Raw genomic sequence first — 57,433 nt, 5'->3', positions numbered from 1 at the left:
CGCTCTTCGACGTCGACGACTACCAGAGCTATGTCGCCATGCAGGCCGAGACGGCGCTGCGCCACGTGGCGAGCGTGTACGCCTACGACCACCTGGAGGACGAGTCCGATGCCGCCGGCGCCATCACGCTGCGCGCCAATGTGGAAGAGGTCTCCGAAGCCCTGCGCCGCGAGCTCGCGATGCGCCTGGCGCCCGCCGGCGTCGAGGTCGACGATGCACGTCTCACGCACCTCGCCTACTCCCCCGAGATCGCCCAGGCGATGCTGCGCCGCCAGCAGGCCGAGGCCGTCATCGCCGCACGCAAGAAGATCGTCGAGGGCGCGGTCTCCATGGTCGACATGGCCGTGAAGGAGATGGCTGCCGGCGGCACCATCGAGCTCGACGACGAGCGCAAGGCGCAGATGGCCAGCAACCTCATGGTGGTGCTCTGCGGTGAATCCGAGGCGCACCCGGTGCTCAACGCAGGCTCGCTGTACTAACCCCAACACCAATGAGTAATATGGGGACGGGTGCAAAATTGCACATTCGACAAGAAGGCACGTCATGGCACGCAAGCAGTATCCACTCCGTATAGACCCCGCTATCTGGGAGGCCGTCCAACGCTGGGCGGACGATGAGATGCGCAGCGCCAACGGTCAGGTGGAATGGATCTTGCGAGACGCCCTCAAACGCGCGGGAAGGCTGCCGAAGAAAGAGCCCTCGTTCAAGGGCACGCCCAAAGGCGAAGAGGGCTAAGCCGGGAAGACAGGGCTCGGCCGCTGCCGACGTCGGGACAAAGCCGCGCCCCGCGCCGCGGTCGAGGCAGAGCTGAGCCCCGCCGCTCCAAAGTCGAGCCGAACGGCGGGGCCAACACCAACCCAAAGCAAGCTCGCCCCCTCTATACGCACCAACCGGTCCCCGGAGGCATCCGCCTTTGGGGACCGTTCTTTTCCCAGCTAGATGTCGTATATAAAGCCTTTTGACAGCTCGATTTTGCCCCGTGGGGGTCAAATATAAAGACCTTTGATGGTACGATGCTCGCGTCAATGACATGGTGGCTCTCGACAGGGGTCACCCCGACCCTCTAGGGAGCAAACGCATGGAGCTGGGCTCGCACATCAAGGAGCATCGCACGGAGCTCGGACTGTCCCAAGACGATCTGGCGGAGCGCATCTACGTGTCGCGCCAGACCATCAGCAACTGGGAGTGCGGCCGTACGTATCCGGATGTCCAGAGCCTGCTGCTGCTTTCCAACGTGTTCGGGGTGACCGTGGACTCCCTCATCAAAGGAGATGTGGAAACCATGGCACAGGTAATGAACGAAGCGGTCAAGAAGTACAACGCCCTATCCACAATCACGGTCGTGAGTGCGGTCGTGTTTTTGGTGCTGAGCGCGTGGGCGGCGTTCCAGTTCGAATGGGGCTGGGGCATGCACATCGCGCCCACCGCGGCGTTTGCCGCCGTGGCGCTCGTCGTGATGCTCGTGGCGTTCGTGTATATGGAACGCATGAAGAAGCAGCACGACCTCGTCACGTACCGCGAGGTGTTGGCGTTTAGCCGCGGCGAGCAGGTCGATCGCGACACGCTCGAGGGGCGCCGTGAGCGCGAGATGAACCCTTGGGTCAAGGGCACGCGCAACGCGGTGCAGATCATCATCGGCGCCATCGCCGGCGGACTGGTGGGCGTCGGCATCGGCATGCTCGCCAAGATGCTGAGTTAAAAGCGCGGGTACGCACCCGTTCCCCGAAATGGTATCCCCCTTAGCCCCCATTCTGAAGATGTATGCCAGAATGGGGGCGATTCCCGTTAGGAGGTGCCCCATGAACGTCACCGTACGCGCGTCCCTCATCGCATTGATCGCAATCGTTGGCGCCTGCTGGGCAATCCCCGTCCTCCTGGTGAGGGTCGTCCCACCCGATGCCGGCATGATCGCCATGATGGCGCTGATCTACCCCGTGCTCCCCGCAACTGCAATCACCCTCGGCCTGCTCGCCGCGAACTCCGCGAGGACGCTCTTCTGGGTACCCGCGGCGCTCGGAATCGGACCCGCGGTCCTGTTTCCCCTCAAGGTCGAGGGCAGCCAGGACCTTGCGTTCCATGGGGTTGCCTATACCGCAATCGGCTACGCCGCCATGGGCCTGTACACTTGGACGATTGCTCGACAGCATCGCTAAGCCATCGCCCCGCAAGCCTCCACAAGCCAAATCTCCCCGCGGCGATGGCACGCATCGCAGCAACAATCATGCAGGTAAACCCCGTGCAAAACAGTTTTTGCAGCGCCCGGCAAGCCTTGCCGCATATGATGTACAACAGATTCGATAGCGCACCCTACGTGTTCGCGGGACGCTCCTTCACGACCGGGAGGTGACGATGGACATCAGCAACCAGATCAAGACGCGGCGCGAGGCGATGGGGCTCTCCCAAGAACAGCTCGCCGAGAAACTCTACGTGTCGCGTCAGACGATCTCGAACTGGGAGCGGGACAAGACGTATCCGGACGTCCAGAGCCTGCTCATGCTGAGCATCCTATTCGACACCTCCATAGACACGCTCGTGAAGGGAGACGTAACCGTTATGGAAGAGGCAGTCGAAAGAGATCGCAAGCGCATGGGAACGCGGATGCTGCGGCTGGCGGTGGCGTTCGCACTGATACTGTCGCCGGCGTTTAACTGGATGGAGGGCACCTGGGGCGCCGGCTTCGCCGCGGCTGCGGCGTTCCTGCCGGCGATAGCGGCGCTTGTTGTCGCAACCGTCCTCGAGCGCATCAAGCGCGAGAACGACCTGGTGACCTACCGCGAGATCCTCGCTGTCCGCAATGCAGACAGGTGCTTTACAGCCACAAGCGCGATAGTTTCAACAACAAGATGCAGTGCCCCAGAGCCCCTAGCAGTCGACGATGGTCTTGCCGATCATGATGTTGAGGATCTCGACGTCGGTATCCTTCATGCCAACGCGGCCCACATAGCCCATGCTGGCGATCGTCTCTTCCACCGTATCCTGAATCAGGCCCTCGCCGGCACGGAAGCCGCGGCCCTGCATGGCCATATCGTGGCCCAGAATCGCCGCATCAACGGCAGCGGAAATCTTAGCGGCGCAGCTTGCCTTGGCGCCATCGCACACGATGCCGCCCACGTTACCGAGCGTATTGGAGACCGTCGCGCCGATCTGCTCGCGCGTGCCACCGCACAACCAGGTAATCGCCGCGCCGGCACCACACGCAGCGCAAATAGCACCGCAAAACGCCGAGAGCGCACCAATATAGCTCTTGATATGCACGGCAATAAGATCAGACAGCATCACGGCGCGCACCAGGCGCTCGTGGTCGCAGCGCAGGTAGTCGGCATATTCCATAACGGGCAACGCACAGGTAATACCCTGGTTGCCCGAGCCGCACACAATGGCGACCGGCAGCGCACAGCCGTTCATGCGGGCATCGGACCCGGCGGCCGCACGGGCACGGGCACGGCAGGCGACGTCGTCGGCACGAGCGCCCAGCAGCGTACGGCCTACCTCAGCGCCCCAAGCGTGCGCCAGGCCCTCGGCGCTTATTGCGCCGTTCAGCTCAATCTGACGTTCAACGGCGGCGCGAGCACCCTCGATGTCGCCGTCCTCGATAAAGTCGATGATGGATTCGATCGACATGGGCGTGTCGGCCTTATCGGCGGCACGCTCGGCCACGACGCGCTCGGCGCAGGCGTCACACTCCCCCGCCGACTTGCCACACACCGGAATACCGTCGAGCGTATGGCACGTAACATTGGTGTGGTGGTCGGTGATCTCGACGACCGCGGTATGGCCCCCGGCAGTGGCAGTTACCTTGATATAGAGGTTAGGCACACCCTCGACAAGCGACACGTCGCAGTAGTCAGCGTCGGCGAGCAGCTCGGTCACGCGAGCGCGGTCTGCATCGTCAACACTCTCGAGCACCTCGAGCGCGCTCTTGGCGTCACCGCCCACGGCACCCAGCACGGCCGCAGCCTCGATACCGTGCATACCGCCCGAGTTGGGCACGGTCACGCTCTTTACATTCTTGATGATGTTGCCCGAGCAGGCAACAACCATATGTTCGGGTTCGCAACCGAGCGTCTGGCTCGCCAGCGCCGCCGCATAGGCAACGGCAATGGGCTCGGTGCAGCCGAGCGCACAGACAAGCTCGCGGTTCAAAACATCACAAAACGCGGTATCACGGATGGAATCGGTAGGCATAGGTATCTCCTACATGTATAACGGGTTGCTCTCGCAAGTATCAACTTCTCCATTTGATAACAAGGCACCAAAAACCGCAAGTCGAGTTCCGGCAGACGGCCGCCAGAAGCAAATTGGCGGCATTTTTCGTGATGGGCTAATGTTCGCGTCCGCTAAAGCGTTTGACCAAAAAACGCCCGAGTGTTTAGGCAAAAGACGCGCTATCATGCAGTCGAACGCGGTAAAACCTTTAGCAATTCCGCCGCACGGACCAGAGAGGAACCACTCATGAAGATCGGTATCGGCAACGACCACGCCGCCGTCGAGCTCAAGAACATCATTTCCGAGCACCTGAAGGAGCGCGGCTGCGAGGTCGTGAACTTTGGCACCGACACCTCCGAGAGCTTTGATTACCCCATCGCCGGCTACAAGGTGGGTAAGGCCGTGGCCAACGGTGACGTCGACCTGGGCATCCTCATCTGTGGCACCGGCGTCGGGATTAGCCTGGCTGCCAACAAGGTCGAGGGCGTACGCGCCGTCGTGTGCTCCGAGCCCTTCAGCGCCAAGCTCTCCCGCATGCACAACAACACCAACGTGCTCGCCTTTGGCGCCCGCGTCGTGGGCTCCGAGCTCGCCAAGATGATTGTCGACGAGTGGCTCGACGCCGAGTTTGAGGGCGGTCGTCACGAGCGTCGCGTTAACCTCCTCAACGAGATCGACCACACGCGCGGCCTCAAGGTCGTCGACGAGGCTTAAAGACCTACAAAGCCATACGCTAACGCCAGCCCCCGCCCGGAAGAAACATCCGGACGGGGGCTGTTTAGTAGATTTTTGGGATATACCTAGAAATCTACTGGAATAAAAAGGGCGCCGCGGATGGAATTCCGCGGCGCCAAAGCCACACGCTAACAGCTTTGAGGAGTCAAAGCTGGTTTAGCCAAAGAAGCGCTTGATCTCGATCTCGGCGTTCTCCAGGCAGTCGGAGCCGTGGATCACGTTGGCGTTGACATCGACAGCGAAGTCGCCGCGAATGGTGCCGGGGGCAGCGTCAAGCGGGTTGGTAGCGCCCATAAGGGTGCGCATCTTGGAGACAGCGGAGAGACCGGAAACGACCATCTTGACGACCGGACCGCTCGTCATAAAGTCGCAGAGACCGCCAAAGAAGGGCTTGTCGGCCAGATGGGCGTAGTGCTCCTCGACGGTAGCACGCTCGAGCGTGGTCATCTCCATGCGCTCGATGACAAGGCCGCTACGCTCAATGCGAGCGACGATCTCGCCGATCTTGCGATCGCGCACAGCGTCGGGCTTAATCATAATGAAGGTCTTCTCGATAGCCATAAGGTAGCCTTTCAAGTAGGTTCGCGCGTGCCCAAGTCCCATTCCGGCACCCGCCTGGACTGCATCGTAACAGAGTTTTAGCTGCAGTTAAACAAAAAACTGTTTATTGAAACACTACAATTTATTAAAACGTTCCATATGTGTCACTTCTGTTTCGAAGCCCGATTAGAGTACCATCCGACCGCGCATCAACCGCACCGAACCGAGCGGACGGTCGGTTGCCGCCCGTGAACGTAGCCCCTTCACAACCTGCCCAAAGGTCCTACAGAAGTTATCGACAAGCCCCTTCCCCATTGCAACAAAATACGGGCGTCCGCTGCAGCAGACGCCCGTAAAAGCAAAAACGATTTATCAATAAATGGCCAAAGCCGCTTCAACTAAACCCTTACTTTGCCCCGTGGCCCATCTCGACGACCTTGGTCAGCGATCCAAGCACACCTTCGTCGGCAACGAGTTGTGCCTGGGCACGCTGCAGCTGCACGGCAACGGCGGCAGGGGCGGTACCGCCCTCGGTCGTGCGTGCAGCGACAATCGACGGGATGTCGAGCGCCTCGGTAATGTCGTGCTCAAAGAGCGGGCTAGCCTCTTGGAACACCTCAAACGGCAGGTCCTCAAGATTGCAGCCGCGCTTCTCGCACATCAGGACCAAATGGCCCACCACGGCGTGGGCCTCGCGGAACGGCAGGCCACGCTTGGCCAGGTAATCGGCAACATCGGTGGCGGCAAGGTGCCCCACGCCGCACTCGCGCGCCATGGCATCCTCGTTGACGGTCCAGGTCGAAATCATACCGGCCATAACGGACAGGCACTGCATGAGCGTATGGGCGGTATCGAGCGCGCCCTCCTTGTCCTCCTGCAAGTCCTTGTTATAAGCGAGCGGCAGGCCCTTCATGGTCACGAGCAGCTGCACCAGGTTGCCATAGACTCGGCCGCTCTTGCCGCGGATAAGCTCGGCAAAATCGGGGTTCTTCTTCTGCGGCATGATGGACGAGCCAGTGGAATACGAGTCGGAAAGCGTGATAAAGCCAAATTCGGAGCTCGACCACAGCACGATCTCCTCGGAAAGACGCGACAGGTGCATCGCCATGACGGAGCCGGCGTAATGCAGATCGAGGAGGAAATCACGGTCGGAAACCGCATCGAGCGAGTTGGGAATCACGCCCGCAAAGCCAAGTTCGGCGGCCGTCATCTGACGATCGAGCGGATAGCTCGTACCGGCAAGCGCGGCAGCGCCCAGCGGGCAGTTGTCGGCAGCATCAAAGGCGGCCTTCAGGCGTGTAAAGTCGCGCGCGAACATCCAAGAATACGCCAGCAGATGATGCGACAGCAGCACGGGCTGAGCATGCTGCATGTGCGTGTAACCCGGCAGAATCACCTTGTCGTACTGTTTGGCCGCATCCACCAGCACGTGGCGCAGCTCAAGATTGGCCTCCATGAGCTCCTTGGCCAGCGCCTTGACGCCCAGGCGCGTATCGGTCGCCACCTGGTCGTTGCGCGAACGTCCGGTATGCAAGCGCTTACCGGCCTCGCCGATGCGACGCGTCAGCTCGCTCTCGATGGACATATGGATGTCCTCGTCGTTGATATCGAAGGTAAAGTTGCCGGCATCGATATCCTGTTCGATTCCGGTCAGGCCCTCGGCAATCGCCTGCTCGTCCTCGGCGCTGATAATGCCCTGGGCCGCCAGCATCTTGGCATGTGCCTTAGAGCCAGCGATATCCTGCTTATAGAGATGTTTGTCGACCGGCAGCGACGCGCCAAACTCCTGCGTGACCTCGGCCACGCCTGTCTCAAAACGACCGCCCCAAAGAGCCATGGAACCGTCCCCTTTCTCCAAATACCAAAACAAGCGCCCAAAGCAAAGCGCCATGTCGCTAAAGCGATTTATCAACCGCTAGTTTTGCACATTCCCCGCCGCGCGCGAGGCCATGTGGCTAATTTGCAAAGAAGTGACGCACCAGGCACTTGGCGCCCATCGACTCCCGCCAGCCGTTGCTCGCCGAGCCGTCAATCCATGCCTTCAGGCTCATAGGGACATCCTCGACCTTTGCAGCATCGAACTCGGGCGCGATGGCAAGTAAAGCATGCGCGATAGCATTGAACATAATGGATACTCCTCATATAAATAGGCGCAGAGCCGCCAAATTGATAGAAGGAGCCCCGCCGGACAACCCCGGCGGGGCTCGGACTCAGCCGCAGGCGCGGCATCATATATGCGGGCGGAATGTAGGGGCCACCGATGTTAAGAAGTGTCAGCAAGCATAACGAAAGGTAGGGACCCCATGCGCCCGTTATGTATCACGCGGATGGGCCGCGCGGATACCAAGGGAGAAAGACTTAAGCCTGAGCGGCAGCAGAGCTGGGACCCTGGACCTTGGCCCACGTCTTGAGCGACAGCGTGTCGATCTCGATAAAGCCGGCGCTGGCCTTCTCGTCAAACGTGGTGTCGCGGTCGTAGGTGGCCAGACCGTAGTCATAGAGGCTGAAGGGGCTCTTGCGGCCGACAACATGGCAGTTGCCCTTAAAGAACTTCAGACGAACGGTACCGGTCACGAACTTCTGGGTATCGGCCATAAAGGCGTCGAGTGCGTTTTTGAGCGGGCTGTACCACTGGCCGTTGTACACGGCGGTGGCCCAATCCTGCTCGAGCTTAATCTTGGTCTTGAGCAGATCGCCCTCGACACAAATATCCTCGAGCGCCTTGTGGGCGGTGATAAGCGTCAGGGCGCCGGGAACCTCATAGCACTCGCGGCTCTTGAGGCCCACCAGACGATCCTCGACCAGGTCGAGACGACCAAAGCCGTTATCGCCCGAAATCTTGTTGAGGGCGATGACGATCTCGGAGAGCTTCATCTTCTTGCCGTCGACGGCGACGGGCTTGCCGGCCTCAAACTCAATCTCGGTGTAGGTCGGGGTGTCGGGCGTGTCCTCGGGATTCTTGGTCATAACCCAGGCGTCATCGAGCGGCTCGTTCCAGGGATCCTCCAGGTGGCCGCACTCAATGGCACGACCCCACAGGTTGTCGTCGATGGAATAGGGGTTGTCGTTGGCACCCTCGGGAACCGGCACGTTGTGGGCGTGAGCATAGGCGACCTCGTCGGGACGGCACTTCAGATCCCACTCGCGAACCGGGGCGATAACCTTAAGCTCGGGGTCGAGGGCCTTGACGGCAGCCTCAAAACGAACCTGGTCGTTACCCTTGCCGGTGCAGCCGTGGGCGACGTAGGTCGCGCCAAACTCGTGGGCGACCTCGACAAGCTTCTTGGCGAGCAGCGGGCGAGACAGAGCGGAAAGCAGCGGGTACTTGTTCTCGTACATGGAATTTGCGGCGATGGCCTTGGTCAGGAACTCATCGGAGAACTCATCGCGCAGGTCGAGCACCTGGCAATCAAGAACGCCCAGGTCGAGCGCTTTCTGTTTCTTGGCATCCAGGCCGGTCTCCTCCTGGCCCACGTTGCCGCAGACGCAAACGACATCGAGATTCTTCTCGTCCTGGAGCCACTTGACACATACGGATGTATCAAGTCCACCGGAATATGCGAGAACGACTTTTTCCTTGCTCATGGCTGTTTCCTTTCGCCCTTGGTAGCTAGTTAGAACATCGGTCAGTTGCAAGTCATTTCAAGGTCACATGTCGTGCAATATCAGGTTAAATAGCAAAAATCAGCACATACATGCCCTAGAAACATGCAGCAATGTCGTGCTAAAACCCAACGACCTTAAAATGACTCTGTTGAGGCAATTCGCCCCATGCGGACAGAGACGATTGTTATCGTCGTCGGGAAATTGCGCGCTGGCGTCGGAGGGCATTGTCTGCAGTGGTGATGATCTGTACGAACTGCATCTGCCTCTCCTTTCACACATCGCCGGGCGCAATTCTAATATCGCAAACGGTACCTTTTCCTCGGTAAGCGGCTCTTTTGCCGTCTCCGTTTTCGATGGTCGCTATATTACGCTAAAGTGCCTGCTGCACAAGCGACAAATTCAAATTTCTGAAAAGTTTTTTCATTAGTTTGTGAAATACAGTGCAAATACGCTCCGTTCCTGCGAAAATACGCCTGGTTACGAGTTGTTGGTTATAACGTCTGAAACAATTTCGAAACGAAAGGCTCGCTTTTATGCAAACTTACGAATCGGACGCCAATATCGGAAACATTAAGCTCATCGCCGTCGACATGGACAAGACGCTGCTGACCGACGAGCGCGTGCTGCCGCAAGGCCTTGACGAACGCCTGGACAAGCTCGCCGAAGCCGGCATCGTATTCTGCCCCGCCAGTGGACGTCCCGCCCCCAAGCTCGAGGAGATGTTCGAGGGCATCAAGAACCGCATCGCCTTTTGCCCCGATAACGGCGCGTGCGTGATATATCGCGGCAACTATATCTATAAGAGCAATATCGATGTGGCGCTCTACCACAAGGTCCTGGCACATGCCGTGGAGGACCCGCGTGCCGTTCCCGTCCTGTGCTGCTATGACGATGCTTACGTTTTGGCGCGCGACCACAAGTACCACGACGAGATCAGCATCTACTATTCTGCCATCAACTACATCGACACCTTTGAGGGTCTTGACGTCGAATCCAACAAGATTTCGATCTTCTTCCCCGCCTACGACGCCGAGCCTGCGTTCCGCGAGACCTATAACCCCGCGTTCTCGGATCAGCTCTACGTCACCAATGCGGGCCGCGAGTGGATCGACTTTATGAACCTGGGCGTCGACAAGGGCGCCGGCGTCGCGCACCTGTGCGAGCACTTGGGCATCGATATCGCCGATGCCGCCGCCGTGGGCGACACCTACAACGATATCCCTATGCTCGAGCGCGTCGGGCATAGCTTTATCGTGGACAATGCCGAAGAGCATATGAATGCGCACGCCAAGTGGCGCATTCCGAGCAACAACTACGGGGGCGTACTGACGCTCATCGACGCCATCTTGGCGGCTCGGTAATCTATCTCGTCGCCATGCCCGGGGCCGGCCGTTTGATTTTTGCTCGGTCAGGTCCTGGGCTCGCTCGAAGGCCACATTAAGTGGCCTTCGGCTCGTGCGGAATCTACGAAAAACTTACCCGCCTCGCCCGGCCAGGTCCTTGGGTGACTTGCTTGCCGCCTGGATGGCATCTTGGCGCCTAGATACTTTGGCTGAATTTAATTGAACGAAGGACGCTCCTTGTTGATGAGGGGCGTCCTTCTGTTTTTGGTTACTTTGGAACTGTGGTTACTTTCCTATTTCGCGTCGGCCCAGGTTATGCCGGTGCTGGCTTCGGCGATGAGGGGTACGCGGAGGTCTACGACGTGTTCCATGACGTCTTGGACCATGGCGGTCAGGCGCTCGACTTCGTCGACGGGGCACTCAAAGTCCAGTTCGTCGTGCACTTGCAAGATCATGTGGGCGGCAAAGCCCTCTTCTTCCAGGCGGCGGCTTACGCGGGCCATCGCGATCTTGATGATGTCGGCGGCGGTGCCCTGCATGGGGTGATTCATGGCCGTGCGCTCGCCAAAGCCGCGGAGCTGTGGGTTTTTGGCCTTGAGCTCTGGAATATGACGCCGGCGACCGTACATGGTCTCGGCATAGCCCGTCTGCTTGGCGCGCGCCACCACGTTGTCGAGGAACGTGCGAACGCCCGGGTAGGCCTCGTAGTAGCGATCGATCATGCCACGCGCCTCGGCCATCGAGATATGTAGCGACTGCGACAGACCGTACGCCTGCTGACCATACACAATGCCAAAATTCACGGCCTTGGCGCGACTGCGCAGGTCGGGCGTTACCTCGGACACCGAAACGCCAAACACGCGCGCGGCCGTCTCGGCATGGAAGTCCTCGCCCTCGTTAAAGGCGCGCACCAGGTGCTCGTCACCCGAGAGATGCGCGAGCAGACGCAGCTCGATCTGCGAGTAGTCCACCGCCAAAAAGACGCTGCCCTCACCTGCTGAAAACGCCGTCTTAACGGTACGGCCCAGCTCAGAGCGCGTCGGGATGTTCTGCAGGTTCGGGTCGCTCGAGGACAGGCGACCCGTTGCCGTGATGGTCTGGTTGTACGTGGTGTGCACGCGACCGTCACCACGGCGCAGCGGACCTAGCGTGTCCAGATAGGTCGACTTGATCTTGGACTTCTCACGCCAGTCCAAAATCAGGCGCACGATTTCGTGGTCACGGGCAAGGTCGCTCAGCACTTTGGCGTTGGTCGAATAGTACCCGCGCTTGGTCTTTTTGAGGCCCTTGGTCGGAAGCCCCATAACGTCAAAGAGCACGTGCGAGAGCTGCATGGGACTGCCGATGTTAAACGTCTCATCACCTGCCAGGTCGCGAATGCTGCGCTCGACCTCGGTGATCTGGGTCGCCAGGCCCTCGGACAGGCTGCGCAGCCGGTCGGGATCTACGAGCATGCCCGCGCGCTCCATCTTGGCAAGCACCGGCACGAGTGGCATCTCAATGCCATCGAACACGTTGGCGGCGTTCTCGCGGGCCATGCGGTCGCGAAGCGGCGCCACGAGTGCCAGCGTCAACGCCGCGGTACGGGCAGCAGGAGCAGGAGCGTCCTCGCCAGCACCATCCGCACCGCGCGCCGCAGGCAGCGCCATCTGCAGATAGGTATCGGCCAGATATGCCTCGTCAAACTCGGAGCGGTCGGAATCCAACAGGTACGCGGCAACCACGGTATCAAAGATGCGCACGGAATCGACTGCCAGCGGGTCCATGAGCTCGGGCTCAGAAGAATCGATGGGCGAAAGCTCATGCAGCAACGCCTTCATGTCCGGGCTCGCCACGCGGCCCTCCATAAACAGGCGCGCGAGCACGCCAGCGATAACGCCGTGGGCAGAATTGAAGCCCTCGACAGCGGCAGGCGTGCCGTCATCGGGTTCCTCGAGCGCAAAGAGCCCCTTGGGCGTCGCCAGCCACAGCGTACGCGTCAGGCCAAAGAGCGCACCCTCCTCCTTGTCATCGTCCACCACGGCGGCGACCCACTCGCCCGCATCAATCGTGCGAGAGATCTCGGCCGCCACAGCAGCAAGTGCCTCAGCATCGCCGGCGGCGGCACGCGAAACCGCGGGTATCTCGAACGCGCTGGCAGCGGGCACGACCCCGCCCTCGCCGCCAATCAGCGCCAGGAAGCGGTTCTGCATGGCCGTAATGCCAAGTGCGCCCAGCGCCGCGGACACCTCATCGGCAGAAAACGATGGGAAGGACGTCGCGTCAAAGTCGAGCTCGACAGGTGCATCGGTGCGGATGGTCGCAACCTTGCGGCTCAGCAGCGCATCGTCGATGTGTGCACGCAGGTTCTCGCCCATCTTGCCCTTGACCTCGTCAGCATGCGCAATGACCTCGTCCAAGCTGCCGTACTGCGCGATGAGCGCGCTCGCCTTTTTGGGGCCGATGCCCGGTACGCCGGGAATGTTGTCCGACGTATCGCCCTTCAGACCGTAAAAATCGGGCACGAGCGCCGGCGTAATGCCGTGATACAGGTCGTCCACGCTCTCGGGCGTCATGATCGCCACGTCGGACAGGCCCTTGCGAGTCGAGACCACGTTGACGTGCTCGGTCACAAGCTGATACATGTCACGGTCGCCGGTCACCAGCAGCATGTCGCAGCCGGCCTCCTCACCCAGGCGCGCCATGGTTCCCAGGATATCGTCGCCTTCCCAGCCCTCGGACTGCAGAATTGGCACGTTGAGCGCCGTAAGCAGCTCCTTAATCATGGGAAACTGCGCATGCAGATCGGGGTCCATGGGCGGACGCTGCGCCTTATACTGCGGCAGCATCTCCATGCGCACGCGCGGCTTGCCCTTGTCAAACGCCACGACCACACCGTCGGGGCTAAAGGCATCGATCATCTTAAGAAACATGTTCAGAAAGCCAAAGATCGCGTTGGTGGGGCGACCGTCCGGCGCGTTCATGGTCGGCGGCACGGCGTGGAAGGCGCGGTGCATGAGCGAGTTGCCGTCGATAACGGCAAAGGTGCGGCGCTTGTCAGACATATTGAATACCTCGCTTTGGACTGGGCACGGCTTGCTCACTCCAGTTTACACGCTCCCCGCCCCGCGGCCACCGCGCATCAAGCTCCCCCGCCACCGTGAGCCCGCGCGTGATACGATGGCTCACGGTACAACAACCAGCACGATCGATCCGAAAGGAGCCTGCGTCATGGAGCGTCCCTGCGCATGGAAAAAGTACACGCCACAGCAAATCGAGGAGCTCGAGGAGCTTTGCCGCGGCTATAAGCAATTTTTGAGCGAGAACAAGACCGAGCGCCTGTGCGTCAAGACCGGCATCAAGATGGCCGAGGAGGCGGGATACCTCGACCTGGAGACCGTGATCGCCGAAGGCCGCGCGCTCAAGGCAGGCGACAAGGTGTACGCCGCCAACCACGGCAAGGATCTTATGCTCGTCAACCTGGGCACCGCCCCGCTCGAGCAGGGCTTTAACATCCTGGGCGCCCACGTGGACTCGCCGCGCCTGGACCTCAAGCAGAATCCCGCCTTCGAGGCCGGCGACATGGCCTACCTCGACACGCACTACTACGGTGGTGTCAAGAGCTACCACTGGGTGGCCTCCCCGCTCGCACTCGTGGGCGTCATCTGCAAAAAGGACGGCACCACCGTCGACATCAACATCGGCGACAAGGCCGACGATCCGGTCTTTACCATCTCCGACCTGCTGATCCACCTCTCGAGCGAGCAGATGTCCAAGCCCGCCAAGGACGCCGTCGACGCCGAGATCCTCGACGTGATCGTGGGCGGCCGTCCCGTAAAATTTGACGAGGACGACAAGGACGCTCCCACCGAGCCCGTCAAGCAGATGTTCCTGGATATCCTCAAGGAGCAGTACGACGTCGAGGAGGAGGACTTCCTCTCCGCCGAAATCGAGGTCGTGCCCGCCGGCCCCGCCCGCGACATGGGCCTCGACCGCTCCATGATTTTGGGCTATGGCCACGACGACCGCGTCTGCGCCTACCCCTCCATGCTCGCCCAGATCAATGTGGCCAACGTGGAGCGCACGAGCATCACGCTCATCGTCGACAAGGAGGAGATTGGCTCCGTGGGCGCCACCGGCATGACAAGCCGCTTCTTCGAGAACACCGTCGCCGAGATCATGACGCTCGCCGGCGAGGGCAGCCCGCTGGCCCTGCGCCGCGCACTCGCCCGCAGCCGCATGCTCTCCTCTGACGTATCCGCCGGCTTCGACCCAGGCTACGCCGGCAAGTTCGAGACCAAGAATGCAGCCTTTATGGGTCGCGGCCTGTGCTTTAACAAGTACACGGGCAGCCGCGGCAAGGGCGGTTCCAACGACGCCGACGCCGAGTATATGGCTCTCATCCGCGACATTATGGACGAGGCCGGCGTGGACTTCCAGACCTGCGAGCTCGGTCGCGTCAACGCGGGCGGCGGTGGCACCATCGCCTACATCATGGCCAAGTACGGCATGAACGTCATCGACTCCGGCGTTGCCGTCCTGTCCATGCACGCCCTGTGGGAGGTCGCCAACAAGGCCGATATCTACGAGGCCTATCGCGGCTACAAGGCCTTCATCGAGCGCGCCTAATCAACCCTTCATCAGTTGCGGTGAGATACGGACTAAACTGGCCCATAAACGGCCAAAACAGACCGTATTACACCGCAACTTCCTTTTTGGCAGAGGAGAGTCCATGCTGCAGGTCATCATTTCGCCCGCCAAGCAGATGCGCGCGGCCCAAGATGCTTTTGAAGTCCTGGGCATTCCACCCTTTGTGCGCGAGACGGCTCGCCTCCACCGCGCACTGCTAGATATCGAGCGGAATGAAGGCAGCGGCAGCCTGCAGGCGCTGTGGAACGTGAGTGACAAACTGCTGGGGCCCTGCCTCAACACCCTGCATGAGTTCGAGCCCATCTTGCAAAGCGGCGATCTCGACAATCCCGCACTCGCCCGTCACCTCTCCCCTGCTGTCATGTCCTATCACGGCATTCAATACCAAAGCATGGCGCCCGAGGTGATGGATTCCGCACAGCTCGCATGGCTGCAAGACCATCTGTGGATCCTCTCGGGCCTTTACGGATGCGTACGCCCCTTTCATGCCGTTGAACCGTATCGGCTGGAGATGGGCGCGAAGCTTGCCGTCGACGACGCCCGAGACCTCTACGCGTTTTGGGGCGACAAGCTCGCACGGGTCATCGCTCCGGCAGGCTCCAACGCCACGATCGTCAACCTCGCCAGCGCGGAATACGCCAAAGCCGTTCTGACCCGCCTCACCACCGACGCCACGGTCGTCACATGTCTCTTTGGCGAAGGCATCCGCAACGGCAAGCCCATCCAACGCTCGACCGCCAGCAAAAAAGCGCGCGGCTCCATGGTGCGCTGGATGGCAGAAAACAAGTTCGAGGATGTAAGCGGGCTCACCGCGTTCGACGTTGGTTATCGTTACTTTCCCGAGCTTTCAAATAAAAACACTTTGGTCTTCCTGAACGAACAGGCCTTGTAGGACTACCACTACTTTTGAATGTGCTGCCTAGGCACGGCGTCTATTCCGCCAGGCCGTCGGCTTTTGCAATCTCGGTCGTCGAGCCATCTTGGTAGGTAACCTTAACGTGCTCCACCTCGGACGCCTCAACACCCGACGGAGGCTCCAGGCGCCATTCCGTCAGGGCTATATCCATGGTCGTGGGTACATCCCCCTGATCTTTGAGCTCGACCGACAGCGTCCTAAGCGACGCATCGAAGGTCACACGCTCGATCTCTTCACCAGGAATGGAACCACCGCTCAGCTGCAGTTGCACAAACTTGTCGCGCGGATACCAATAGTCGCCCGGCGCGGCAACGGTATTGCCCCCCGCGACCTTCGCCGTCATAATCGGCAGGCTATCGTCCGCCTCAAACGTCCAGGAAACTCCCCCACGCCCGCCAAACGTCCAGATACAACAGGCAATCACCATCACGACAAGAATCGCGAAACCAATTGCGACCAGCCCATGATGGGCGCGGCTCTCCTCGGCCGACACATCCCACTGCGTCTCTCGATACAGATGCTTGTCTTCCATGTTCGCCTCCCCGCGGGCATGCTCGTCGCGTCAATCGTACCCATTCGAGCTATACTTGAGCCCGCCACATAAACGGGGAGCTTGCAGGACAAGACGGCAGGCTGAGACTGGGCGCGCCCGCCCTGACCCGCAAACCTGATATGGGTAATGCCAACGAAGGGAGCCGTGCCAATGAGCACACAGACCGAGCCCAAGCTCGTCACGCAAATCGATTTCGCCCGCGCCGGGCAAATCACACCGCAGATGAAGGAGGTTGCCGAACGCGAGCATCGCGACCCCGAGTACATCCGCGAGCGCGTGGCCGACGGCCGCATCGCCATTCCCGCCAACATCGTGCATATCAAAAAGGGCATGCGCGCCTTTGGTGTCGGCGAGGGCCTGTCTACCAAGGTCAACGTCAACCTGGGCATCTCGGGCGACAAGGCCGATGCCGCCGAGGAATGGAAGAAGGTCAAGATCGCCGAGGACTTTGGCGCCGACGCCATCATGGACCTCTCCAACTCGGGCAAGACGCGCCAATTCCGACAGCAGCTCATCGACGAGACGCCGCTCATGGTGGGCACCGTCCCCATGTACGACGCCATCGGCTACATGGAAAAGCCGCTTGTCAAGCTTACCAAGGACGACCTGTTCGAGGTCGTGCGCGCGCACGCCGAGGACGGCGTGGACTTTATGACCATCCACTGCGGCATCAATAAGTCGGTCACCAAAACCTTTAAGGAGACCGGCCGTCTCATGAACATCGTCAGCCGCGGCGGCTCACTGCTGTTTGGCTGGATGGAGGTCACCGGCAACGAGAACCCCTTCTACGAGTACTTTGACGAGCTGCTCGAGATCTGCCACGAGTACGACGTGACGATTTCGCTCGGCGACTCCTGCCGCCCGGGCTGCCTCTACGACTCCAACGACGCCACCGAGACCGCCGAGATGATCGAGCTGGGCAAGCTGTGCAAGCGCGCTTGGGCCGCCGGCGTCCAGGTCATGGTCGAGGGCCCGGGGCACATGGCGCTCGACGAGATCGCCGCCAACATGAAACTGCAGAAGCGCCTGTGCCACAACGCCCCGTTCTACGTGCTCGGGCCGCTGGTGACCGATATCGGCGTGGGCTACGACCACATCACCGCAGCCATCGGTGGCGCCATCTCCGCGAGCTCGGGTGCCGACTTTTTGTGCTACGTGACACCGGCAGAGCACCTATGCCTGCCTAACGCCCAGGATGTGCTCGACGGCCTCATGGCCACCAAGATTGCCGCACACGCCGCCGACATCGCCAAAAAGGTGCCCCACGCCCGCGACATGGACGACAAGATGGGCCAGGCACGCCGCAAGCTCGACTGGGACGCCATGTGGAAGTGCGCGCTCGATCCGGTCACCGGCAAGAAGCGCTACGAGGAATCCCCTGCTGCCACCGAGGGCACCTGCACCATGTGCGGCAAGATGTGCGCCGTCCGCACCGTCAACAAGGTGTTCGAAGGCACGACGATCGACCTCGGCATGGAGGACTAACTCGTCACCGGAGCCATAATCGGCCACAAGGCGTTCGTCAATTGTTGACGTGTGAACATTTTCTTACATTTACGTAAAGATTGCGCCACCCGCCCGGGATCGGCATACAGCCGGCCCGGGCAACTTTATAATGCGGGCAAGAGACCCATTTGAATCCGACCGAACAAGGGAGCGAACATGGATCGTAGTAAGGTACCAGCCGTTCTATCCATCGCAGGATCCGATTCCAGCGGCGGTGCCGGCATTCAGGCCGACATCAAGACCATCACGGCGCACCGCCTGTATGCCGAGACGGTCATCACGGCCATCACCGCACAGAACACCCTAGGCGTCACCGCCGTGCAGAACATCTCCCCGGATATTGTCGCGGCGCAGATCGATGCCGTTTTTGACGATATCCGCCCCAGTGCCGTCAAGATTGGCATGGTTTCTTCTGCCGAGATTATCGAAGTCATAGCCGACCGCCTGAGCGCCTGGGACGCACAAAATATCGTCGTCGACCCCGTCATGGTCGCCACTTCGGGCGCTCGTCTCATCGCCGAGGACGCCGCCGAAGCGCTTACACGCCGCCTGTTCCCACTGGCAAGCGTTATCACGCCCAATATTCCCGAGGCCATGGCGCTGCTCGACTACGAGGTCGATTCCGAGCGCACACAGCAAAACGCTGCCATGCTCCTCACCCGCCGCTTTGGCTGCGCGTCCCTCGTTAAGGGCGGGCATTTTGTCAACGAGGCCAACGATGTGCTAGCAGAGCCCGCGCCGCTCGATGACGAGGGCAACCACCTGGGCGATCCGCTCACCACGTGGTTCCGCCACAAGCGCATCGAGACCGACAACACGCATGGTACCGGCTGTACGCTTTCGTCCGCCATCGCCTGCGCGCTGGCCCAGGGCATGGATCTTGCCGATGCCGTCAACGCCGGCAAGGCCTACCTAACCGGCGCTCTCGCCGCCGGCCTGAACATGGGCAAGGGCTCCGGCCCCGTCAACCACATGTGGCAGTACTAAAAAGCCAGCAACCAAAACCACCGCACAAACCACCGCAAAGGCGCCTGTCCCCTTTGTGGTGGTTTGGGGCTGCGCTACTCACCGAGCATCTCTTGGAGCTTGGCTGCCACGGCGTGGCCCAGGCTCTCGTGGCTTTCGGGCATCATGTGCAGATAATCGATATCGCCCGGCTCGGCAAAATCGGCGGCATTCAAAAAGTCGCAGCCAAACTGCTCAGCGACATACGCATAGTATTCGGCAAAATGCTCCGAGGCCTCGACGGAGCGCTCGTCAAAGTCGGTCATGTACACATCGGCGATCTGCGGTTTAATCTTGATAGGCGCCATCAGCAGAATGCGCGGGCAGGGCGCAGCGTCGGTCCACGGAAACGCGCGGACGGCGCGAATCAGCGCCATGGCGCCACGGGCGATATCGGAAGCTGTCACGTTAAAGACCGTCTTGCAGTCGTTGGTGCCCAGCATGATCACAATGGCGTCCAGCGGCTTATGGGCCTCGAGCAGCATCGGCAACGCGCGGATGCCGTTGAGATTAGTGTCCAGATGACACATATCGTCGCGCACCGTTGTGCGGCCATTTAGGCCTTCCTCAATCACATGCCAGCCCTCGCCCAGGTCGCGCTGGGCCACGCCGCACCAGCGCACATCGTGCGCATAGCGCACCGCGGTGCCATCGCGCATGCCCGCCGGATCGTAGCCATACGTATTGCTGTCACCAAAGCACAGGACGTTTTTCATCGCAAGCCCTTCCCTCAGTAAAAAGCCGACGGGAGCAGCCCCTCCCGCCGGCTCGACCTATCTGTCAGCGCGCACCGATTACAGATACTTGCGCCAGTCGTCATCATCCTCGTCGTCCTCGGCAGCGGCATGAGCCTGCTCGGCGGCACGGGCGGCCGCGGCACGGGCGGCAACCTGGGCATAGGACTCCTCGTTGCGCTCGGGGAAGCTTGCCAGCACGTGCTCGAACTTGGCAAAATCCTCGTCCCAGCGCGTAGAGGGCACGGCAAAGAAGACCTGCTTGACCTTAAAGTCGCCCGATGCGAGCTCCTTGCGAAAGAGCTCGGCCACGGCCTCGGCGTCAAAGCCGTTGTTGTCACAGCCCCAGGCGCCCAGCACGAGCTTCTCGCGACCAAGCTCGTCGCAGATGGCCAGCACAAAGCGGATACGATCGCGCAGGGCGTCCAGCAGGGCATCGTCACCCACGCGATACTCCTGGCGAGCGCGCTTGGCGTTGGGCGCAGCGGCAACGATCACGTCGGCATACGCATGCACGTGGTTGCGGTCGAAGCGCACCGCAGGCACCACCAGCGCACGGTTGCGGTACAGCTCACAGTTGATGTTGCGGCGACGGTTCTCGCCGTACCATTTGCGCTGCTTATCGAGCACATTGTACAGATACGAATCGGCACAGAGCGTGGCCTCCTGACCCAGATAACCCTGGATGTAGCCACCGCCCGGGTTGGTGAACGAGGCAAAGGCGAGCACGGCCATGTCGCAGAACTGCGCGTAGCCTCGGCCGTTATCCAGAATGGCCTGCGTGGCAGAGGCGTCGAGCACGGTGACCTCGGGCAGGACCGGAGCGGGCTCCTCGGCAGCAGGCGCGGGCTCGGTCTCCGTGGCTTCCTCTGCGGGCACAGGCTCGGCCACGACCTCGGTCTCGGCAGGCGCAACCTCGGCGGCCTCAGACTCATTGGCAACCTGCTCTTCGGCAGCAGCCACCTGGGCCTTAGCCTTCATCGCCGCGACAAATCCGGCAGGCATGCCCTCGAACTCGCGCACGCCGGCAAGCGAGCGCTCGATATCCTTTGCGCACGCTTCGGACACAGTCGCCACGTGACGCTCGGCGGCCTTGGCACGGGCCTCGCGCTTGGGATTGGGCTGTCCCGCGCGATTGGGCCTACGGTTACGGTTCCTGTTGTCGACGTCTGCCATAAGTGGTCACCTTTCTCGGTCGCTTCCGCTATCGGCTTTTCCCATCCATGATACCCCGCCGCGTACAAAAAAGGCGGCCCCGAAGGACCGCCTTTCGCATCGATTTGCGCGCGGCAAGCACCGCTGCAATCTGGCACTAATCGCGACGACCAAGGATGTTCAGGATGCGCAGGAACACGTTGATAATGTCCACGAACAGGTTGGACGCCATGAGCACGGCGTTGGGCAGCGTGGGCGGCACCGTCGTGGCCACATAGGTGTCGTAGCCAATAAAGCCGGCGAACACCGCAATCACGATCAGGTCGGTGATGGTCTGCGAGACGCCCATGAACATCAGCACGATCTCGACCAGAATCGTGGCAAGCAGAATGCCAAAACCAATGCCATACACACGCTGGAAGAATTTGGGGAAGGTCACGCCCAGTGCGCCAAAGACAAAGGTGATGGCGGCAGTGGCGATAAAGGCAGTGTTGATGGTGGGCAGGTCGTAGTTGGCAAGGCCAAACGACGCGGTCAGACCAAAGGTGCTCGCAAAGATCGCGTAACCCGCGAGCGACAGGCCCACGGACTGCTTGCTGGCGGCGGCCGACATCATGACGATGCCGACAATGGTCAGGATAAACGAGCCAAAGACCAGCGGCAGGGCGGCGCCACTCATCATCATGCGCGCAAACGACATGGTGCCCGTAAAGTAGGCGCCAGCGCCCATAGCGCAAAAACCCAAAAAGATCAGGGCAGACATGGCAAGGTTGTACGCGCGCGGCGACATCTCCTTGGCACGGCTTGCGCCGGTCTCGATGGGGCCGTTCTGATAGCCCTGGATATCGTTCATAATTTCGTCCTTTCAAAAAGCGCCGCGACAGCGCCGTAGGTGACAAGATTCCTGCCATTGTACCCGAATGGCGCGCTCTTACCCGCGACGCTCACTCTCGAGTGTGCGGTCGAACGCCCACACCCACCACCGCATCAGATGAGCCTGCGAGCCATCCGGTCGCTCACGCGCCTGGTCTTCCAGATACAGCTCGGTCGTATGTCCGCCAAAACGAACCTTATAGGTTGCCGTACGAATGCCGTGAACCGTCAGGCCAAAACCGGTAGACGAGACAATCTCGTCAATCGTAAAGCAGCGACCGTCGACCCAGCAGACGGTAACCGGCACAACTTGTCCGCCCGCGAGGATGCGGGCCACGACGTCCACATACTGCTTGTGCACGCGCCGAGTTTTGCCATCTGTCTGTCGATATTCCATGCCCCTATTATCGAACGCATGTTTGTATATTGTAAAGCGAACAGGCTGTGGTTTTGGGGTGTCGGAGCGAGCGCACGTGTCCTCACGGCGTGTTAGCAAAAAGAACACCCGCGGTCAACAGGGCTAATATTCAATTTTAGTGCCAAAAAATTCACTTCTCCCGTCAGAACTCGGTAAAGAAACCCGCAGGAGGTGATACGATTTATCATGTTTTTGTAACGTTTCTGCAAACTTCGAGAAAGCCCATATATGGACGTAACGTTCTCAGCCTTCCTCGGCCAACTTGTTTCGAACCCAGTCCTTGCCGTCACCGTGTTCCTCGCGCTCGGCGCCATCTTCGTCAACGGATGGACCGACGCGCCCAACGCCATCGCGACCTGTGTCACCACGCGTTGCATGCCCGCCCGCGCCGCCATTCTCATGAGTGCCGCGTTCAACTTTTTGGGCGTGCTCATCATGACGCACTTTAATGCCAGCGTTGCCAACACCATCTCCCATATCGTCGACTTTGGCGGAAACAGCACCATGGCGCTCGCGTGCCTCTGCGCGGCCCTGTTCTCCATCGTCGTCTACGGCGCCACGGCATCGCGTTTTGGCATCCCCACCTCGCAGAGCCACAGCCTCATCGCCGGCCTGACCGGCGCTGCCATCGCCCTCGGCGGCGCCAGCAGCGTCAATGTCCACGAGTGGATGAAGGTCATCTACGGCCTGGCGCTCTCCATCGGTCTGGGCTTTGTCATGGGCTGGGTCCTGTGCAAGCTCGTCTCGATTCTTTTCGCTGCCGCCAACAGGCGACGTGCCAACGTCTTCTTTAAATATGCTCAGATCGCGAGCGCCGCGGCCATGAGCTTTATGCACGGCGCGCAGGATGGACAAAAGTTCATCGGCGTGCTCTTTTTAGGTGTCGCCTTTGCCAACGGACAGACCGGCGTCGGCGACGCCGGCATCCCCATCTGGATCATGCTGCTGTGCTCGGCCACCATGGGCATCGGCACCAGCGTGGGCGGTGAGCGTATCATCAAGTCCGTCGGCCAGAGCATGGTTAAGCTCGAAAAGTATCAGGGCTTCTCTGCCGACCTGGCAGGAGCCGCAAACCTGCTGCTTGCCACGCTCACCGGTATCCCCGTGTCCTCCACGCACATCAAGACCTGCGCCATCATGGGCGTTGGCGCCGTCAAGCGCCTCTCGGCCATCAACTTCGGCGTGGTCAAGGACATGATGTTCACGTGGTTCTTCACCTTCCCCGCCTGTGGACTCATCAGCTTTGTCATGGCCAGGCTGTTCATGATGTTCCTCTAGTCAAACCGAATGTCCATCCGGACCGCATTACCTCGCCCACCCGTCTTCGCCCCGAAAGGATCACTCATGGCAAAGAAACCCGATTCGTTCTACTTTGACAACTACGTCGCCTGCGCCGACTTCGCCGTTCAGGCAGCCGAGCTGCTCACCAAGATTTTTGAGAACTTTGACCCCGCGCAGATCCACGACATGCTCGAGAAGATGCATGCGATTGAGCATGCAGCAGACAAGAAGCACCATGAGCTCGAAGACGCCCTGCTCACGGCCTTTATCACCCCGCTTGAGCGTGAGGACCTTAACCTAATGAGCTGCTCGCTCGATACCGTGCTCGACCGTATTGAGGGTGTCGTGCAGCGCCTCTACTTCACCAACATCCAGAGCATCCACCCCGATGCCATCGTGATCGCCCACAAGGTGACCGACGCCTGCCGCGCCATGAAGGACCTGATGGTCGAGTTGCCCAACTACCGCAAGTCCAAAACGCTGCGCGAACTCGTCATCCAGATCAACACCATCGAGTCCGAGGCCGACGAACTCTACATCAACGCCATGCGTAACCTGCACGTCAACGGCAAGGACCCGCTCGAGGTCATCGCCTGGCGTGACGTGTACGCCTTCTTGGAGTACTGCGCCGACTGCTGCGAGAATGTGGCCGATGTCGTGGATTCGATTGTCATGAAGAACAGTTAATTGGGGGTACGCGTCCCGGCGGCGAAGGGCCGGCACCTGTTTGCTTTCTCACTCCGGCTGCGTAGCAGAGTCGTTCGAAAGTAAACAGGTGCCGGCCCTTCGCCTTACGTATCACCATTGGAACTTTGGCTGATAGTTTTAGCGCAATGGGGGTTTGGCTGAAGGGACCTTTGGTACCCGCTCGGACACTTTGGCCCTTGGTGAGCGTTTGACTGATTGCTGCTTTGGGTACTCTTTGGGTTACTTTGGGTTTGTTTGATTTTTAATTGTTGGAGGGCTTGTATGTCGTATATGGATCTGGCTCGGTCTCGGTATTCTTGTCGTTTGTTTGAGAATCGTTCTGTTGAGCAGGCTGTGGTGGATACCATTGTTGAGGCTGGGCGCATTGCTCCTTCTGCTTGCAATAATCATCCGACCCGTGTGATGGTGTTGGATACGCCTGAGCTTCTGGAAAAGGCAGCTGCTTGTCAGCCTCGGTTTGCTCGCGATGGGTCCATCTTTGGCGCTCCGCTCATCTTCCTCGTTTGCAGCGTTACCAACGATGCTTGGGTGCGTCCCTATGACCAGATGAACTCCAGCGCCATCGACACCTCGATTGTTTGCGATCAGATGATGATGGAGGCCGAGGAACAGGGCCTGGGAACGTGCTGGGTATGCCATTTTAAGCCCGAGCTAGCCCGCGAGCAGTTCGACCTGCCCGAGGGCGTTTATCCCTACCACATGCTCGTCTGCGGCTATCCCGCCGACCATATTGCCGACCCCGAGCATCGCGAGGCCCGCACCATTCCCCTATCCAATTTCCTCCTCAAGTAGTTTTTTGGCCCATGCCCTAAAATCTACCTTTTACCGCCCAAACGTTCGCCGAGTTCTGCCCTATCGCACGCAGAGCTCGGCGTTTTGTTTCCCAACCCGTATACAGCTACAAAAAAGGAGCTCGCAAGCGCGAGCTCCTTTTAAGGGGCTAGATTGTAGTTTTAGCGCTAGTCCAGGTCGTCCGCGGCAAAGTTGTCAATCGGGGCGAAGGGGTCGGCCACGGGGACAACCGGATCAGCGACAGGCAGCGGCTCGGCGGCAGGCATGGTCACGGCAGGAGAAGCCGCAGAACCGACCGGCGTAGAAGCCAGCAGATCGGCCGGGAAGGAATTCTGAGCATCGTCCATAAAGTGCTGAATGAGCTTGAGATACTCGGCCTTGAACTCCTCGCGGGAAGCCTTCAGACGGTCAATCTCCTCGAGCTCGGCCTGCTTCTCGGTCAGGGCCTGACGGATGACCTCGCGGGCCTTGGCGTCGGCCTCGTTGCGGATGCGGTCAGCATTCTCGTTAGCGTCGTTGACAATCGCCTCGGCGGTCTGCTGAGCCGCAATGAGAGCGGCGGAAATCTGACGCTCCTGAGCGGAGAAATCGGGAGCGGGAGTGGCGACAGGGGCAGCCTGAGCGGCAGAATCCTGGGCCTGCGCAAGCTGAGCCTGCGTATCGGCAAGCTGCTGCTCGGTGGCGGTCAGGCGACCCTTAAGATCAACGATCTTGGCAAGCATAGCGTCGACCTCGGAGGACAGGGTCTCCAGGAAGACGTCGACCTCGGCGGGATCGTAGCCGCGCTTGGCCTCAGAGAAGGTCTGAGCCTGGATGTCAGCAGGGGTAATAGCCATAACAAGTTCTCCTTTATCATCGCCTTGGCGCTAAGCGCCCGACATAGGTTACTGAGCCAGTCCTATACGAGTATACCTATAAGTAGCTGCAGAATGAGCTTCTGCACCAACTGCAACGCAATAATCGCAACGACCGGTGAAAAATCGATACCGCCCATCGGCGGCATAAACCGGCGAAACAGGTTGAGCCAAGGGCCGCAAACGCTGTCGAGCACCGCCGCGATATCCTGTAGCAAACCACCCTGCTTCATGGGAATCCACGTCATAAAGCAGTAGACCACAATCAACGTGGAATAAAAATTAAACAGCGTGTTGACAAGCTGAACGATGGTGTAGATGTTGATGGGAATCTCCTCACCTTGTCTTTACTTGAGATAGCCGTCGGCGCGAAGCTTCTTAAGATCCGAATCCTTGACCTCGCAGCCGGCGGGCAGCACCATAAACACGCGATCTCCCACTTCTTTGACCGAAGCGCCCAGGCCGCAGGCAAAGCCATAGCTAAAGTCCAGGACGCGTTTGGCGACCTCGGTGCGAACGCCCACAAAGATCAGCGCGACAGGCTGCTTGGTACGCACGCGGCGCACGACCGTCTCCACGTCGTCATAACTCTCCGGACGAAGAACGTAGGCCGGCAACTGAGGCGTGGCGTTGATGATATTGCTCGCATAGGCAGAGGCATCGCTCGGCGTTGAAGCAGGAGCGGGCACAGCGGCAGCGCGGACCCGAGCGTTCTCGGCGTAGCTTGACGGCGTGTCATAGGCGCCGGGACGATAACCGCCCGCAGCGGCATCCTGAGAGCGCGAAGGCGGATTGTACGTCGTAGCGTGACGGGAGTCGTCGCCGATCAGTTGACCGGAACGCGTGTACACAGCAACCGACTCAGCCTCTCCGCGGCGTGTCTGCCCCAGCAGTCCATTGCTCGGTTCATCTTGCGTGTAGAAGCCCTCGCCCGAAGCACCGCTATAGCCGTTGTTCTGATAGCCGTCGTCATAGCCGTCATCGTAACCGTAGTCATCATCCTGGCCATAACCCTGGTCATAACCCTGCTGGCCGCCTAGGTGCATTTTATTTTTAATTTCGTCAAGGAAACCCATGGTTGTGTCCTCTCACGGTCTAATGCAGGCGCTCTGATAATCAGCGCGCACTTCAGGCTCTTATTTTACTTCAAACTCCGGGCTAAATACCACCCTGCCCAGGCGAACAAGCGTCGAGCCTTCCTCAAGGGCGGGCTCAAAGTCCTCGCTCATGCCGCAAGAAAGCTCAGGCAGACACAGATCGGGGTGTGCCGTCTCCAGCTCATCCCTCAACTCACGCAGCCCGGCAAAGGTGCGGCGCGCCACATCCTTATTCCCCCGGGGCGCCATGGTCATAAGCCCCTGCACACAAATTCCCTCAAGCTCCGCAAGCTCGCCGGCGGAGGCACGAACCTCATCGGGCGAAAAGCCGCCCTTGGACTCCTCGCCGCTTACATTGACCTCGATCAGCACATGCTGAGGACCGGCAAGCTCGCCCGCCTCAATCTTGCGGACGGCACGGCTCGAGATAGCCTGCGCCAAATGAAGCGACCCCACCGAATGAATCAGCTCGGCCGCACCCAGCACCGCATTGATCTTGTTGGTCTGAAGATTACCGATCATATCGAAGCGCACCTCGGGCAGCTCCGGATGCTCCGCCAGCCCCGCAAGCTTGCGAACAAGCTCCTGCGGACGGTTCTCGGCAAAATGACGATACCCTGCCTGGATGGCGGCAACGGTCTCATCGACGCCAACGGTCTTGGAGACGGCAATCAGACGTGCGGCATCGTGAGAACGGCCCGCGCGATCGAGTGCGGCATAAAAGCGTTCGAGAATCTGCTCGCGGCGAGCGCGCATCACGTTCAAATAATTATCCATTGCCAATCGCCTCCGCAGACAGACATACAAGTAGTCCCATGCTAACGCAAGAGCGCGGCCCTGCATGTGCAAGGCCGCGCTCACTTAGGTATTTACAATCTTTCGACGAACGGAGCTACCCTACTCCTCGTCATCCTCGGTATCGTCCTCGTCCTCGAGGTGCTCGAGCAGGTAGCGAAGACCCTCGCTCACCTCGTTAGCGGGCACCTTGGCAACAAAGCGCGCATCGACAGCGGGCCTCATGATGACGCCCTCGCCCGAAGGTACGCGCATGCTCTCGAGCTCATCCTCGTCCGTACGGGCGATATCGCCGGCGTTCATGCGCTGGCCGGTCAAAAGGAAGGTCAGACGGCAGGCGGCATCGATGGAAATCGAGGCGATGCGATCGAGGTAGCGCGAAACCATGATGGCGCGGCGCAGATCGTCATAGTTGCTGTCGTCGTCCATAAACTCGCCCGCGTCCATGCGGTTGAAGGTACGGAAGAACTTCTCATAGGCTGCATGCACCGGCTCGTCCTCGACGGCCAGGTTGCAGATGATGGACATATCGTTGGTGACGAGCGCGGAAAGCGACGAGCCCAGCACCTGGTATACGGCTTCGGCCTCGGCCTCAACCGTACCGACGAGCTCCTGGGGCAGCGAGATATCGGCCTTGACCATATGACGCGTGGCGCGGCAGATCTGGCGAACCTTATCGGTCATGCGCTGCAGGTTAAAGTCGACGTAGATGATTGTCTGCAGCAAGCGGAAGTCGGAGGCGACCGGCGACTGCGTAGCGATCAGGTTGTAGCACACGGCCTCCAGGTTGGCGCAGCGCGCGTCAATCGAAAGCGTGCGCTTCTTGGTCTTGGTGGCGAGCTTGCGGTCGTCGGTCACATAGGCCTTCACGGCGTCGTGAAGAGCCAGGTCTACAGCCTCGTAGATGCTCAACATCTCGTGACGAGCCTCGACGAGCTGACGGGAAAACAGTTTGCGCATGGTTCACTCCAATCAGTTGGGTGCGGTCATGCCGCCCGCACAGTGAATACGCACCGGACCAGGTCCGATCGGCTCGGGACTAGTCGCACCGATCAGCCAAAGCGGCCGGTGATATAGTCTTCCGTCCGCGAATCCACCGGGCTGGTGAAGATCGCGTCGGTTTGACCATACTCGATGAGCGTGGCGGGCTCGCCGGCAACCTCCTGCAAGAAGAAGGCGGTGTAGTCGCTAATGCGAGCTGCCTGCTGCATTGAATGTGTGACGATGATGATCGTCATCTCGGGCGCCAGCTCGGCCATCAGATCCTCGACCTTGGAGACGGACGTGGGGTCGATGGCGGAGCAGGGCTCGTCCATCAGAAGGACATCGGGCTGCACCGCGAGCACACGCGCGATGCACAGACGCTGCTGCTGACCGCCCGAAAGCGCCAAACCATCCTTGTTGAGCTGATTGGATACCTCTTTCCAGAGGTTGGCGCGCTTGAGCGATTCTTCCACGATGTCATCGAGGTCGCTTTTGCTAGTCACGCCCTGCAGACGAGGGCCAAAAGCAACATTCTCGTAGATGGATTTAGGGAACGGGTTGGGCTGCTGAAAAATCATGCCCACGCGGCGGCGAAGGTCGACCGGGTCGACACCCTCGGCATAGATATCGTTGCCGTCGAGCGTCATGGTGCCCTCGACGCGCGTGCCCTCGATAAGGTCGTTCATACGGTTGATACAGCGCAAAAACGTCGATTTGCCGCAGCCCGAAGGGCCGATAAACGAGGTAATGGCGTTTTTGGCGATGTTGAGGTCGAGCCCCGTCAGCGCATGAAAGTCACCGTACCAAAAGTTGAAATCCTTGGCCGTGATGGCCGCTTGCTCCAGCGTGGGAGCGGACTGATAGACGGACATGGGACTCCTTAACTAGCGGCGTTTGCGCGACAGATAACGCGCAAACAGGTTGAAGGCCAGAATAATCGCCATCAGCAAAAGCGCGGTGCCGTAGGCTGCGTTCATGTTGATGCCGTCATTGGCAAGCAGATAAAGGTGAACGGTCATGGGGCGACCGGAATCGAGCGGCGAAATAGGCAGGTTGATGGCCTGGCCCATGGTGTAGAGCACCACGGCGGTCTCGCCGATGGCGCGGCCGATGGCAAGTACGATGCCGGTGGCGATGCGGCCAAAAGCCGAAGGAAGCACGATCTTGGAGACGACCTGCCACTTGGTGGCACCCAGGCCATATGCGCCCCAACGGATATAGCGCGGAACGGCGCGGATTGCCTCCTCGGTGGTACGCATGACAATGGGCAGCATCAGAAGTGCGAGCGCCAGGGCGGCCGAAACCATCGAAAGACCCAGGCCCATGGCCTCGACAAACAAGGCGTAGCCAAAAAGGCCCATAACAATGGAGGGCACCGAGGCCAGGGCATCGGCAGCATAGCGAATGATGTCGACAACCTTGCCCTGCTTGGCATACTCGGCCAGATAGACCGCAGCCAAGACGGCAACCGGCGTGCAGATGAGCATGGCGAGCGCCGTCACGTAGACGGTCGAGACGATAGTGGGCCAAATGCCGCCCTCGGCGTTTACTCCCTGCGGCCAGCCAAAGATAAAGTCGAGCGAGATGTGCGGCAGACCGTTGATAACTACGTAGGCGATGATGGCGACCAGTACCAGCGTGGTGATATAGGCCGCGGCGCGAAACACGCCGAGCATAATCTTGTTGGACAGATCCTTGTTGATGCGGCCCTTCTTACCATGGGAAAGGGCACGCTTGATGCGTTCGCGCGACGAGGTCGTATCGACCGTCGTGTCAACGGAATCGGACATAGCCTACCCCCTCTTCTTCTTGGAAATCAGACGGACGATGCCCACCAATGCGGCGGAAATGATAAACAGGACCACGCCCATGCCAAACAGAGCCGAGCGGTGCAGGCCCGAGGAATAGCTCATGTCGAGCGCGATCTGGCTCGTGAGCGTCGAGATGGGGCTCGAGATGCTGTCCGGGATGACCGGAGCGTTGCCAACGACCATGAGCACGGCCATGGTCTCACCGATGGCACGACCCATGCCCAAGACAATCGCATCGACGATGCCCAACTTGGCTGCAGGCAGCACGACCTTGTATATGGTCTGCCACTTGGTGGCACCCATGGCATAGGATGCCTCGCGAATGCCCATGGGAATGGAATTGAGGGCATCGATGGTGAGCGTGGTGATGGTGGGAACGATCATGATGGCGAGCACGAGCCACGCCGTCAGCGCACCAAAGCCAAGACCGCCGGTCAGCTGCGCGATAAACGGACGGATGATAACCATGCCAAAGAAACCGTAGATGATGGAGGGGATACCCGCCAGCAGGTCGACGGCGGGGCTGATGAGACTGCGCACGCGCTTGCCGGCGATCTCGACCAGATACACGGCCGTGCCCACACCCAGGGGCACACCCATGGCGAGCGCACCGACCGTCACCAGACCAGAGCCCGCCAGCAGCGACATGATGCCGTAGTGGCCCTCGGAGGGCGCCCACGTAAAGCTAAAGAAGTCCGCCAGACCGATGTCGGTAAAGACGGGCAACGCCGAGTACGTGGTAAAGACAAAAATCAGGATGACGGTAACGACCGCCAAGAACGCGCAAGCAAAGAAGATCCACTGCAGCGCCTTCTCTTTGAGATAGGTGCTGCGCGACACCAACGCCAACTCACGCTTTTTGGGCGCCTGAGCCTCTCGCTCAATCTGGGGGGTTTCCTGTGCTTCCATGCTACTCACTCCCCTTTCCGTCGTTGGTGACGGGAATAAAGCCCGCCTCGCGAATCTGCTTGTCCATCTTCTCCGACGTCACATAGTCAATGTAGTCCTGTGCACGCTGCGAAGGCGTACCCTTCACAAAGAAGTAAAGGTCGCGCGAGATGGGATAGCCGCCACTTGCGACCGTCTTCTCGGATGCCTCGACATGGTTGACCGAAACAGCCTTAACCGAAGTCTTAGCGTTGAGGCTCTCGACAAAACCCAGCGAGATGTAGCCAATGGCACCACGCGAACGGGATACGACATCGCGTACCTGGCCCGTGCCCGAAAGAACGGCAGAGCGACGATCGAACGGCGTGCCGTCCATCACGATGGTACGGAAGGCCTCGCGCGTACCGGACGCCTCATCGCGGTTAATAACCTGAATCTTCAGGTCCTCTCCGCCGACTTCCTTCCAGTTGGTAATCTTACCGGCGTATATGTCGCGAAGCTGCTCGGTCGAGAGGTTGTCGACCGGATTACCGTCGTTCACGATGACTGCGATGCCGTCGTGCGCGATTACAATCGGGGTCAGGCCCAGATCCTGCTCGTCGGCATTGAGGCCACGAGACGAGCTGGCGATGTCAGCCGTGCCGTTGCTGACGGCCTCGATACCGGCAGAAGAGCCAAGGCCAGAGACGAGCACGTCGGTGCCGGTCTCCTCCTTAAAGCCCTCGGCCGCAATCTCGGCAATGGGAAGGCAGGTGGTCGAGCCGGCCACGGTGATAGAAGACGTGGAAGATCCCGAGGAGCAGGCACACAGCGTAAGCGTGAGCACTGCCGCGCTTAGGACCGATGCGATCTTTCTCATAGCATCACGCCGATCGCAGCATGGCGCCCACAGGTGCCGCCCTCGTTGCGGTAGGAATAAAAGCGGTCGTTCTGACGAACGGTGGAGAGCTTGGTGTCCACAATGCCGTTCGCTTCGACGCCGGCGTCCATCAGCGCCTCGCGAATGGCGGCGGAAAGATCGAGCATACGAGAAGCGGCAGCATCGATGCACGCGAACTCGGAGGCAAAGCGGACCATAAGTTCTTGGGACACCTCGTACTCGTCACCCAGGATATGGGGCCCAATATAGGCAGAGATGTCGTCTGGCTTGCAGCCAGCCGCCTCGCAGAGCGCTTGGCACGCCTTGGCGGAAATGCGCGCAATCGTGCCCTTCCAGCCAGAATGCACCACGGCAAAGCCGCCGGGAGCCACCAGCACAACGGGAACACAATCGGCAAAGCAAAGCATCACGGGCACCTCATGCGCCGTGCAGACGAGGGCATCGCAGCCCTCGGCAATCTGCTCGCGAATGTTCTCGAGATCATCGGCGCCGTTCGAGGTCACCGTCACGACATTGTCACCGTGTACCTGATTGGGGACAAGCAGGTTGTGCTCGCACTCGACAATACCCATGGCCTCGAGTACGCGGCGACGATTTTCTTGAACGGCAAAGGGGTCATCGCCAACATGCGAGCCCAGATTGAGTGAGGAGTACGCATCTTCGGAAACACCGCCAGTGCGTTCGGTGAAGGCAAAGCGGACATCGTGCGTCGCGCCCTCTACCAACGTAACTCCATCATGGTCGACACGCGAAACGTTGTCCGCACGTGCTGCCATACTAAAGCCTCCTAATAACACGAGTATCGCGGCCAAGCCGCAGCAGTCCGTGCCATACGGCTGCCATACTTCTACAAAAGGATACCCGCAGCGGTAGGAACCAAACGTAAGGGGAACGTAAAGAGATTGGAGACTTTCGTTTACAAACGAGAAACAAAACGGGGTGCATCCAAATGGACACACCCCGTGCAGGTCGTTGAGAAAAACGAACTAGAAGCTACCACGCTTAAGGAAGTCGGGAAGCTCAAACTGGTCGTTACCAAAATTGGGAAGCTCCGTACCGCCGACATTGCGGGTCGGGGCAGACTGAGCCGAGCTTGCAGCGGGAGCGGTACGCTGAGGCTCGACAACGGAAGCCTTGCTCTGGGACTGCTGGGCAGCGAAGAGCTCGTCCTGACGGTTGACATTAGAGTCGGAGAAGCCCGTAGCGATAACGGTGATGCGCACCTGATCGCCCAGGGACTCGTCGACAACGGTACCAAAGATGATGTTGGCCTCGGGATCGACGGCGTTGGCGACAACGTCGGCAGCGTCGCTGATCTCTTGGATGCCCAGATCCTTGGAGCCGGCGATGGAGAGCAGGACGCGCGTAGCACCATCGATAGAGCTCTCGAGCAGCGGGCTGGAAATAGCCTGCTGGGCGGCGTCGACGGCACGGGTGTCCCCAGAAGAAGTACCGATACCCATCATGGCGGTGCCGGCCTGCTTCATGATGGTCTTAACATCAGCGAAGTCCAGGTTGATGATGCCCGGGACGGTGATGAGGTCGGTGATGCCCTGGGTACCCTGGGAAAGGACGCCATCGGCAATCGCGAAGGCCTCGAGCATGGTGGTCTTCTTCTCGGCGATGTCGAGCAGCTTGTCGTTAGGGATAACGATCATGGTGTCGACGCAATCGGAAAGGGTCTTAATGCCCTCTTCGGCGCTCTTCTTACGCTTGCGGCCCTCGAAGGTGAAGGGCTTGGTCACGACGGCGACGGTCAGCGCACCGACCTCGTTCATCGCGATATCGGCAACGATGGGAGCGGCGCCGGTGCCGGTGCCACCGCCCTCACCGCAGGTGATGAACACCATGTCGGCGCCAGCGAGCGCCTCGGCGATGTCATCGCGGGACTCATCGGCAGCCTTGCGACCAACCTCGGGGTTGGCGCCAGCGCCCAGGCCGCGGGTAAGGTCGGTGCCGATGTGGACCTTGATATCGGCATCAGAGATCGCGAGCGCCTGAGCATCGGTGTTGATGGCAACAAACTCGACGCCACGAATGCCCTCTTCGATCATTCGATTGACCGCGTTGGTACCGCCGCCGCCGACGCCGACCACCTTAATGACGGCAAGGTAGTTGTTGATCTCTGTCTCGTGCATGTCGGTCCTCCGAACAAAGGTTATAGCCATAGCATGGGTTGACCCCTGCGCACATTAACCTTCAGGTTGAAAGTAAATGCAAAGGTAAACCGTATTATGTTTGCACATTATGAACGTATCAGTCAAATAATTGACCGTGAAAACCAAACAAACCAGATAAACGGCGTGGTATGGCCCCTCAACAAAGCCACGCACCGACGCTAAGCGGTCGGTGCGTTTCTAAACGTATAGTTGCCGGGAGACCGAACGTTAATGTAGGTTACGCCCTCTACCTGCGACAGAAGCTTGGTCACGACGCGTTCCTTCTTGGCGATATCATCAGAATCGCCCAGCGAGACCTCAACGCCATTATCAAGATTCGCCGAGATGGCCTCGACCGAAGGTATAGAAATATCCTTGATCTGCGCCAAGAATTCGCCGGAAAAACCACGCACGTAATCCAGGCCCGCTTTAACGGCCTTGGAAGAAACAGCCCGCCCCGAGACCGGCTCGACATCAGCCGAGACATCGGTAAGCAGCACGGCCCCGTAGTGCTTGGCCAGCGCCAACGCAGCATCGATGCCGCTCAACGTGTTGGCGCCCTCACCCGAAGTGACGACATTTCCCTGGTCGTCCACCTCCACAGAGGTCGAAAGCGGTGCGATCCAGGTGTCATCGTCGCCGATGGCCCAGGCAAGATCGTCGGAACTTATATAAGCGATCGCGGTGACCTTGCGCTCCGTCGGCGTAATGACGAGCGTGTGGGGAAACTGCCGTTGAACGTCCACGCCCGAGACCCACGGGTTCTGCTTGAGATCTTCGGTAATCTGGTCGGGATTTACGTTGAAGAGCGATGTGTTCTCGGGCAGACTGATCAGCTGCATGGCATCGTGCTTGGTCACATGCTCGCTGCCCTCGATCTGAATATCGGTAGCGGCAAACAGGCCGGAATTGATAACGACGATGGCAACGACGGCAAGCACGGCCACAGCCGCCAAGATACCGCCCACGATTTTGCCCTTGCCCTTAACGGCAGAGGCGGCCTCGGACGTCTTACTCGCCATGGCGCCAAGCGACGACAGCGGATTGATACCCTTATTGGTCGCAGGTGCCTTAGTGGCGGGCACCGACGTCAACGAGCGCGGCTTGGCAGCGCCCAACGTACGGCCGGGATGCGTCGCTTTAGCCCCCAGCGAGGGCTTGGGCGTCACTATGGGGCGAGAGGGCTTGGCACCCATCGCCGACTTAGACGTCACCGAGGGGCGCGGAGCCGGGTGAACCGTCTTTTTTGCGGCAGTGCGTCCACCAAGTTGCGAGCCGACGACCGGACGTTTGGCGGACCGTACGGATCCAGCGGGCTTGGAGGACACAGGGGGCTTGCGTTGAGGCTGGACGGGTGCGCCGGAACGCCCTCCGGCGCGGCGGAAGGTAGGTTTCGATGCTCTAGAAGCCGAGGAATTTGACTTCCGGTCTGAGCTCGATGCCATACGCCTCCCTCACCTTTCCGTGCACATGCCTGATAACCGCGGCCACGTCATCGGCCGAGGCGGTACCGTTATTAACGATAAAATTAGCGTGTACGGGCGAAACTTCCGCACCGCCAACCGAAAAACCCTTTAATCCACAATCCTCAATCAGCTTGCCAACGCTCGCGTCGGGTGGATTGCGAAAGACCGACCCGCAAGAAGCGCGACCCATGGGCTGCGTGCGTTTGCGCCTCGTCAGGTACCGCTCCATACGCTCGCGAATGTCGGCCTTAGGCGCAGGCTTGAGCTTAAGCACACACTCGAGAATAATCTCGTTACGCGGCAGGCTGCACTCACGGTAGCCCCAGGCAATCTCGGACCCCGCATAATGCTTAATGCCGGATGCCGGGTCAAACGTGACCACATCCTCGACAAGCGAACCTATCCACTCGGTACGCGTACCGGCGTTCATAGATACGGCGCCGCCGACCGAGCCGGGGATGCCAACCGCAAACTCAAGGCCCGAAAGCCCGCGCGACAGGGCATCGTTGACCAAACGTGCGAACATAACGCCCGCGCCAACGGTCAGCGTGCAACCGTCCTCGGCAACAACGGTGCGCTGAAACTCACGCCCCAGCGAAATGACGGCGCCGCGATAGCCCGCATCGGCAACGAGCAGATTAGATCCCTTGCCGATAATGACCCACGGCACCTGCTCACGGTCGAGCACTGCCACGGCACGACGAAGGGCATGATAGCTATGGCACGTCACGAAGAGGTCGGCCTTGCCGCCGATACGATAACTCGTATGACGCGCAAGGCGTTCATCCTCGACTACATCCGTGTCGATCATGCCCGAAAGCGCCATGACGGCGTTAAACAGACCCATAGGGGCTAAGCGTCTTTCTTGGCAGTCAGATACTCGATGAACTCAGGGCCAACGGTCGTAACGTCGCCGGCGCCCATAGTAAGCAGCAGATCGCCCTCACCTACCATCTTCTCGAGCTCACGATTGAGCTCGAGACGGCTGGAGCAGTACACGACCTCCTTGCCAGGGTGCTTGGCGCGCACAGTATCAGCGAGCATCTTGGAGGTTACGCCCGGAATCGGCATCTCGCCGGCAGAGAACACATCGATGAGCAGCAGCTTATCGGCATTGGCGAAGGCATCGGCAAAGTCATCGCACAGCGCCTGCAAACGCGAATAGCGGTGCGGCTGGAACACGACGTCAACATGCTTGTAGCCTAGCGACGAGGCGGCGGCGAGCGTCGCCTTGATCTCGGTGGGGTGATGGCCGTAGTCATCGACCACGCTGATGCCATCAATATCGCCCACATGGGTAAAGCGGCGGCGGACGCCCTCAAAGCTCGAAAGCGCCTCAGCTGCGGCATCGACGTCGAGACCCAGGACATGGGCAACGGTTAGCACTGCCGTGGCGTTGAGCATGTTGTGGCGACCGGGGTTGCTCTTGATCTCGACAGCATGCTCGGTCCCATCCTCAAAGCGAACGGTAAAGTCGCTCTGAATGCCCTTGACATCCGGATGCACGCAGACGACGTCGTTGGTTTCGGCAAAGCCATAGGAAAGCACGTGGCGACCCGTCGACTTGGCGAGTTCGACCAGATGCGGGTCCTCACCGCAAACGATGACGGTACCGCTCTCTCCAACCAGGCCCATAAACTTGGCAAAGGTGGCCTCGATCTCCTCGATGCCCGAGTAGTGGTCGAGATGGTCGGCCTCGACGTTGGTCACGATGACCACGTTGGGGTTCAGGAACAGGAACGAGCTGTCGGACTCATCGGCCTCGGCGACAAAGTAGTCACCCGAGCCGTTCTTTCCGTTGGTATCGTAACCCTCGACGATACCGCCGATCAAAAAGCTGGGATCCAGACCCATGCGGTCGAGCATGGTGGCACACATCGAGGACGTCGTGGTCTTGCCGTGCGTGCCGGCAACAGCGATGGTGGTGTAGCCGTGGCCCAGAGCCGAGAGCATCTTGGCGCGGGGCCACACAGGAATACCGAGCTCGCGAGCACGCACAAGCTCGGGGTTGGACTCGGGAATAGCGGTAGAGACCACGACCACGTCGGGCTTGACCTCATCGATCGTGGCGGCCTCGTGGCCCACATGAACCTTCACGCCAGCACGGGTAAGCTGACGAATGTAGCGCGAGGTCTTAAGGTCGGAACCGGTAACGGCATAGCCACGCTCGTGCAAAACGAGAGCGATACCGCTCATGCCGGCGCCACCGATACCGATAAAGTGGGCGCTCTTGAACTCGGGCGCGGAGGTTGCAGTCTGGGAATCAGCCATGTGCTCGTGTACTCCTTGCGTAAACACTGCCTGTAACCCGTTAACTGTACCGCACCTACCGCATCCGCGCGAGCGCAAGCTCGATATCCCGTCTAACTAACGCAAACCCTCTACCGCATCGGCCAAAAGTGCGGCGGCGCGGTCCTGAGCCAACCCGCGCGCCGCCTGACGCATGGCATCGCGCGCTGCGGCGTCATCGACCAGATGCAGCAGCTCCTCGGCAAACGCCGGAGCATCGATATCGGCATCGGCACAAAGCACGCCGGCACCGGCATCGACCAGATAACGCGCATTGGTCGTCTGGTGGTCGGCCGTGGCATGCGGATACGGCACGAGCACCGAAGGCACGGCGAGGGCGGCAATCTCGGCCACGCTCGAGGCGCCGGAGCGCGAGAGCACCAGGTCAGCTGCAGCTAGCATGTCGCCCATGTTGTCAATGTAGGGCTGGACGCGATAGCGCTTCGTCTCATCGGACGTCAGCGCCAAAGCACGCTCGGTGTCCTCAAAGCCGTCGGCTCCCGTCGAATGCAAAATGTAGAGATTCTCGCGGGTCAGCAGCTCGCTCTTGAGCGAGGCTACGCGCTCGTTGAGATGCTGGGCACCGAGCGAACCACCAAAGACGAGCAGAAGCGTCGCATCCTCGGGCACGCCAAGTGCCTCGCGGCCGCGGGCGCGATCGCCCTCAATGACCGAGCGGCGCACCGGATTACCGGTCATGAGCACATGCTCGGGGTCGCCCTCGCGCTCAAAGACAGAGCGCGCAGCCGGCACCGAGATACACACGCGGGCGGCATGGGAACTCATCATCTTATTGGCCAGGCCCGGAACAGAGTTCTGCTCGTGCAGCAGATACGGAACGCCCGCATCCTTGCACCAGCCCAGCAGCGGGACCTCGACGTAGGCACCAAAACCGATAGCCGCATCGGGCTTGCCAACCTTTGAGAAATGGCTGGCGAGCGAGCGCTTGGCCTTATTGACGCGCCACAGCGAGCTCAGCGCGGTCCAAGGACGGGAGCGGTCGAAGCCCGTGACCGTGATAGGTACAAAATCGAACCCGGCCTCGGGAACCAAACGACCCTCGAGCTTGTGCGACTGGCCCACGAACACAACATGATGTCCGCGGTCGCGCAACTCCTCAGCCAAGGCAAGCGCAGGGTTGATATGTCCCGCCGTGCCGCCGGCTGCGATAGCAACGGTCATCTTATCGGTCATGAAAATCCCTTCGTACGCGCGGTCCCTGATCGTCGGTGCGCAGACGCGCCGACGGGTCCGAATTCAAATTGATTCGATTATATCCGCCGCCCGAGCTTCGGGGGTTCGGGCGTTGGGGACGCCCCTGCGGAGCCGTTCGCGGGCGCGGACGAGCCGCCGGCTCGGACGCAGAGCCATCCAAGACGGTAAAACCGTTGCGCGAAGGGCGATCGCCGCGCACATGGGGCACGCCGGCGGTGCTCTCGTCCATAACGGCAAAGCTCTCGCGGCGACGGTCGTACTCATCACGACGGGCGCTCTCGTGCGAGACGCGCAAGATCAGCCCCGCAAGCATAAGCGATACGATAATCGACGAACCGCCGTAGCTGATAAACGGCAGCGGCTTACCCGTCATGGGAAACACGTTGAGGATGCCCAGCGCATTGATCAAAAACTGTACCGCGAGAATGACTGCGGAACCCGATGCCATGAGCGCTCCGCGACGGTCCGCAGCCTGTTCGGCAATGCGAAACGCTGAGTAAATCAGCATCGCAAAGACCAGGAAGAGCAGCGCGGTCCCGACAAAACCGACCTCCTCGCCGATAATGGCCAGAATATAGTCGTTGTGTGCCTCGGGCAGATACGAATACTTCATGGTGGAGTTACCGATGCCGCGGCCGAACAAGCCGCCCGAAGCAAACGCCATGATGGCAAGCGTTGCCTGATAGCCATCGCCATACTCGTCGGCCCAAGGGTTCAGGGCAACCTGAACACGCACCATGCGGTACGGCTCTGCAACAAGCGCAAACACACTCATGACAATGACGAGAATGATCACGCCGATGATAAACTTGGGGTCTAGGCCCGCAAATAACGCCATACACATGAGGGTCAGCGAGATGATCAAGACGGTGCCATAATCGGGCTGGATAAAGATCAAAAAGAGCGAAATGCCCAAGTAGACGACCATCTTACGAAGGAACTCGTTGATGTTGCCACCGGGCGAAAAGAAACGGTCGAGTATGATGGCAGAATACGCGATGGCAAACGGCTTTAAAAACTCAGACGGCTGGAACTGAATACCGGCGATGTTGAGCCAGCGCGTGGCGCCACGGCTGCCACTGCCGACAAGAAATACCGCAAACAACAAGAGAATCATGCCGATAAGGAAGATCCTAAGTACATTTTCCCCAAACCAGCTGTCCGGCAAGACGCGAACGATCGCAACCATGGCAAGCACGCCAACTCCGGCAAAGGTAGCCTGTCGAACCAGGAAAAACGTCGCCGAGCCGTTCTCGTGCAATGCCTCGACCGATGACGCCGAGTACACCATCAGCAGCCCAAAGCACACTAAAGTAAACAGGCACGCCATGAATATCAAACGAGGGCGCATGATGCGGGCGGGGACGCCGGCAATATAGCGTTCGCTGAGCGTCTGCCCGCCGCGACCGGAACGCGGCGTACTGCGCTGCGAGGAAGCACGGTCCGAGTCGGGCCTCCTCATATCTTGTCGGGGGCTCTCCTCTCTCACCGGCGGCCCCTATTCCATTTGCGATTTCGCTGCGGCGGCAAGCTGGGCCACGTAGTCCTTAAACACGCGGCCGCGCTCCTCGTAGCCCGAGAACTCATCGAACGAAGAACAGGCGGGAGAAAGCAGGATCACGTCGCCTCGGCTCGACAGCGAACGGGCAACGTCGACGGCGTCGCGCAGGTCGTCAGCCTGAGCGATATCAACGTCACCATCGACATCGGCCTCGTCCATAGCGGCGGTAAAGCGCTCGCGCGCATCGCCAAAGCAGACGACCGATCGCACGTTGTCCATGACAACGCGGGCGAAGGACTCGAGTGGCGTGCCCTTATCGTGACCACCGAGCAGCAAGATCACGTCGTCGTCGGGAAACGCCGTCAGGGCCTTTTCGACCGCATCGGTGTTCGTTGCCTTGGAATCGTTGACGTAGCGCACGCCATCGATCTCGCCACAGGGCTCAACGCGGTGCTCCAGCGGCTGGAATGAGGCCAGGCCGCGACACACACCGTCGACATCGGCACCGACGGCCAGGGCAGCCGTGGCAGCGCACAGGGCATTGATGACATTGTGATGTCCGGAGATTTTGAGCTCGGACGTGGCGATGAGCGGGGTCTCGACGCCCTTCAGGCGAATGACCATCTTGCCATCGCGCACAAATGCGGCGTCCTCGCCCGCAGGTTCGTCAAAGGCGACCTTGCAGATGCGACGACCCGGCGTGTAGACATACTCATCGAATTCATGGATACCGGCATCCTCGACGTCGATAACCACAAGGTCATCATCGACCATATTCTCGAAGAGCTTAATCTTGGCGAGCGCATAGTTCTTATGGCTCTTGTGCCAGCCCAGATGGTCGGGGGTAATGTTGAGCAGCACCGCCACACGGGGGTGAAGCTCGGTCGTCGTTGCGATCTGATAGCTCGAAAGCTCAGCTACAAACCACTCGTTATGCGCGCGGTCGTCGATTTCGTTCACCGGAGGCTCACCGATATTACCGACAGCAACGCTCGCCTCGCCCGCTGCCTTAAGCAGGTAGTCGGTCAGCGACGTGGTGGTCGTCTTGCCATTGGTGCCCGTAATGGCGATCCAATTTTGGGGAGACAGGCGGTAGGCAAACTCGGGCTCACCCATGATCTGGGCAGCGTGATCGCGGCCAGCCTTAAAGAATGCCGAGAACTCCGAGATGCCCGGACACGTCACACATACATCAAACGCGCCCTCGACCTGCTCGGTTCCGTAGACAAACGATACCCCGCGCGCCTCGAGCGAGCGCGTGGCATCATTGGGCTCGGACGTGCCGCCACCGTACACGGTAACGGTACTCACGCGCTCGGGGTGCGCAAGCGCCCAGCGAGCGACATCTAGACCGGACTTACCCTGGCCCAAGACGAGCAGGCTAAAGGAATCTGCAAGAGGCATGAAAAACCACTATCCCAACTGGAAAAACAGGGCAAGGCCCAGAGCGCCAAAAGCGGCAGCGACAATCCAAAAACGGATGACGACCTTAGTCTCGGCCCATCCCTTCTTCTCGAAATGATGATGAATGGGCGCCATAAGGAAGACGCGCTTATGCGTAAAGTGGAAGTAGACGACCTGAATCATGACCGACAGGGTCTCGACGATAAACAGGCCGCCGATGATGAGCGAGACGACCTCGGTGTTGGTCATAATGGACGTGCAGGCAAAGGCTGCACCCAAGGCAAGAGAGCCGGTATCACCCATAAAGATGCTCGCCGGATAGCAGTTGAACCAAAGGAAGCCCAGGCAAGCACCAGCACATGCGGTACAGAAGATAGACAGGTTTACGTCACCGTGCAAAAACGCCATGGCAGCCATGGCAAGCATGGCAATCATGGAGGTGCCACCGGCAAGGCCGTCCAGGCCATCGGTCAGGTTCACGGCATTAGAAAGACCGGCGATCATCAGCCAGCAAAAGACGATATAGAGCCACGGAAAGGTAAGGCCACCAATGGTGGTCGAGAAGATACCGAGGTCAATCGTCAGACCGCCGGGAAAACGAATCTCGGGGGCAACGCCGCACCAGCTGACGGCAAGCACAGTAAACGTGACGCAGATGATGGTGAGACCGATCATCTTGGCGTGGGGCGTCAGGCCGAGCGAACGACCGTGCGTGACAGATGTCAAATCGTCGATAAGGCCCAGAACGCCGGTTGCAAGCGTGGCAAGCAGCACGAGCACAAGCTCGGTGGTGAGCTTGCCCATCAAAAGGCACGTCAGCGAAACGGCTACGAGAATGACAACGCCGCCCATGGTGGGCGTGCCCTGCTTAATCAGGTGGCGTTTGGGTCCATCGGCGCGGACCTGCTGGCCGATACCCTCGACCTTAAGAAGCTTGATCCACCACGGCATGAGCAGCAGCGCAATGGCGGCGGCGATGCCAAGTCCCAAAAAGGCCTGGTATGTAGGATACGCGGGGTTCCCGAACATGGGCTAGCACACACCTTCCACAAAGCGGTCGAGCTCGACAAAGCGAGAGCCCTTGACCAGCACAACATCATGTTTCTCAAGTGCGCCGGCCATACGGTCGAGCACCTGCTGATAATCGGAGAACACCTGGATGCGGTCCTCATCCATGCCCATCATGCGCGCGGCTTCGGCCATACGAGCGGCCAGCTCACCGCCCACGCACGCCAGCATATCGAGCTTCTTAGCCGCGGCATAGGCGCCCACCAGCTCATGCATGCGGGGGGCCTCGTCGCCCATTTCGCCCATCTCGCCCAGAATCGCCATTCGAGAGCCAGAACACGAAAGCGAGCACAGCAGGTCAAGGCCAGCAGCCATGGATTCGGCGCTGGCGTTATACGAGTCGTCGATAATGCGGGCACCGCTCTTGGCGTGTTTGATCTCCTGACGATGACCGGTAATCGCGATACCCCTAAAGGCAGCATCGATCTGCTCGGGGGTCACACCCAAACGATAGGCAACTGCGGCGGCCTTAACGGCATTGGGAACGGACTGGACGCCGGGAATGACGAGCATGGTGTCAACGGACTCACCCATGCCAAAGTCAAGCGTAAAGACCGGGCGGCCCTCGTCATCAATGTGAATGCCGCGGGCGCAAACCTCATCAACATCCGAAACACCCGCCAGCATCACGTCGATACCCGCGGGCTCGGCAAACGTCTCACGAATGAACGGGGTGAAGTCGTCTTCGCCGCCCAAAACCAGCAACGGGAGAAGGTCGTCGGCGGCACACATGCCCCCAACAATCTCGGACTTAGCGCGGGCGATATTCTCGCGACTTCCCAGGATTCCAATATGAGAGGTGCCGATCTTGGTCACGATGGCAAGGTTGGGATTGGCGGACCGAGAAAGGCGCTCGATCTCGTGAAAATGGTTCATACCCATCTCGAGAACCAGCACCTCGGTGTCGGCAGGAGCGGCCAAAACCGTGAGCGGCATACCGATCAGATTGTTGAAATTACCCTTGGTGGCCCAAACGCGATAGCGCTTGGCAAGCACTGCCGCAAGGACATCCTTGGTCGTCGTCTTACCGATAGAGCCGGTAATGCCAACCACGAGGCAGCCAAGCTGCGTGCGATAGGCATGTGCCAGGCGCAGCAAAAATTCCTCGGGATCATCGGTGTGTAGGATGGCGCAGCCCTTACGCTGAGCCAGCGATACAAGCTCGGCGTTGGGCTCGCGCGTCATCACAACAGCGCCGGCGCCCGATTCGATGGCGCGGGAAGCAAAATCGTTGCCGTCGACTTTTTCACCCGGAAAGGCAACAAAAATCGCGCCTTCCTCAACCTGGCGCGAGTCGATAACGCACCCACGGCATACCCGATCGGCTTCTCCCGTCACGGTTCGGGCCCCTGTTGCGGCCGCGAGGTTGTTGACGGCGATCTCTATCATTGCAGCTCCCCTGTAAACCTAATAATGCTATCGGCGTATTGTATCCCAGCGCCGCGCATGCGTGGTGCAGGGCATGTGAACACCCTCCAGATTAATCGACAGCCCTTTTCAGGATTGTAACCCCCTACTTGGTGCGTGGGATACCCAACACATCGAGCGCGTTAGCCATAATGACCTGGAACGGCACGGCGGCGGCATCCGAACCGCTCGGCGTTCCGTCGAGCGTGATATAGCACAAAACCTTGGGTGCTTGCGCCGGGGCAAACCCCATAAAGGACGACATATAGCTCGCTTTGAGGTAGCCGCCTTTTTCATCGGCGCGCTCGGCCGTACCGGTCTTACCCGCCACGTCGTAACCGTCGACGGCGCCCCCGACACCCGTGCCCTCGGAAACGACCGTCTGCATGCACGATATCACCTGGGCGGCGGCGTCCCCAGAAATCGCCTGCTCGCCCTCGCCCCAGTCCTTCTCCTCGCCTTTGCTGGATTTATAAAAGTGCGGCGTCATCATCACGCCGTCGTTGGCAATGCCACCCACGGCGCGCGCAATCTCGATCGGCGAGACAGACAGCGCTTGGCCAAAACTCATCGAGCCCAACGTGGCGCCGTCATACTGGTCACGCTCCTTGACAATGCCAAGGCTCTCGCCGGGAAAATCGATGCCCGAACTGTGTCCAACGCCCCATTTGTCCACGTACGCGGCAAAATCGTCCGCGCCGATCTTATGCCCGACCAATACAAAGCCAACATTGGATGAGCGGCGCATCATCTCGCGCACATCCATGGTCATGGCGTAGTCACGCTTATCGGCATCGGTGACGGTATCGTCGCCGACCTTAATGCTCGCCGGCACCTCAAACGACGTACTCGAGCGCACGACGCCCAAATCGAAACCCGCACCTGCAACGAGCGTCTTAAAGACCGAACCGGGTTCATACGCATCGGTGACCAAGCGCAAGTTCATATCCTCGGTCTTGGCGTTTTCCAGATTGGTCGGGTCGTAGGTCGGATACGAACAGGCGGCCAGAATCTCGCCGGTAGTAGGGTCTGTCACCAAAGCCGAACCGTTCTTGGCTTTGGTCTTCTCGACCGCCTCCGCCAGAGCGTCCTCTGCTGCACGCTGGATATTGACATCCAGCGTCGTCACGATGTCAACGCCATCGATGGCGGCAACCTTTTTATAGGCGCCACCCGCAATATAGCTATCGTCCCTCGCACGCTCTCGTACCAGCGTGCCGTTTGTTCCGGTCAGCAATTTGTCATATTGCTTTTCAAGGCCCGTTAGGCCCACGTTGTCAACGTTCACCACGCCTAGAACCTGCGAAGCCAGATTGCCGTATGGATACACCCGCTTCATCGCCTGCTCAAAGAGCACGCCGGGCAGATTTTTCTTCTTCAATGCCGCGGCATCGTCCTCGTCCACCTGGCGCTTGATATACACCCAAGTGCCATCGGACTGAACCAGCTTGCGGCAAGTCTTCTTATCGATTCCAGTCGCCTTAACCAAGGCCGATACCGTTTTATCGACATCCTCGATCAGCTGTGGATTCACGGCGACATTGCTGCACTCGACCGACGACGTCAGCACGTTGCCGTTTCGGTCGTAAATCGTGCCGCGTTTGGCGTAAAGCGTCTCCGCAAGCAGGCGTCGAGCATCGGCGCGCCCGCGTAACTCATCGGCATTTACGATCTGGTAGTCGGTAAGGCGGATGGCGCCCGCAGCCAGGCCCAAACCGATACAACCCATGACGACATTACGGCGAGGCAATGGCGTCCCCGTAAGCCATTCGGTCGAAGATCGTCTATTCGATCTGCTATTGCGTACTTGAGGGTCATCCGAGCCGCGAAGGCGCGACATTGGGTCGTTGCCACGATTCGACCCCAAGTTGTAAGATGACCGACCCGATCCTTGATAACCAGAACGTCCCTGCGAAGAGGGACGTCCCTGCCCGCGACTCCCGTCTGGACCGCGGCGATAATCATTTGTCATACTCAGCTACCGTCTTATTACTGGACAGCCGCAACCGAGCTAGCGCCCGCGGCTGCATCCTGCGAAAAATCAAGTGTAACGCTCTCGCTGGGCTCCACCATGCCATAAGCGCCCGCAAGATCGCGAATGCGCGTATCGGCACCATAAACAGAGTGCATGACCTCAAGGTCAGAGCTCTCATCGGTCGCCTTCTCGAGCGTGTTGGTAAGCTCGGCGTTGCTGTTGAGCACCTGGGCCGTAACGCTTGCAAGCGCCACGCGGGCGACGCCAATCGTCATGAAGATAGCCGCAATGATGCAAAACGTTTTAAGAACGCTCATGAAAACCGGGCTTACCGCCTGGTTTGCCTGACGGCCCGCGCCCGTGTAGACATCAAAGCGCGGTGTGCGCTGCTCACGAGGAGCAGCGGGCGCCTGCGGTGCCTCGCGGTAGGCGGGCATGGCGTTCATATCATAGGCGAGTGCTGCGTTTGAGGTGTTGTAGCCCATGATATGCCGCCTCCCATCCCGAGTACGTTGGTAGTGTGTTTAAGCTTCGTTTATGGTGCGAGCGGGAGGTCCAATATCGCGCGCGTAACGCTACAAGCGCTCCGCCACACGGATTTTGGCTGATCTCGCCCGAGGGTTGCGCGCAACCTCATCGGGTTGGGCAACCAAGGGTTTGCGGGTGATGACCTTGAGTATCGGCACGTTGCCGCACACGCACACCGGAATCTCCGGCGGACACGTGCACCCCTGGCTCATCTCCTTAAAGTGGTTCTTTACGATACGGTCCTCGAGCGAGTGATACGAGATGACGCAGATGCGTCCGCCCGGGTTGAGCCACCTGGTGGCGGCGTCAAGTCCTCTCTCGAGCACATCGAGTTCATGATTGACCTCGATGCGAATGGCCTGGAAACTTTTCTTGGCCGGGTGTCCGCCATGCCGACGAGCGGCAGCCGGAATGCCAGCCTTGATGATCTCGACAAACTGACCGGTGGTTTCAATCGGTTCGGACTCGCGTCGACGCACGATCTCGCGTGCGATCTGCGAGGCGAACTTCTCTTCACCATAGACGCGTAGAATCCGGGCGAGGTCGTGTTCGTTATAGGTGTTGATGACCTCAGCTGCGTTTAAGGTGTTGTTACCCGGATCCATCCGCATGTCCAATGGGGCATCTTCGTTATACGAAAAGCCCCTGCCAGGGATATCGAGTTGCGGTGACGAAACGCCCAAGTCGAACAGGAAGCCATCGACCCCGGGCACCTCGGCCGAGCAAAGCAGCTCGTCCAAGTCGCCAAAGTTGCCCTTCAGCAGCTGATGCGGGACGCCGGGGACCTCGCGGTCCAGACGGGCACCAGCGGCCTCGAGGGCCATGTCGTCCTGATCGACGCCAAGCAAAAGACCCGTCTCCCCCACCTGCGCGGCCATCTTTACCGAATGACCGGCACCGCCAAGGGTGCAATCGCAGACGACAGATCCGCTCTTTAGCTGCAGCGACTCAAGCACTTCGCCGAGCATGACAGGTTCATGCCGATATTCTTGTGTCAAGATCCCACGCTCCATCCGTTACTCATGCCTTGCCCTTACGAGAAGAAGAGGTCCAGCAGAGCCTCATCGTCATCGTCCTCATCGGCCGTAGCACGGTTCCAAACCTCGAGGTGGTCGTAGTTGCCCACAACCGTGACCTCGCGGTCGAGGTTCGCCTGCTTGCGGAGAGACTCAGAAAGACCGATACGACCGGCGCTGTCCACATCCATCGAGGTGGTGCGCTTGTTGATCGCCCTCATGAGTTTCTGGTCGTTGATGTCACGCGGGTTAAAACCCTCGTGGCCCTCACGACCCGCGAAGAGTCCTTCGACCCACTTATCGAAGGCCTCGGCAGAGAACACGTACAGAGCATCGACATCCAGGGCTTTGAACACGCGAACATGCTCTCCAAGCTCCTCGCGAAGGGGTGCAGGCAGGGACAGACGACCTTTTGCATCGAGATTGCGCTCGTATGCACCCGTCATTCCCATGTGCGCCCTCCCCTCGGTTACTCAGATGGCACGTACGCGGGGAACCACCCCGCCTGTCGACGTCATTAATAATATGGGGAACTGCCCCATTTTTCAACATCTTTCCCCACACCTTCCCCCATAACACCCCACCACTCCACCCTCTATATGCTGTAAAACACCCTCGTTCATATGTTCGAAAACACAACATGTTGTGTTTACAGCAAAGCCGGGATTCCATCTGTAGCAGCCCGGCTTTCAACCTCAACCTTCAAGTTGACCTTGAGGCGAATTTTGTGTCCCTTTACGCGCCGTTCACATCGCCCCCCAAACTTCCCCACCAACGTCACGCGCGACCCACCGGCGCATCGGCGCAAGACAAAAGATGGGGCGGACCCCAGATTGCCGATACGCGCACAAAACCGCGTCACGACAACCTGGGGTCCGTCCCCCATTAGTTGTAAATATGCAGGTCAAAGAGTCGCTAGCGATGCGCCAACGGATGAGCCGCCAGGTAGACCTCGGTCAGCTGCGTACGGTCGACATGCGTGTAGACCTGTGTGGTCGAAATGTCGGCATGTCCCAAAATCTCCTGTAGCACGCGCAGGTCGGCACCGCCCGCAAGCATATGGGTCGCAAAGGAGTGACGCAAGGTATGAGGATGAAGCCCCACCAGTCCCACCTGACGCCCGTATCGCTCGCATATGACGTGAACACTCTGACGCGACAGGCGGCCACCGTTCTTATTTAAAAAGACTGCCGGCGTCTTTGACCCGCGGGCATGAGCGGCCAGGCGCCGACGCCCATCAGCAATATATTGAGCCATAGCCCGTGCGGCACTTCCCACGAGTGGGGCAAGCCGCTCCTTCGAGCCCTTGCCGCGCACCAGCACAAAGCCGTCGTCAAAATGAACGTCGCCCACATCGAGCCCCACCAACTCGCTCACGCGCAGGCCACATCCATAGAGCACTTCCAAAATGGCATGGTCCCGCAAACCCATCTCCCCTTCCGGGAAATCTTGGTCGAGGAGCGCCGAGACATCCCCTACCGAGAGACACTCCGGAAGGCGCTCCGCCTTTTTGGGCAGGCGCAGTGCAGCCGTCGGGTTTTGGGCGACGATTCCATCGCGAACCAAAAAGGCATGCAAACCTTTCACGGCCGCAACTGCACGCTCCACCGAGGCATCGGAGTAGCCCCCGTCGCGCCGATCACCGACAAAACCCTCTATTATCTGACGGTTCACGCCTTCAAAGGACTCAACACCGGCCCGCTGCAGGTAGGAACAGTAAGTCGTCAAGTCACGACGATATGCCGCGATCGTATTGCGCGCCAAGCCTCGCTCGACCGCAAGGTAATCAAGATACTCCCCCGTCACCGTATCGAGCAACGAGGGAGTATCTTCGGTATGTCTTTCGTTCGCTGGCACCCTTAGTCCGTCGCGAGGTTCATGGGCGTCACCTGCAGGCGATCGACACCCTCGTGCTGGCCAATCGAGGCGCGCACGAACTCGCGGAACAGAGGCTGCGGCTTGGTCGGACGGCTCTTAAACTCGGGGTGGGCCTGGGTGGCCACATACCACGGATGCACGTCACGCGGCAGCTCGACCATCTCGACCAGACGCTCGTCAGGCGAAAGACCCGAGATAACCAAACCAGCGCCCTCGAGCTGGTCGCGGAAGGCATTGTTGAACTCAAAGCGATGACGGTGGCGCTCATAGACAAGCTCCTCGCCATAGGCCTCGCGCGCAAGGGTATCGGCAGCGAGCTTGCACGGATAGGCGCCCAGGCGCATGGTGCCGCCCTTCTCGGTCACGTCCTCCTGCGAGCTCATCAGGTCAATTACGCTAAACGGACCGTCCGGATCGAACTCGGAGGAGCTAGCGCCGGCAAGGCCGACCACGTTGCGGGCAAACTCGCACACGGCGACCTGCATGCCCAGACAAATGCCCAGATACGGAATCTTATGCTCGCGAGCAAACTCGGCAGCAAGAATCTTGCCCTCCAGGGCACGCTTGCCAAAGCCGCCGGGCACCAAAATGCCCGATGCGTCGCCCAGCACCTCGGAGACGTTCTGCTCGTCGAGGCTCTCGCCGTCGACCAGCTGCACGTCCACATGACGATCATAGAAAACGCCTGCATGATGCAGGGCCTCGATAACCGACAGGTAGGCATCGGGGAGCTGGGTGTACTTGCCCACAACGGCGATCTTGACCTTGTCGGCATGGTGGTTGGCATGATTCTGTTTGCGCAGGAACTCGTTCCACTCGCCCATGTCGCGCTCGCGCGGGTCCAAGCCCAGGCGCTCGCAAATGCGCAGGTCAAAGTCCTGCTCGGCGAGCAGCTGCGGCACGTCGTAAATACTCGCGCAATCTTCGTTGGTAAAGACGCAGTCGGTATCGACGTCGCAGAAGCTTGCGATCTTGCCACGGATGGCATCGTCGATATGGTGATCAGAACGCAGCACAATGATGTCGGGCTGAATGCCAAAGCTGCGAAGCTCCTTGACCGAATGCTGCGTGGGCTTGGTCTTGACCTCGTGCGCGGCGGCGATATAGGGGACGAGCGACACGTGGATGTAGCAGACGTTCTCGGGACCGGCCTCTTTACGGTACTGGCGGATGGCCTCCACGAACGGCTGCGACTCGATATCGCCAATCGTGCCGCCCAGCTCGGTGATGACCACGTCGGAACCGGTCTGCTCCTCGATGCGGCGGAACTTATCCTTAATGGCGTTGGTGACGTGCGGAATCACCTGAACGGTGCCGCCTAAAAAGTCACCGCGACGCTCGCGGGCAATCAGGCTCTTGTAGATAGCGCCGGTCGTAAAGTTGGAATCACGGGTAAGATTCTCGTCAATAAAGCGCTCATAATGGCCCAGGTCCAGGTCGGACTCGTAGCCATCCTCGGTCACGAAGACCTCACCATGCTGAAACGGGCTCATGGTGCCGGGGTCGACGTTCAGATACGGGTCGGCCTTCTGCATCGTCACCTTGTAGCCTCGTGACTTGAGCAGACGGCCCAACGAGGCCGCGGTGATGCCCTTACCCAAAGACGAAACTACGCCGCCGGTTACAAACACATGCTTGGTCATATTGAATTACCTGCGCTTCCCGTAGAAGTTTTCCATTCACATCTTACGGGTCTTCATTGTAATACTCGAAAAGCAAGCCGCTCGCTATTTTTCACCCGCATGCCCGCATTTCTCCATCTCGAAACAAAACACCGCCCAAGTAGCTTTGGGCGGTGCAGGCTCGTCGAAACTGCCGTGTTGTTACCGATCGGCAGTCTCATCCTTCAACATATCTTGAACAAGCATGCCGGCACGAACACCCTTAAGGTACCACTCGCCTCGCCCGGTCAGGCATATGCCGTTTGCAAGCTGGCCGCCATCATCGTTATAACGAGAAACGACCTCGATAAGGCCATCAGAATCCAAACGGTCGATTGCAGCGCGGGCACGATACGGCGAAACCCCTACGCACTCGGAGAGTGTCTTGCGCGAGAAACCGTACGGCGCACCGTTTCCCTTAGATTGCCGAGCGATCTCCATCAGCACCAGCACCTCGACACGCTTCATATCGTTGACACTCGCACGACCCTTGCCCGCCATGGCAGCCTCCTCAAACCGAGCACGAGCATCAAAAGCACCGCGCATGACCGGCGCATCCCTCGATGGCCGGCAACATCCATCATGGGTAGCCCCGCAAAGGATGTATCCACTGAGGTAATTGTATACCGCTCAAATCGCTTTTGGGCAGGTAAACGGCCTAAATTTCGGCAAATTAAGCCCTAAAAACCCCTAAGCGCCGCATCGAGTGCGCACTCCGATGCGGCGTCTCATCTCAATCTTAGCGATGGAAGAAACCGCGGCGCTCAAACTTGGGCTCACAGCACACGTTAATGCCCAGCTTGCGCAGCACCGTCTCGTCCGTAGGCGAGATAATCACGCTAAAGAAGGCGTCGCAGCCGCGCAGCTGCTCAAGACCCGAAAGAACACGAGTAGCCGTCTCGCTCGTGGCCGAGGTGATAGAGAGCGCCATGAGCGTCTCGTCGGTGTGGAGACGCGGGTTTTTGCTGCCAAGGAAATGCGTCTTGAGCTTGCTGATAGGCTCAATCGCCTCATCGCTGATGACCTCGAGCTCAAGATCGACGCCCGAAACATGCTTAAGCGCGTTCATGATGAGCGAGCTCGCGGCACCCAGACGCGTTGAGGTCTTTCCGGTCACTACCGAACCGTCCGGCATCACCATGGCACCCACGGGACCGCCCGTCAGTTGCTCCCTGGTGAGAGCAGCCGAGCGTGCCGGCGAATAGTTCTTGTCGATGCCGGCTTTTTTCATAATGAGTTTGAGACGGTCGACCTGCTCATCGCCCACGCCAGTACGGCGCACGCTTTCAACCGCGGCAAAATAGCGGCGCACGATCTCCATCTTGGAGGCATCTCGGCATGCATCGTCATCGGTAATGGCAAAACCGACCATATTGACGCCCATGTCCGTGGGGCTCTGATAGGGGCTCTCGCCCAAGATCTTTTCCATCAGGGCGCGAACAACCGGGAACGCCTCAACGTCTCGGTTGTAGTTGACCGTGGTCTTGTTATATGCCTCAAGGTGGAACGAGTCGATGATGTTGGCGTCATCGAGGTCTGCCGTGGCAGCCTCATAGGCAATGTTCACCGGATGCGTGAGGGGGAGATTCCAGACCGGGAAGGTCTCAAACTTGGCATAGCCGGCAGCGGTGCCATGCTTGTGCTCGTGATACAGCTGCGACAGGCAGGTGGCGAGCTTACCCGAGCCAGGGCCGGGCGCCGTCACGACAACGAGCGGACGCGTGGTCTCGACAAACTCGTTCTTGCCGTAGCCTTCATCAGAAACGATCAGGTCGACATCGTGCGGATAGCCCTCGATGGGATAGTGCAGCTTGGCGGGAATGCCGAGCGCGTTTAGACGATTGCGGAAGACGTCGGCAGCGGGCTGACCGGCATACTGCGTGATGACCACGGCGGCAACGGCAAATCCGTTCCCGCGGAACAGATCGACCAGACGCAGGACGTCCTCGTCATAGGTAATGCCCAAGTCGCCACGGGCTTTGTTCTTCTCGATATGGTTCGCATTGATTGCGATGATGACCTCGACGTCGTCGGCAATGCTCTTGAGCATGCGGAACTTGCTGTCCGGTTCAAAACCCGGCAGCACGCGGCTCGCATGATAGTCATCGAACAGCTTGCCGCCAAACTCCAAATACAGCTTGCCGCCAAACTGCGAGATGCGCTCCTTAATGTGAGCAGCCTGCAGCTCGATATACTTCGCGTTGTCGAAACCCTGGCGCATGTATGGCTCCCGTCCCGTTTCCATTTAATGTCCTAGGCGATTATAGCGGAGCAGACCCTCCCCCACCGACGAGGCCGGGGCAGCTAATTTGGGACGGGGCTTTTTTTACAACCCTTTATGTGGGGGTAGTCAAAAAAGCCCCGTCCCAAATTAGCTGCCCCAAACGCACTTCCCCTGCACCAACAATGGCAACATCGCAGGTTGAGCATAAGTCAGCGAGCGCCGTCCAGAACGTACGAGTTGGCATGAAAAAGGCAAGGCATAGACCTTTTGGTCATGTCTTGCCTTTTGAATGACAAATTGTCGTTCTAGGCGGCGCGCAGCGTCAACTGGTTGCGCGGTTCGTAGAACCGCGCAACATAAGAGCGCCCCCTCCCGCGCACGGAACGGGAGGGGGCTAAAGGTAGGAGTCTACCGGTGGGTTGACCCCACCGGACAGACGATGACCAAGTGATCCTCTACAGGATCGTCAAGGTTTCCGTGGGGCACCCGTTGGGTACTTAGATCAACACGCAGGCGACGGTCAGGATGATGGCGCAGACGACGGAGAGAACGACGATGAGCTTAAGGGCAAACTTGAGCCAGGTCGTCCACTCGATCTTGGCCAGGGCGAGACCGCCCATGATGGCACCGGAGGTCGGGGTGAACAGGTTCACGACACCGATGGCGGCGGAGAAGATCATGACCATGACCTCGGGCGAGAAGCCGAGCTTAACAGCCAGCGGTCCCATGATGGGCATGGAGACGGTAGCCATACCAGAGGTCGACGGGATCAGGAAGGACAGGCCGAAGTAGACCAGGAAGCTCATAGGAGCGAAGATCACGCCGGACAGACCAGCCAGGGCACTGGCGGCAGCGTCGAGGACGTAGACGTCGAGACCGGTGTTGGCCATGAGGACGGAGATGCCACGGGCGAGGGCGATGACGAGAACAACGGACATCATGTCGGCAGCGCCGGTGATGAAGGTGTTAACGATCTGCTTCTCGGACAGGCCACCGATGATACCGATCAGGATAGCCATGAGGAAGAACCAGGTGGAAGCCTCGTCGAAGTACCACTGGCCAATGGGCAGGCCGGTGATCAGGGCAGACCAGCCCTGGACGACGGTGTTACCGTCGGCATCGTAGACAGCGCCAGCGTCAAAGAAGTTGGCAACGCCCTCGTTGAGGTCGGCCAGCGGAATGAAGCCGACGATCATGACGACGAAGGTGAAGGCAAAGGCGATCAGAACACCCTTCTGACGACCGGTGAGCTTGACCTCCTTGTTAACCTCGGAAGCAGCCTTGCCGTGAGCCTCTTCGGCGTCCTTGAGCTCCTGCATCGAAAGGATGGTGGAACCCTTGTCAGCCTTGACCTTCTTGGCATAGCCCATGACGAAGAAGATGGAAATGGCCGTGGTAACAATCCACAGGACGGCACCGAGGCCGATGATGATGGACTGGTTGACCTCAATGCCAACGCCGGTCAGAGCGTCGACGGCAGCGCCGACGGCGAACGGGTTAACCGTGGAGCCCAGGCAGCCGCAGCCAGCGCCGAGCAGGACGGTAGCAGCGCCGACCATGGGGTCGAAGCCGGCAGCCATCATGGTAGCGGCGAGCAGGGCGTAGAAGGGAACGGTCTCCTCGCACATACCATAGGTGGTACCACCGAGGGAGAAGATGAGCATAAGGACAGGAACGAGCATGATCTCGTTGCCCTTAAGCTTCTGCACCAGAACGGCGATGCCGTTGTCCAGAGCGCCAGTCTCGGTCATCATACCGAGGAAGCCGCCCAGGATCATAACGAAGAGGCAGACGGGCAGAGCGTCAGCGAAGCCCAGGATCGGGGCGGTGCAGAAATCGCTCAGACGGGCTGCAGTAACAGCGCCGCCGGACGTGCCGGAGACGATAACGGTAATCACTGCAACAATTGCCAGCAGAGCTAGAAGAATGGTGAACGATGAAGGCATACCGCGCTTTTTCTTTGCGGTCTCAGTCATGGTTCTCATCCCCCCTTCATAAATCATTTAACTTTCTCGCGCGAAGCGGATCTTCCGTGCCGTGCCCACCGCCCGACGCAAGATATTTACCAGACAAACCGCTCGGGGTGTGCAGCAATACACCCCGAGCGAAATGCTTAAAGGCTCTTACTTGAGCGTTGCGTACATGACAGCCTTGATGGTGTGCATGCGGTTCTCGGCCTCGTCGAAAACCTTGGAAGCGGGGCTCTCGAAGACCTCGTCGGTGACCTCCTGCTCGGTAATGCCGAACTGCTCGCACTTCTCGGCGCCAATCGTGGTGTTGGTGTCGTGGAAGCTGGGCAGGCAGTGCAGGAAGATGGCACCCGGGTTGGCCATAGCCATGACCTCGGAGGTGACACGATACGGGGTGAGCTGAGCGATGCGCTCGGCCCAGACCTCGTCAGGCTCGCCCATGGAGACCCACACGTCGGTGTAGATAACGTCGGCACCGGTGACGCCGTCCTTGACGTCGGTGGTCAGCTTGATGGTGCAGTCGTTAGCCTCGGCGATAGGCTTGCAGGCCTCGATGACGTCGTCAGCGGGCATACACTCCTCGGGGCCACAGGCCACGAAATTCATGCCAAGCTTGGAGCAGACAACCATGAGGGAGCGAGCAACGTTGTTCTTGCAGTCGCCCATGAAGACGAGGGTCTTGCCCTTGATGTCGTAGTTGAAGTTCTCCTGGACGGTCAGGATGTCGGCGAGCATCTGGGTGGGATGCCACTCAGTGGTCAGGCCGTTCCACACGGGCACGCCGGACTTAGCGGCGAGCTCCTCGACGTCGTCCTGGGCAAAACCACGGAACTCGATGCCGTCATACATGCGGCCGAGAACGCGGGCGGTGTCCTCGATGGACTCCTTCTTGCCCATCTGCGACGAACCCGGATCGAGGTAGGTGACGCCCATGCCCAGATCCATGCCGCCGACCTCGAAGGCGCAGCGGGTACGAGTGGAGGTCTTCTGGAAGAGCAGAACGATGTTCTTGCCCTCGAGATAGCGATGCGGAACGCCAGCGCGCTTCATATCCTTGAAGTTCTTGGAGAGCTTGAGCAGGTACTCGATCTCCTCAGTGGTGAGGTCGAGGAGCTTGAGGAAGCTACGGCCGGAGAGGTTAACACCCATGGTTCGTTTCCTTTCGAAAAATGAATTACGCAAGTATTCGTGTTGCCCGTTTGACGGGCAAAACCGGTGCGGTTGTAGGGGGACCGCACCGGAAACGGAAAGACTTAGAGGTCCTCGCGCCAGAAGGGCATGCTCATGCAGCGCGGGCCGCCACGGCCGCGGGAGAGCTCGGCGGAGGGCACGACGAGAAGGTCCAGGCCCTCCTTGTACAGCA

General features: G+C 59.6%; 54 protein-coding genes and 1 pseudogene (1 of these 55 cut by a window edge). 14 read left to right on the top strand and 41 right to left on the bottom strand.

Features of this window, described 5'->3' with window-relative positions; translation table 11 throughout:
* The 5 genes and pseudogenes from ACTQ1S_RS04160 to ACTQ1S_RS04140 all read left to right on the top strand — a co-directional run.
* On the top strand, window positions 1-479 hold the end of the coding sequence (locus tag ACTQ1S_RS04160) for an SPFH domain-containing protein (RefSeq protein WP_118345662.1). Its footprint begins 541 nt before the window's first position; the window shows 479 of its 1,020 coding nt (coding positions 542-1,020); its start codon lies beyond the left edge, outside the window; its stop codon occupies window positions 477-479.
* A gap of 64 nt (window positions 480-543) precedes the next feature.
* The gene (locus ACTQ1S_RS04155) at window positions 544-735 is read left to right on the top strand and encodes an Arc family DNA binding domain-containing protein (protein WP_117734980.1); all 192 of its coding nucleotides are present in this window, start codon (window positions 544-546) and stop codon (window positions 733-735) included.
* A 343-nt stretch (window positions 736-1,078) separates the two neighbouring features.
* Window positions 1,079-1,699, top strand: coding sequence for a helix-turn-helix domain-containing protein (locus tag ACTQ1S_RS04150; protein ID WP_117762863.1), 621 nt, complete (start codon window positions 1,079-1,081; stop codon window positions 1,697-1,699).
* Window positions 1,700-1,799: 100 nt separating this feature from the next.
* Entirely contained in the window at window positions 1,800-2,153 is a 354-nt protein-coding gene (locus ACTQ1S_RS04145) for a hypothetical protein (RefSeq protein ID WP_441063176.1), read from the top strand.
* A gap of 196 nt (window positions 2,154-2,349) precedes the next feature.
* Window positions 2,350-2,520, top strand: a pseudogene (locus ACTQ1S_RS04140) (helix-turn-helix transcriptional regulator); the annotation flags it as partial.
* 342 nt (window positions 2,521-2,862) lie between these two features.
* Here ACTQ1S_RS04140 and ACTQ1S_RS04135 read toward each other — a convergent pair.
* Entirely contained in the window at window positions 2,863-4,185 is a 1,323-nt protein-coding gene (locus tag ACTQ1S_RS04135; protein ID WP_441056171.1) for an L-cysteine desulfidase family protein, read from the bottom strand.
* Window positions 4,186-4,452: 267 nt separating this feature from the next.
* Between ACTQ1S_RS04135 and rpiB the strand changes: the two genes are divergently transcribed.
* The gene (rpiB, locus tag ACTQ1S_RS04130; RefSeq protein ID WP_006234151.1) at window positions 4,453-4,920 is read left to right on the top strand and encodes a ribose 5-phosphate isomerase B; all 468 of its coding nucleotides are present in this window, start codon (window positions 4,453-4,455) and stop codon (window positions 4,918-4,920) included.
* A gap of 177 nt (window positions 4,921-5,097) precedes the next feature.
* Here rpiB and ndk read toward each other — a convergent pair whose 3' ends face one another.
* From ndk to ACTQ1S_RS04110, 4 genes are all read right to left on the bottom strand, one after another.
* Window positions 5,098-5,502, bottom strand: coding sequence for a nucleoside-diphosphate kinase (gene ndk / locus ACTQ1S_RS04125; protein ID WP_055251725.1), 405 nt, complete (start codon window positions 5,500-5,502; stop codon window positions 5,098-5,100).
* A gap of 385 nt (window positions 5,503-5,887) precedes the next feature.
* Window positions 5,888-7,318 carry an argininosuccinate lyase gene (argH, locus tag ACTQ1S_RS04120; protein WP_441547139.1) on the bottom strand — a complete coding sequence of 477 codons (1,431 nt, stop codon included), beginning with the start codon at window positions 7,316-7,318 and terminating at the stop codon, window positions 5,888-5,890.
* A 118-nt stretch (window positions 7,319-7,436) separates the two neighbouring features.
* Window positions 7,437-7,607, bottom strand: coding sequence for a hypothetical protein (locus ACTQ1S_RS04115; RefSeq protein ID WP_441547138.1), 171 nt, complete (start codon window positions 7,605-7,607; stop codon window positions 7,437-7,439).
* A 232-nt stretch (window positions 7,608-7,839) separates the two neighbouring features.
* Entirely contained in the window at window positions 7,840-9,066 is a 1,227-nt protein-coding gene (locus ACTQ1S_RS04110; protein ID WP_035138001.1) for an argininosuccinate synthase, read from the bottom strand.
* A gap of 554 nt (window positions 9,067-9,620) precedes the next feature.
* Here ACTQ1S_RS04110 and ACTQ1S_RS04105 point away from each other — a divergent pair.
* Window positions 9,621-10,448, top strand: a complete 828-nt coding sequence (locus ACTQ1S_RS04105; protein WP_441537986.1) for a Cof-type HAD-IIB family hydrolase — start codon at window positions 9,621-9,623, stop codon at window positions 10,446-10,448.
* Window positions 10,449-10,723: 275 nt separating this feature from the next.
* On the opposite strand, the gene polA is transcribed toward ACTQ1S_RS04105, so the two are convergent.
* Window positions 10,724-13,474: a DNA polymerase I gene (gene polA, locus ACTQ1S_RS04100; RefSeq protein WP_441547137.1), complete on the bottom strand. Its 2,751-nt coding sequence runs from the start codon at window positions 13,472-13,474 to the stop codon at window positions 10,724-10,726.
* A gap of 166 nt (window positions 13,475-13,640) precedes the next feature.
* On the opposite strand from polA, the gene ACTQ1S_RS04095 reads away from it, so the two are divergent.
* Together ACTQ1S_RS04095 and ACTQ1S_RS04090 are read left to right on the top strand one after the other, a co-directional pair.
* Window positions 13,641-15,038: an aminopeptidase gene (locus tag ACTQ1S_RS04095; protein ID WP_441537983.1), complete on the top strand. Its 1,398-nt coding sequence runs from the start codon at window positions 13,641-13,643 to the stop codon at window positions 15,036-15,038.
* A 103-nt stretch (window positions 15,039-15,141) separates the two neighbouring features.
* Window positions 15,142-15,951: a YaaA family protein gene (locus ACTQ1S_RS04090; protein ID WP_427795802.1), complete on the top strand. Its 810-nt coding sequence runs from the start codon at window positions 15,142-15,144 to the stop codon at window positions 15,949-15,951.
* Between the two features lie 40 nt (window positions 15,952-15,991).
* On the opposite strand, the gene ACTQ1S_RS04085 is transcribed toward ACTQ1S_RS04090, so the two are convergent.
* A complete protein-coding gene (locus ACTQ1S_RS04085) occupies window positions 15,992-16,507 on the bottom strand; it encodes a hypothetical protein (protein ID WP_427747772.1) in 516 nt (171 codons plus the stop codon).
* A 171-nt stretch (window positions 16,508-16,678) separates the two neighbouring features.
* Here ACTQ1S_RS04085 and thiC point away from each other — a divergent pair, with 171 nt between their 5' ends.
* Both thiC and thiD read left to right on the top strand, forming a co-directional pair.
* Window positions 16,679-18,013, top strand: a complete 1,335-nt coding sequence (thiC, locus tag ACTQ1S_RS04080; protein ID WP_099431544.1) for a phosphomethylpyrimidine synthase ThiC — start codon at window positions 16,679-16,681, stop codon at window positions 18,011-18,013.
* Between the two features lie 177 nt (window positions 18,014-18,190).
* Entirely contained in the window at window positions 18,191-19,021 is an 831-nt protein-coding gene (thiD, locus tag ACTQ1S_RS04075) for a bifunctional hydroxymethylpyrimidine kinase/phosphomethylpyrimidine kinase (RefSeq protein ID WP_441537981.1), read from the top strand.
* Between the two features lie 74 nt (window positions 19,022-19,095).
* On the opposite strand, the gene ACTQ1S_RS04070 is transcribed toward thiD, so the two are convergent.
* From ACTQ1S_RS04070 to ACTQ1S_RS04055, 4 genes are all read right to left on the bottom strand, one after another.
* The gene (locus ACTQ1S_RS04070; protein WP_427747774.1) at window positions 19,096-19,755 is read right to left on the bottom strand and encodes an SGNH/GDSL hydrolase family protein; all 660 of its coding nucleotides are present in this window, start codon (window positions 19,753-19,755) and stop codon (window positions 19,096-19,098) included.
* Window positions 19,756-19,833: 78 nt separating this feature from the next.
* A complete protein-coding gene (locus ACTQ1S_RS04065; protein ID WP_441547136.1) occupies window positions 19,834-20,949 on the bottom strand; it encodes a TIGR02452 family protein in 1,116 nt (371 codons plus the stop codon).
* A 136-nt stretch (window positions 20,950-21,085) separates the two neighbouring features.
* Window positions 21,086-21,781 (bottom strand): Bax inhibitor-1 family protein, encoded by a 696-nt coding sequence (locus ACTQ1S_RS04060; RefSeq protein ID WP_441547135.1) that lies wholly within the window; start codon window positions 21,779-21,781, stop codon window positions 21,086-21,088.
* A gap of 78 nt (window positions 21,782-21,859) precedes the next feature.
* On the bottom strand, window positions 21,860-22,198 hold the full coding sequence (locus tag ACTQ1S_RS04055) for a hypothetical protein (RefSeq protein ID WP_154515278.1): 339 nt from the start codon (window positions 22,196-22,198) through the stop codon (window positions 21,860-21,862).
* Between the two features lie 249 nt (window positions 22,199-22,447).
* Here ACTQ1S_RS04055 and ACTQ1S_RS04050 point away from each other — a divergent pair, with 249 nt between their 5' ends.
* The 3 genes from ACTQ1S_RS04050 to ACTQ1S_RS04040 all read left to right on the top strand — a co-directional run bounded on the left by ACTQ1S_RS04050 (window position 22,448) and on the right by ACTQ1S_RS04040 (window position 25,000).
* Window positions 22,448-23,497, top strand: a complete 1,050-nt coding sequence (locus tag ACTQ1S_RS04050; RefSeq protein ID WP_427719222.1) for an inorganic phosphate transporter — start codon at window positions 22,448-22,450, stop codon at window positions 23,495-23,497.
* 66 nt (window positions 23,498-23,563) lie between these two features.
* Window positions 23,564-24,187: a DUF47 domain-containing protein gene (locus ACTQ1S_RS04045; protein ID WP_427719219.1), complete on the top strand. Its 624-nt coding sequence runs from the start codon at window positions 23,564-23,566 to the stop codon at window positions 24,185-24,187.
* A gap of 282 nt (window positions 24,188-24,469) precedes the next feature.
* Entirely contained in the window at window positions 24,470-25,000 is a 531-nt protein-coding gene (locus ACTQ1S_RS04040) for a nitroreductase family protein (protein WP_441547134.1), read from the top strand.
* Window positions 25,001-25,167: 167 nt separating this feature from the next.
* Here the strand turns inward: ACTQ1S_RS04040 and ACTQ1S_RS04035 are convergent, their stop codons facing one another.
* The 30 genes from ACTQ1S_RS04035 to ACTQ1S_RS03890 form a co-directional block, all read right to left on the bottom strand.
* Window positions 25,168-25,836, bottom strand: coding sequence for a DivIVA domain-containing protein (locus ACTQ1S_RS04035; protein ID WP_154515270.1), 669 nt, complete (start codon window positions 25,834-25,836; stop codon window positions 25,168-25,170).
* Window positions 25,837-25,898: 62 nt separating this feature from the next.
* Window positions 25,899-26,144, bottom strand: a complete 246-nt coding sequence (locus ACTQ1S_RS04030) for a YggT family protein (RefSeq protein WP_154515268.1) — start codon at window positions 26,142-26,144, stop codon at window positions 25,899-25,901.
* 57 nt (window positions 26,145-26,201) lie between these two features.
* Window positions 26,202-26,930 (bottom strand): cell division protein SepF, encoded by a 729-nt coding sequence (sepF, locus tag ACTQ1S_RS04025; RefSeq protein ID WP_154515266.1) that lies wholly within the window; start codon window positions 26,928-26,930, stop codon window positions 26,202-26,204.
* 60 nt (window positions 26,931-26,990) lie between these two features.
* On the bottom strand, window positions 26,991-27,728 hold the full coding sequence (locus ACTQ1S_RS04020; RefSeq protein ID WP_154515264.1) for a YggS family pyridoxal phosphate-dependent enzyme: 738 nt from the start codon (window positions 27,726-27,728) through the stop codon (window positions 26,991-26,993).
* Window positions 27,729-27,848: 120 nt separating this feature from the next.
* Window positions 27,849-28,706 (bottom strand): phosphate signaling complex PhoU family protein, encoded by an 858-nt coding sequence (locus tag ACTQ1S_RS04015; protein WP_427719211.1) that lies wholly within the window; start codon window positions 28,704-28,706, stop codon window positions 27,849-27,851.
* 92 nt (window positions 28,707-28,798) lie between these two features.
* Window positions 28,799-29,602, bottom strand: a complete 804-nt coding sequence (pstB, locus tag ACTQ1S_RS04010; protein ID WP_089571588.1) for a phosphate ABC transporter ATP-binding protein PstB — start codon at window positions 29,600-29,602, stop codon at window positions 28,799-28,801.
* Between the two features lie 12 nt (window positions 29,603-29,614).
* Window positions 29,615-30,520, bottom strand: a complete 906-nt coding sequence (gene pstA, locus ACTQ1S_RS04005) for a phosphate ABC transporter permease PstA (protein ID WP_427727613.1) — start codon at window positions 30,518-30,520, stop codon at window positions 29,615-29,617.
* A gap of 3 nt (window positions 30,521-30,523) precedes the next feature.
* A complete protein-coding gene (gene pstC, locus ACTQ1S_RS04000; RefSeq protein WP_441033191.1) occupies window positions 30,524-31,450 on the bottom strand; it encodes a phosphate ABC transporter permease subunit PstC in 927 nt (308 codons plus the stop codon).
* Between the two features lies 1 nt (window position 31,451).
* Entirely contained in the window at window positions 31,452-32,288 is an 837-nt protein-coding gene (locus ACTQ1S_RS03995; protein WP_427795805.1) for a phosphate ABC transporter substrate-binding protein, read from the bottom strand.
* On the bottom strand, window positions 32,285-33,085 hold the full coding sequence (locus ACTQ1S_RS03990) for a polyphenol oxidase family protein (RefSeq protein ID WP_441063191.1): 801 nt from the start codon (window positions 33,083-33,085) through the stop codon (window positions 32,285-32,287). The genes ACTQ1S_RS03995 and ACTQ1S_RS03990 overlap by 4 nt, the downstream gene beginning before the upstream one ends.
* 210 nt (window positions 33,086-33,295) lie before the next feature.
* The gene (gene ftsZ, locus ACTQ1S_RS03985; protein ID WP_427719199.1) at window positions 33,296-34,447 is read right to left on the bottom strand and encodes a cell division protein FtsZ; all 1,152 of its coding nucleotides are present in this window, start codon (window positions 34,445-34,447) and stop codon (window positions 33,296-33,298) included.
* 200 nt (window positions 34,448-34,647) lie between these two features.
* Window positions 34,648-35,682, bottom strand: a complete 1,035-nt coding sequence (locus tag ACTQ1S_RS03980; RefSeq protein ID WP_441016687.1) for a cell division protein FtsQ/DivIB — start codon at window positions 35,680-35,682, stop codon at window positions 34,648-34,650.
* Between the two features lie 187 nt (window positions 35,683-35,869).
* Entirely contained in the window at window positions 35,870-36,781 is a 912-nt protein-coding gene (murB, locus tag ACTQ1S_RS03975; RefSeq protein ID WP_154515248.1) for a UDP-N-acetylmuramate dehydrogenase, read from the bottom strand.
* Between the two features lie 5 nt (window positions 36,782-36,786).
* Window positions 36,787-38,205 carry a UDP-N-acetylmuramate--L-alanine ligase gene (gene murC, locus ACTQ1S_RS03970; protein WP_441063192.1) on the bottom strand — a complete coding sequence of 473 codons (1,419 nt, stop codon included), beginning with the start codon at window positions 38,203-38,205 and terminating at the stop codon, window positions 36,787-36,789.
* A gap of 96 nt (window positions 38,206-38,301) precedes the next feature.
* Window positions 38,302-39,417 carry an undecaprenyldiphospho-muramoylpentapeptide beta-N-acetylglucosaminyltransferase gene (gene murG / locus ACTQ1S_RS03965; protein WP_427719191.1) on the bottom strand — a complete coding sequence of 372 codons (1,116 nt, stop codon included), beginning with the start codon at window positions 39,415-39,417 and terminating at the stop codon, window positions 38,302-38,304.
* The gene (ftsW, locus tag ACTQ1S_RS03960; protein WP_441063194.1) at window positions 39,407-40,927 is read right to left on the bottom strand and encodes a putative lipid II flippase FtsW; all 1,521 of its coding nucleotides are present in this window, start codon (window positions 40,925-40,927) and stop codon (window positions 39,407-39,409) included. The genes murG and ftsW overlap by 11 nt, the downstream gene beginning before the upstream one ends.
* Window positions 40,928-40,936: 9 nt before the next feature.
* The gene (gene murD / locus ACTQ1S_RS03955) at window positions 40,937-42,343 is read right to left on the bottom strand and encodes a UDP-N-acetylmuramoyl-L-alanine--D-glutamate ligase (protein ID WP_441053968.1); all 1,407 of its coding nucleotides are present in this window, start codon (window positions 42,341-42,343) and stop codon (window positions 40,937-40,939) included.
* A gap of 9 nt (window positions 42,344-42,352) precedes the next feature.
* The gene (mraY, locus tag ACTQ1S_RS03950) at window positions 42,353-43,372 is read right to left on the bottom strand and encodes a phospho-N-acetylmuramoyl-pentapeptide-transferase (protein WP_154515238.1); all 1,020 of its coding nucleotides are present in this window, start codon (window positions 43,370-43,372) and stop codon (window positions 42,353-42,355) included.
* Window positions 43,373-43,375: 3 nt separating this feature from the next.
* A complete protein-coding gene (locus tag ACTQ1S_RS03945) occupies window positions 43,376-44,800 on the bottom strand; it encodes a UDP-N-acetylmuramoyl-tripeptide--D-alanyl-D-alanine ligase (RefSeq protein ID WP_441063195.1) in 1,425 nt (474 codons plus the stop codon).
* 124 nt (window positions 44,801-44,924) lie between these two features.
* Window positions 44,925-46,568 carry a peptidoglycan D,D-transpeptidase FtsI family protein gene (locus tag ACTQ1S_RS03940; RefSeq protein ID WP_441063196.1) on the bottom strand — a complete coding sequence of 548 codons (1,644 nt, stop codon included), beginning with the start codon at window positions 46,566-46,568 and terminating at the stop codon, window positions 44,925-44,927.
* Window positions 46,569-46,807: 239 nt separating this feature from the next.
* A complete protein-coding gene (locus tag ACTQ1S_RS03935; protein WP_427747787.1) occupies window positions 46,808-47,278 on the bottom strand; it encodes a hypothetical protein in 471 nt (156 codons plus the stop codon).
* A 90-nt stretch (window positions 47,279-47,368) separates the two neighbouring features.
* Window positions 47,369-48,334 (bottom strand): 16S rRNA (cytosine(1402)-N(4))-methyltransferase RsmH, encoded by a 966-nt coding sequence (rsmH, locus tag ACTQ1S_RS03930; protein WP_154515233.1) that lies wholly within the window; start codon window positions 48,332-48,334, stop codon window positions 47,369-47,371.
* A 20-nt stretch (window positions 48,335-48,354) separates the two neighbouring features.
* Entirely contained in the window at window positions 48,355-48,789 is a 435-nt protein-coding gene (locus ACTQ1S_RS03925; protein WP_441547133.1) for a division/cell wall cluster transcriptional repressor MraZ, read from the bottom strand.
* Between the two features lie 463 nt (window positions 48,790-49,252).
* Window positions 49,253-50,194, bottom strand: coding sequence for a site-specific tyrosine recombinase XerD (gene xerD / locus ACTQ1S_RS03920; protein ID WP_441547132.1), 942 nt, complete (start codon window positions 50,192-50,194; stop codon window positions 49,253-49,255).
* A 2-nt stretch (window positions 50,195-50,196) separates the two neighbouring features.
* Window positions 50,197-51,858, bottom strand: a complete 1,662-nt coding sequence (locus tag ACTQ1S_RS03915; RefSeq protein ID WP_441547131.1) for a CTP synthase — start codon at window positions 51,856-51,858, stop codon at window positions 50,197-50,199.
* Between the two features lie 180 nt (window positions 51,859-52,038).
* Window positions 52,039-52,422 (bottom strand): hypothetical protein, encoded by a 384-nt coding sequence (locus ACTQ1S_RS03910; protein WP_441048612.1) that lies wholly within the window; start codon window positions 52,420-52,422, stop codon window positions 52,039-52,041.
* A 193-nt stretch (window positions 52,423-52,615) separates the two neighbouring features.
* Window positions 52,616-54,097, bottom strand: coding sequence for a DUF1846 domain-containing protein (locus ACTQ1S_RS03905; RefSeq protein WP_154515227.1), 1,482 nt, complete (start codon window positions 54,095-54,097; stop codon window positions 52,616-52,618).
* 500 nt (window positions 54,098-54,597) lie between these two features.
* On the bottom strand, window positions 54,598-56,085 hold the full coding sequence (locus ACTQ1S_RS03900) for a YfcC family protein (RefSeq protein WP_370450555.1): 1,488 nt from the start codon (window positions 56,083-56,085) through the stop codon (window positions 54,598-54,600).
* 138 nt (window positions 56,086-56,223) lie between these two features.
* Entirely contained in the window at window positions 56,224-57,219 is a 996-nt protein-coding gene (gene argF, locus ACTQ1S_RS03895; protein ID WP_154515223.1) for an ornithine carbamoyltransferase, read from the bottom strand.
* A 104-nt stretch (window positions 57,220-57,323) separates the two neighbouring features.
* Window positions 57,324-57,433, bottom strand: a 110-nt coding sequence (locus ACTQ1S_RS03890) for an arginine deiminase family protein (RefSeq protein WP_148332920.1), incomplete at its 5' end; no start/stop codon positions are given.

The organism is Collinsella sp. LCP21S3_D3 (assembly GCF_052118305.1).
GTDB lineage: Bacteria > Actinomycetota > Coriobacteriia > Coriobacteriales > Coriobacteriaceae > Collinsella.
This window is presented reverse-complemented; position numbering and strand designations above follow the sequence as displayed.

Excerpts from the sequence above, each read along its gene's own strand:
- ACTQ1S_RS04155 (WP_117734980.1), top strand. The coding sequence starts at position 544 with ATGGCACGCAAGCAGTATCCACTCCGTATAGACCCCGCTATCTGGGAG.
- ACTQ1S_RS04150 (WP_117762863.1), top strand. The coding sequence starts at position 1,079 with ATGGAGCTGGGCTCGCACATCAAGGAGCATCGCACGGAGCTCGGACTG.
- ACTQ1S_RS04145 (WP_441063176.1), top strand. The coding sequence starts at position 1,800 with ATGAACGTCACCGTACGCGCGTCCCTCATCGCATTGATCGCAATCGTT.
- ACTQ1S_RS04135 (WP_441056171.1), bottom strand. The coding sequence starts at position 4,185 with ATGCCTACCGATTCCATCCGTGATACCGCGTTTTGTGATGTTTTGAAC.
- rpiB (WP_006234151.1), top strand. The coding sequence starts at position 4,453 with ATGAAGATCGGTATCGGCAACGACCACGCCGCCGTCGAGCTCAAGAAC.
- ndk (WP_055251725.1), bottom strand. The coding sequence starts at position 5,502 with ATGGCTATCGAGAAGACCTTCATTATGATTAAGCCCGACGCTGTGCGC.
- argH (WP_441547139.1), bottom strand. The coding sequence starts at position 7,318 with ATGGCTCTTTGGGGCGGTCGTTTTGAGACAGGCGTGGCCGAGGTCACG.
- ACTQ1S_RS04115 (WP_441547138.1), bottom strand. The coding sequence starts at position 7,607 with ATGTTCAATGCTATCGCGCATGCTTTACTTGCCATCGCGCCCGAGTTC.
- ACTQ1S_RS04110 (WP_035138001.1), bottom strand. The coding sequence starts at position 9,066 with ATGAGCAAGGAAAAAGTCGTTCTCGCATATTCCGGTGGACTTGATACA.
- ACTQ1S_RS04105 (WP_441537986.1), top strand. The coding sequence starts at position 9,621 with ATGCAAACTTACGAATCGGACGCCAATATCGGAAACATTAAGCTCATC.
- polA (WP_441547137.1), bottom strand. The coding sequence starts at position 13,474 with ATGTCTGACAAGCGCCGCACCTTTGCCGTTATCGACGGCAACTCGCTC.
- ACTQ1S_RS04095 (WP_441537983.1), top strand. The coding sequence starts at position 13,641 with ATGGAGCGTCCCTGCGCATGGAAAAAGTACACGCCACAGCAAATCGAG.
- ACTQ1S_RS04090 (WP_427795802.1), top strand. The coding sequence starts at position 15,142 with ATGCTGCAGGTCATCATTTCGCCCGCCAAGCAGATGCGCGCGGCCCAA.
- ACTQ1S_RS04085 (WP_427747772.1), bottom strand. The coding sequence starts at position 16,507 with ATGGAAGACAAGCATCTGTATCGAGAGACGCAGTGGGATGTGTCGGCC.
- thiC (WP_099431544.1), top strand. The coding sequence starts at position 16,679 with ATGAGCACACAGACCGAGCCCAAGCTCGTCACGCAAATCGATTTCGCC.
- thiD (WP_441537981.1), top strand. The coding sequence starts at position 18,191 with ATGGATCGTAGTAAGGTACCAGCCGTTCTATCCATCGCAGGATCCGAT.
- ACTQ1S_RS04070 (WP_427747774.1), bottom strand. The coding sequence starts at position 19,755 with ATGAAAAACGTCCTGTGCTTTGGTGACAGCAATACGTATGGCTACGAT.
- ACTQ1S_RS04065 (WP_441547136.1), bottom strand. The coding sequence starts at position 20,949 with ATGGCAGACGTCGACAACAGGAACCGTAACCGTAGGCCCAATCGCGCG.
- ACTQ1S_RS04060 (WP_441547135.1), bottom strand. The coding sequence starts at position 21,781 with ATGAACGATATCCAGGGCTATCAGAACGGCCCCATCGAGACCGGCGCA.
- ACTQ1S_RS04055 (WP_154515278.1), bottom strand. The coding sequence starts at position 22,198 with ATGGAATATCGACAGACAGATGGCAAAACTCGGCGCGTGCACAAGCAG.
- ACTQ1S_RS04050 (WP_427719222.1), top strand. The coding sequence starts at position 22,448 with ATGGACGTAACGTTCTCAGCCTTCCTCGGCCAACTTGTTTCGAACCCA.
- ACTQ1S_RS04045 (WP_427719219.1), top strand. The coding sequence starts at position 23,564 with ATGGCAAAGAAACCCGATTCGTTCTACTTTGACAACTACGTCGCCTGC.
- ACTQ1S_RS04040 (WP_441547134.1), top strand. The coding sequence starts at position 24,470 with ATGTCGTATATGGATCTGGCTCGGTCTCGGTATTCTTGTCGTTTGTTT.
- ACTQ1S_RS04035 (WP_154515270.1), bottom strand. The coding sequence starts at position 25,836 with ATGGCTATTACCCCTGCTGACATCCAGGCTCAGACCTTCTCTGAGGCC.
- sepF (WP_154515266.1), bottom strand. The coding sequence starts at position 26,930 with ATGGGTTTCCTTGACGAAATTAAAAATAAAATGCACCTAGGCGGCCAG.
- ACTQ1S_RS04020 (WP_154515264.1), bottom strand. The coding sequence starts at position 27,728 with ATGGATAATTATTTGAACGTGATGCGCGCTCGCCGCGAGCAGATTCTC.
- ACTQ1S_RS04015 (WP_427719211.1), bottom strand. The coding sequence starts at position 28,706 with ATGCGCAAACTGTTTTCCCGTCAGCTCGTCGAGGCTCGTCACGAGATG.
- pstB (WP_089571588.1), bottom strand. The coding sequence starts at position 29,602 with ATGTCCGTCTATCAGTCCGCTCCCACGCTGGAGCAAGCGGCCATCACG.
- pstA (WP_427727613.1), bottom strand. The coding sequence starts at position 30,520 with ATGTCCGATTCCGTTGACACGACGGTCGATACGACCTCGTCGCGCGAA.
- pstC (WP_441033191.1), bottom strand. The coding sequence starts at position 31,450 with ATGGAAGCACAGGAAACCCCCCAGATTGAGCGAGAGGCTCAGGCGCCC.
- ACTQ1S_RS03995 (WP_427795805.1), bottom strand. The coding sequence starts at position 32,288 with ATGAGAAAGATCGCATCGGTCCTAAGCGCGGCAGTGCTCACGCTTACG.
- ACTQ1S_RS03990 (WP_441063191.1), bottom strand. The coding sequence starts at position 33,085 with ATGGCAGCACGTGCGGACAACGTTTCGCGTGTCGACCATGATGGAGTT.
- ftsZ (WP_427719199.1), bottom strand. The coding sequence starts at position 34,447 with ATGCACGAGACAGAGATCAACAACTACCTTGCCGTCATTAAGGTGGTC.
- murB (WP_154515248.1), bottom strand. The coding sequence starts at position 36,781 with ATGGGTCTGTTTAACGCCGTCATGGCGCTTTCGGGCATGATCGACACG.
- murC (WP_441063192.1), bottom strand. The coding sequence starts at position 38,205 with ATGGCTGATTCCCAGACTGCAACCTCCGCGCCCGAGTTCAAGAGCGCC.
- murG (WP_427719191.1), bottom strand. The coding sequence starts at position 39,417 with ATGACCGATAAGATGACCGTTGCTATCGCAGCCGGCGGCACGGCGGGA.
- murD (WP_441053968.1), bottom strand. The coding sequence starts at position 42,343 with ATGCCTCTTGCAGATTCCTTTAGCCTGCTCGTCTTGGGCCAGGGTAAG.
- mraY (WP_154515238.1), bottom strand. The coding sequence starts at position 43,372 with ATGTTCGGGAACCCCGCGTATCCTACATACCAGGCCTTTTTGGGACTT.
- ACTQ1S_RS03945 (WP_441063195.1), bottom strand. The coding sequence starts at position 44,800 with ATGATAGAGATCGCCGTCAACAACCTCGCGGCCGCAACAGGGGCCCGA.
- ACTQ1S_RS03935 (WP_427747787.1), bottom strand. The coding sequence starts at position 47,278 with ATGGGCTACAACACCTCAAACGCAGCACTCGCCTATGATATGAACGCC.
- rsmH (WP_154515233.1), bottom strand. The coding sequence starts at position 48,334 with ATGGAGCGTGGGATCTTGACACAAGAATATCGGCATGAACCTGTCATG.
- ACTQ1S_RS03925 (WP_441547133.1), bottom strand. The coding sequence starts at position 48,789 with ATGGGAATGACGGGTGCATACGAGCGCAATCTCGATGCAAAAGGTCGT.
- ACTQ1S_RS03915 (WP_441547131.1), bottom strand. The coding sequence starts at position 51,858 with ATGACCAAGCATGTGTTTGTAACCGGCGGCGTAGTTTCGTCTTTGGGT.
- ACTQ1S_RS03910 (WP_441048612.1), bottom strand. The coding sequence starts at position 52,422 with ATGCGCGGTGCTTTTGATGCTCGTGCTCGGTTTGAGGAGGCTGCCATG.
- ACTQ1S_RS03905 (WP_154515227.1), bottom strand. The coding sequence starts at position 54,097 with ATGCGCCAGGGTTTCGACAACGCGAAGTATATCGAGCTGCAGGCTGCT.
- ACTQ1S_RS03900 (WP_370450555.1), bottom strand. The coding sequence starts at position 56,085 with ATGAGAACCATGACTGAGACCGCAAAGAAAAAGCGCGGTATGCCTTCA.
- argF (WP_154515223.1), bottom strand. The coding sequence starts at position 57,219 with ATGGGTGTTAACCTCTCCGGCCGTAGCTTCCTCAAGCTCCTCGACCTC.